A 57671-nucleotide genomic window follows, 5' to 3' on the forward strand; every position below is an offset into this window, starting at 1 on the left:
CGAGTTCGCCGGTGCGGCAGCGGAGTTGAAGGGCGCGGTCCTGACCAACCCGCACGACCCGGCCGATCTGACGGCCGGGCTGCTGCAGGCGTTGTCGATGCCGGAGGAAGAAGCCACCGGGCGCATGCGGCAGCTGTTCGGCAGCGTGGAATATCACGACGTGGACCGCTGGGGGCGCGAGTTCCTGGAGGCGGTACGCGGCTGACGTAGAGCCGGGCTGTGCCCGGCTGCCATTGGATCGGGCATGGCTTGGAGCCGACCAACGGTCGGCTCTACCGCGGGGTGGGCGGTTACGCGGCGTGGATGTGCTGCTCGGCGATGATCGCCACTTGGCGCAGTACATCGTTGCGAGCGGCATCGTCCACGCGGGCGCCTTGCAGGTAGCTGGTGAGCACCCACGGTGCGCCGCCGGTCAGTGGCCAGAGGATGGCGATGTCGTTGGTGGTGTCTTCGCCGTTGCTGCCGGTTTTGTCACCCACCCGCCATGCCTTGGACAGGCCGGCGCGGAGGCGTGCATCGCCGGTTTCGTTGTCGATCAGCCAGTCGGCCAGTTGTTGGCGCGACGCCGGCAGCAGCACCTCGCCCAGCACCAGCCGCTGCAGGCTGGCGGCCATGGCCGCCGGGCTGGTGGTATCGCGCGGATCGCCGGGGGCGAAGCGGTTCACCTCCGGCTCGTCACGGTCGTTGCGGGTCACGTCATCACCGCTGGCGCGGAGGAACGCGGTCACGCCGGCCGGGCCACCCACGACGCGCAGGAGCAGGTTGGCGGCCGGGTTGTCGCTGGTGACCAGGGTGGCCCGGCACAGGTCACGCACGGTAAGGTCCTTGCCCACGTGGCGCGCGGTCACGGGTGCATGCGACAGCAGGTCCTGCGTGGTCATCGCAAGGCGCCGGTCCAGCGAGAGCTTTCCCTGGTCCGCCAACTGCAGCACGGTCGCGCACAACGCGAACTTGAAGGTGCTGCACATCGGGAAGCGCTCGTCCTGGCGGTGGCCGAAACGCCGGCCGCTGCCGGTGTCCAGCAACGTGACGCCCAGACGGCCGCCACTGGCCGCTTCAAGCGCGGCGAAATCGCGGGCCGTGGGCCGGGGCGTGGCCGCCACGTCGGGTTTTTTTGCAAACACGCTGGCGGCGATCGCCGAGACGGCGGCAGCGCCGCTGCATTGCAGGAAAAGACGTCGAGCGAGCATGCGGATCCTCCGTGGCGAAGGCAGAGTATCGCCAGCATCCCCGCCGGCCCACCAGCAACCATTTTCAGCGGCAGTCATAACGTGAACTAATACGTGTCGACTGCGACAACGGGCGGCGCATCTGGAAACCCCGATGGATATTCATGCAGGGCGGCGCATGCGCCGCAGGAATGCGATGATTCCATCACTCCAGCTCACGGCTCCCGCCATGCTCCGCCCCCAGTTGCCGCTCAATGCCCTGCGCGCCTTCGAGGCCGCCGCCCGCCACCAGAACTTCACCCGGGCCGCGCTGGAGCTGTGCGTCAGCCAGGCCGCGCTCAGCCACCAGATCCGGGCGCTGGAAGACCGGCTCGGGGTGTCGCTGTTCAATCGACTGCCGCGCGGGGTGGCGCTTACCGATGAAGGCGCGCGGCTGTATCCGGTACTCAACGAGGCCTTCGACCGCATCGCGGTGAGCCTGGACCGGTTCGTCGGGGGACATTTCCGCGACGTGCTCGGGGTGGGGGTGGTAGGCACGTTCGCCACGGGCTGGCTGCTGCCGCGGCTGGCCGATTTTTCCGCGCGCCATGCCGATATCGAGCTGCGCGTGCAGACCCACAACAACCGCATCGACCTGGCCGGCGAAGGGCTCGACCTGGCGATCCGGTTTGGCGATGGCGACTGGCAGGGCCAGGTGAGCACGCCGGTGCTGGACGCCCCGTTCGCCCCGCTGTGCGCGCCGGCTCTGGCGCGCAGCCTGCGCGATCCGCGCGACCTGGCCAACGTGGCATTGCTGCGTTCGTACCGCAGTGACGAATGGCCGCGCTGGCTGCAGGCGGCCGGGGTGGCGGAGCTGGAAGCGCGCGGCCCGGTGTTCGATTCGTCGCTGACGTTGGCCAGTGCAGCGGCCGCCGGTGCGGGCGTGGCGCTGCTGCCGTTGAAGATGTTCGAACAGGACCTGGCGCAGGGACGGCTGGTCCAGCCGTTCGCAAAAACGCTGGACCTCGGGCGGTACTGGTTGACGCGCCTGCGCTCGCGCGCCGAAAGCGATGCGGCGCGGCGGTTCCGGGAATGGCTGGAGGCGCAGGACGGCGCGGCGTGAATCCCGCGGCCACGTAGAGCCGGGCTCTGCCCGGCTTGCCAAGCGAAGGTGCGTTCCGATAAGCAGACGCGTAGAGCCGGGCTCTGCCCGGCTTGCCAATTGAAGGTGCGTTCCGAAAGGCAGACGCGTAGAGCCGGGCTCTGCCCGGCTTGCCCGCCACAGGCGCATTCCGGCCGGTACCGTAGTTACGTGTCCCGAGATGCAGCCGGGCAGAGCCCGGCTCTACGGGGCTTGCCCGGTAGATGCCGACCGCTGGTCGGCATGCCGTTTACGCGTCCAGCAGCTCCATCCAGGTCTGCTCGGCCTTGCTGAGCAGCGTGGCGGTAGCCTCGCGGTCGCGGCCCAGCACGGCCATGCGGGTGCTGTCGGCGTAGTTGGACGGATCGGCCAGCTGCCGGTCCAGGTCGGCCAGCAGCGCTTCCAGCTCGCCCACCTTGGCTTCGGCGGCGGCCAGCTTGTGCGGGTTGACCGGCTTCTTCGGCGGCAGCGGCGGGGTCGGCGGCACCGGTTCCGGTGCGGCCGCGGCCATCTTCTGCTTGGTGCCCTGCGCGGCGGGACGCGAGCGCAGCCACGCCGCGTACGCATCCAGGTCGCCGTCGAACGGCTCCACCACGCCATCGGCCACGCGCCAGAAGGTATCGCAGACCAGGCCGATCAGATGGCGGTCATGCGACACCATCACGATCGCGCCCTCGAAGTCGGCCAGCGCCTCGGCCAGCGCTTCGCGCATTTCCAGGTCGAGGTGGTTGGTCGGTTCGTCGAGCAGCAGCACGTTGGGCTGCTGGAAGGCGATCAGGGCCAGTGCCAGGCGCGCGCGCTCGCCACCGGAGAACCCGTCCACCGGCTCGAAGGCACGGTCGCCGGCGAAGTTCCACTTGCCGAGGAAGTCGCGGAACACTTGGTTGGGCGCATCGCGGTCCAGGTCGCGGAAGTGCTCCATCGGTGACTGCCCTTCATGCAGCGACTCCACCGTGTGCTGGGCGAAGTAGCCGATGCGCAGGTCCGGATGCGCGGCGCGCTCACCGGTCAGCGGGGCCAGCTCGCCCACCAGGGTCTTCACCAGCGTGGTCTTGCCCGCGCCGTTGGGACCCAGCAGGCCGATGCGCTGGCCGGCTTCCAGGCCGAAGCCTACGTTGTGAAGGATCACCGCATCGGCGCCGTACCCGGCATCGACATGGTTGAGCCGGATCAGCGAGAACGGCAGCTTGGCCGGCGGCGAGAACTCGATGCGGAACTCGCGCTCGGCGCGCACCGCCTCGGTGCCGGCCAGCTTGGCCAGGCGCTTCATGCGGCTCTGCGCCTGGGCGGCCTTGCTGGCCTGCGCCTTGAAGCGGTCGATGAAGCTCTGCAGGTGGGCGCGCTCGGCCTGTTCCTTCTCGTGCGCGATCTGCTGCTGGCGCAGCTGCTCGGCGCGCTGGCGCTCGAAATCGGTGTAGCCGCCCGGGTACAGCTTGGCGCCACCGCCATGCAGGTGCAGGGTGTGGGTGGCCACGTTGTCCAGGAACTCACGGTCATGCGAGATCAGCAGCAGCGTGCCCGGGTACTTCAGCAGCCACTGTTCCAGCCAGAACACCGCGTCCAGATCCAGATGGTTGGTCGGTTCGTCGAGCAGCAGCAGGTCGCTGGGCATCATCAGCGCGCGGGCCAGGTTCAGGCGCACGCGCCAGCCGCCGGAGAACGAGGACACCGCCCGCGAGTGGGTCTCGGCCGGGAAGCCCAGGCCATGCAGCAGCTTGCCGGCACGGGCCTCGGCGTCGTACGCGCCGATCTCGGCCATCTTCTGGTGCGCGGTGGCCACCGCCTCCCAGTCTTCGCGCGCGGCGGCCTCGGCCTCTTCGCGCATGACCGCGGCCACCTCGGTGTCGCCCTCCAGCACGAACTGCAGCGCCGGGTCGGGCAGCGAGGGGGTTTCCTGGGCCACGCTGGCAATGCGGACCTTGCCGGGCAGGTCGACATCGCCCTTGTCCGCCTCCAGCTCGCCCTTGACGGCGGCAAACAGGCTGGACTTGCCGGCACCATTGCGGCCGACCACGCCAACGCGGTACCCCGCGTGCAGGGTCAGGTCGACATTGGACAACAGCAGCCGCTCGCCACGGCGCAAGGCGAAGTTACGAAGGGAAATCATCTTGGGGGGTCCATATAACGGAATGGAATGTGCTGGTGAGCACCCTTCCTGCGACGTAATTCTAACGTTAACGAATACTTGACGCGCCCCGGGATGCGCAGCAGGCCTCGTTCCTCTCTCCCACGACCCTGCATGCGCTTCCCCGGGACCCTGATGTCGGGCCCGCCAGTTCACGTAAATGGTTGCTTCTGCAACGTTTTTTGTCGACCTGGCGGTTATTTGACAAGCGATGAATATCCCGTTAATTCCTTTATTGCGCACCGCAACACCCGCCTTCGCCGACCCGCTTCACGCCGTCGAGATGTCGTTCCGGTGCCGCATCGTCCCTACCGGAGCCACGCCCAGATGAACCGCAAGACCAGTACGCTCGCCGCCGCCGTAGCTGTCGTGCTCGGTGCCTCCAGCTTCGCCGCCAGCGCCCAGGACGCCCCTGCGCGCACCGCCGCCAACACGCTGGACACCATCATCGTCACCGGCACCCGGGTCGCCGACCGCACCGTGGCCGAATCGCAGTCGCCGATCGACATCATCACCCCCGAAGCGCTGCAATCCACCGGCACCACCGAGCTGGCCACCGCGCTGTCGCGGGCCCTGCCCTCGCTGAACTTCCCGCGCCCGGCCCTCACCGACGGCACCAGCGGCATCCGCCCGGCGCAGCTGCGCGGGCTGTCGCCGGACCAGGTGCTGGTGCTGGTGAACGGCAAGCGCCGGCATACCTCGGCGCAGATCAACGTCAACGGCAGCATCGGCCGCGGCTCGTCGGCGGTGGACATCAACGCGATCCCGATCTCGGCGATCGAGCGGGTGGAAGTGCTGCGTGATGGCGCGTCGGCCCAGTACGGCTCGGACGCGATTGCCGGCGTGGTCAACATCGTGCTGAAGGGCGCGTCCTCCGGCGGCAGCCTGGCCGTGGACGCGGGCCAGTACTCGGCCGGCGACGGCAACAAGTACCAGCTCTCCGGCGATGCCGGTATCGGCTTCGCCGATGGCCGCGGCAGCGTGCACGTGGCCGGGCAGATCCTGCAGCAGGACGAGAGCAACCGTGCCGGCCCCTACCAGGGCACCGCGCCGAACACCGGCAATTTCCCCAACATCGGCCAGACCACCTTCGTGGTCGGCGACCCGCGGGTGGACGCCACCGCCGCCTCGGTCAACGCCAGCTTCCAGTTCAGCGACCACGTGTCGGCCTACGCCACGGCGATGGCCAGCAACCGCGACATCACCTCGTTCGCGTTTTATCGCTCGCGCACCAACAGCGGCCAGGGCCCGTTGCTGGCCCAGACCTACCCCGACGGTTTCGTGCCGCAGATCAACCAGTACTCCAAGGACCGCTCGCTGGTGGCCGGGGTCAAGGGCAACACCGACAGCGGCTGGACCTGGGATGTGAGCGCCAACCACGGCGAAAACACCATCGATTTCCACACCCGCAACAGCATCAACTACAGCCTCGGCCTGACCAGCCCGCGTTCGTTCTACGACGGTACGCTGAAGTACACCCAGGACATTTTCAACGCCGACCTGACCAAGTCGCTGGACTGGGGCCTGGCCTACCCGGTCACGCTGTCCTTCGGCGGTGAGTACCGCCGCGAGAACTGGGAGCAGTCGGCCGGTGAAGCCAATTCCTATTTCGGCAGCGGCGCGCAGGGCTTTGGCGGCTTCACCCCGCTCAACGCGGTGGACGCCGACCGCCACAACTACGCGGTGTATGCCGGGCTGGAAGCCGACCTCACCGACAAGTTCTCGGCGGGCGTGACCGGGCGCTACGAGGATTACTCGGACTTCGGCGACAAGTTCTCCGGCAAGCTGTCGGCACGCTATGCGTTCACCGACAAGGTCGCGCTGCGCGCCACCGCCTCGTCCGGTTTCCGCGCCCCGTCCCTGGCCCAGCAGAGCTACCAGGCGGTCACCAGCACGATCATCAACGGTGCCTTCGTCGAGCGCGGCACCTTCCCCACCACCAGTGCCGCGGCACAGGCGCTGGGCGCCAGCCCGCTGAAGGCCGAAAGCTCCACCTCCTACAGCCTGGGCCTGGTGCTGCAGCCGATCGATCGCCTGTACCTGACGGTGGATGCGTACCAGATCGACATCGACGACCGCATCGTGTTGTCCACCAACATCACCACCAATGCCGCCGCCAATTCGCTGCTGGCCGGGCTGGGGCTGCCCGGGGTCACCGCGTTCTCCTACTTCACCAACGGCGTGGATACGCGTACCCGCGGCATCGATGCGGTGTCCAGCTACTCCATCCCGTTCAGCGCCAGCACGCTGGAACTGACCGCGGCCTACAGCTACAACGACACCGAGGTGAAGAAGTTCATCGCCTCGCCGCCGGTGTTCGGCACGCTGGGCATCACCCAGTCGCTGATCGGCCGCGACGAAATCGGCCGCATCGAAGACAGCTACCCGCGCAACAAGACCATCCTCAGCGGCACCTGGCGCAGCGACCATTGGGACCTGAACCTGGCCGCCACGCGCTACGGCAGCTTCACCGTGCGCAACTCGGCCACCGCGCTGCGCGACCAGACCTACGACGGCTCGTGGGTGCTGGATGCGTCGGTAAGCTACAAGCCCAGCGAGAACTGGGCCCTCACCCTGGGCGCGGACAACCTGCTGGACGAATACCCCGACCGTACCGTGGACCTGCAGAACTCCACCTGGGGCATGCTGCCGTACAGCAACTACTCGCCTTACGGCTTCAACGGCGCCTACGTATACGGTCGCATCAGCTACAAGTGGTAATAAAGTAGTGCCGGCCGCTGGCCGTGGACGCGACAACGCATTCGCGCTGTCGCCCCACGGTTTGCTGCGCAAACCGCGGGCCCCGCTCACCTGCCCCCATACCCCCGCCGCTTCGCGGCCGCCCCCTGACTCAGGGGGCACTGTCAAACGCCTTTCCACATACCCCATGCCCCGGTCTTCCGGGGCATGTGCGTTTTCGGCCCGCAACCGGGCGATTCCGCGCATTCATGCCTGTCATGCGCGCCTGTCCCGGACAGCACATCACCTGACCACGGGGACATACCAGCACTGTGGCACGCGATGTTTGCCCGGATCGGCCGCATCGGTGAAAATCGGGACATCCCCTATTTTTGCGAGCCCCGATGCACCATGACACCGACCTGATCAACATCGTTGCCGTTGGCCTTGGGCTCGCCTTCATTCTCGGCGCGCTGGCCAACAAGCTGCGTTTGTCTCCCCTGGTCGGTTATCTGGTTGCGGGCATCTGCGTAGGACCGTTCACCCCCGGCTTCGTCGCCGACCAGGCCCTGGCCAACCAGCTGGCCGAAATCGGCGTGATGCTGCTGATGTTCGGGGTGGGCCTGCATTTCTCGCTGAAAGACCTGATGGCGGTGAAGGCGATCGCCATTCCCGGCGCGATCGGACAGATCCTGGTGGCCACCCTGCTCGGCTGGGGCCTGGCGGCGCTGATGGGCTGGCCGGTCATCCACGGCGTGGTATTCGGCTTCGCGCTGGCCACCGCCAGTACCGTGGTGCTGCTGCGCGCGATGGAAGAGCGCCGCCTGCTGGAAACCCAGCGCGGCAAGATCGCGGTGGGCTGGCTGATCGTCGAGGACCTGGCCTGCGTCCTGGCGCTGGTGATGATGCCGGTCCTGGCCGGTGTATTCGGGCCGGACTCGGCCAATGAAACCCACACCCTTGGCAGCGTGCTGGCCAGCATCGGCTGGACGTTCGTGCAGCTGGGGCTGTTCGTGGCAGTGATGCTGGTGGTGGGCCGCCGGGTCATTCCGTGGATCCTGGAGCGCATCGCCAGCACCGGCTCGCGCGAGCTATTCACCCTGGCGGTGCTGGCCATCGCGCTGGGCGTGGCGTTCGGCTCGGCGATGCTGTTCGGCGTGTCCTTCGCACTGGGTGCGTTCTTCGCCGGCATGCTGCTCAACGAATCGGAGTTGAGCCACAAGGCCGCCAATGATTCGCTGCCGCTGCGCGATGCGTTCGCGGTGCTGTTCTTCGTCTCGGTGGGCATGCTGTTCAACCCGGCCATCCTGATCGAGCATCCCTGGCAGGTGCTGGCCACCGCGGCGATCATCATGTTCGGCAAGTCCGCTGCCGCGTTCGTGATCGTGCGCGCCTTCGGCCACCCCACAGGCACGGCGCTGACCATCTCGGCCAGCCTGGCGCAGATCGGTGAGTTCGCCTTCATCATCGCCGGCCTCGGCGTGACGTTGAAGATTCTGCCGCCCACCGGGCAAGCGCTGGTGCTGGCCGGCGCGCTGATCTCGATCATGCTCAACCCGGTGGTGTTCGGTCTGCTTGATCGCTGGCTGCTCAAGCATCAGGAAACCACCCCGACGGCGGTGGAAACGGATCTGCCGCCAGGCCCGTCGCTGGACCTGCACGACCATGCCATCGTGATCGGCTACGGCCGCGTCGGCAGCGCGCTGGCGCAGGTGCTGCGCGACCGCGGCGTGCCAGTGCTGGTGATCGACGACAACAAGGAACACGTGGCCGAAGCGCACGCGGCCGGCCTGCCCGGCATCCGCGGCAGTGCCGCCTCGGACAAGGTACTGGCCGAGGCCCACCCCGAGCGCGCGAAGATCGCGGTGCTGGCGATCCCGCAGCCGCTGGAGGCCGGCGAAACCCTGGCCAAGCTGCGCGCGCTCAACCCGGGCCTGACCCTGCTGGCGCGCGCGCACAGCGATGCGGAAGTGAAGCACCTGCTGGAGCACGGTGCCGACGGCACGGTGATGGCCGAGCGCGAGCTGGCCTATTCGCTGGCCGAGATGGTCATGGCCACCCCGCCGTACCGCACCATGGGCAAGCACAGCATCCCGGTGGTGTAACGCGCCGCCATGCGGGGCTGGCTGCCGGTTTCGGGATTCCGTGCAGCCACCCATGGGGTGGCTCTACCCCCGGTGCGCGGATGCAGCACGCACCGTCATGTCGGTACGCCGGATACCACCGCGTCGATGCACCACACACCGCCGCATTGATGTATCCCCGGTAGAGCCACCCCACGGGTGGCTGCGTTTCATCCCGGTCCCGCGTACCGGCCTTGTGCCCGGTCAACGCAGCGGCACGCAGATGTCGGCGCGCAGGATGGCCTCGGGCACGTTTTCAGGATCGTCCAGGTAGTGGTAGTACAGCGGCGCGTCGCGCAGTGCGCGGCCGCTGTCGGGCAGCCACTGGCGCAGCAGTGCGTCGGTGGCCGCTTCCAACCCGGCATAGCTGCCCACATGGCGCAGCACGGCATACGCACCACCGCCCAAGGTCAGCGCGCGCAACGGCACGGGGATGTCGGCCACGGCGCGGCCAAAGCCCATGCCGCACTCGAACTCGCACGCATCGGCCGGCACATCGCGATGGTCGTTCAACGCAATGCCCACCAGGGCCTGCAGGTGGTCGGCCAGGCCCTGTTCCGCGGCCCAGGCATACACCTGGCCGAAGGCCTGGTCGAGGTCGTCGAAGGCACCCCGCGTGCGCAATACCACCACGTCGAACGGCTCCAGCGCGGTCACCTGCACCTGCAGCGGCGTACTGTCGTCGGCACCGTCACCGGCCGGCAACGACAACCGGTGCTGCCAGTGCGTGCGCAGCGCCGCATCGTCGCGCAGCGCGCTCGGCGTGGCATCGAGCGCCTGCCGACACGCGCGCGCCAACGCCTGCGGGCTTTCAAAGCCCACTTCCAGCGCAACCCCGGTTATCCGGCTGTCGGCGTGGGCCAGCAGCTGCAGCGCGCGCAGCAGGCGCAGGCGGGCCACGGTGCGCCCCGGGGTTTCGCCGGTCAGCGCGCGGTACAGGCGATGGAAGTGGAAGGGCGACTGGTGCGCGATGGCGGCCAACGCATCCAGGTCGGGCAAGGGCTCGCCGCTACGCAGACACTGCTGCAGGTGGGCAATCACGCGGTCGATGCCGTGGCGTTGGCGTAGCTGGGCGATGCGGCTCATGACGTGCTCCGTGTCGGGGTGACGTCCAGCATGCGTCGGTGCCCGCCACGGCGCGTGGCCGATCTTGCGCAGTTGGAGGGCCGCACCCGGATGGTAGCGCCCCTCCAGGCAGAACGTGGTTCTGCCGGAAAAACCCCACGACGGCCGGCCCGCACCGGCCGCCGTGGGCCCCACCTCTACGCCTTCGCCAACGCCTGCTGCAGGTCGGCAAGCAGGTCGTCGATATGTTCGATGCCGATCGACAGCCGCACGGTGTCCTCGCTGACCCCGGCCCTCGCCAGCTCGGCCGCATCCAGCTGCCGATGGGTGGTCGAGGCCGGATGGGTGGCCAGTGACTTCGCATCGCCCAGGTTCACCAGCCGGGTGAACAGCTGCAACGCGTCCAGGAAGCGCGCACCTGCCGCACGACCGCCGGGCAGGCCGAAGGTGAGCACGCCCGAGCCGTGGCCACGCAGGTACTTCTGCACCAGCGCATGCTCGGGATGGTCCGGCAGCGCGGCATAGTTCACCCAGTCGACCTTGGCGTGGTCGCGCAGGAACGTAGCCACCGCCAGTGCGTTGGCGTTGATCCGGTCCAGGCGCAGCGCCAGGGTCTCGATGCCCTGCAGGATCAGGAACGAATTGAACGGCGAGATCGCCGCGCCGGTGTTGCGCAGTGGCACCACGCGCGCGCGGCCGATGTAGGCCGCAGGCCCCAGGGCTTCGGTATAGACCACCCCGTGGTAGCTCACGTCAGGCTCGTTCAAGCGCCGGAAGCGCTGCTTGTGCTCGGCCCACGGGAAGCGGCCCGAATCGACGATGGCGCCACCCAGGCTGGTCCCGTGGCCACCGAGGTACTTGGTCAACGAGTGCACCACGATGTCCGCGCCGAAATCGAACGAGCGCTGCAGGTACGGTGTGGCCACGGTGTTGTCCACGATCACCGGCACGCCGTGCGCGTGGGCGATCTTTGCCACCGCTTCGATATCGGTGATGTTGCCGCGCGGGTTGCCGATCGATTCGACGAAGACCGCCTTGGTACGGTCGTCGATCAGCGCCGCGAACGCCTCGGGGTCGTTGTAATCGGCAAACCGGGTCTGGATGCCGAACTGGGGCAGCGTGTGCGCGAACAGATTGTAAGTACCGCCATACAGCGCACTGGAGGAGACGATGTTGTCGCCGGCTTCGGCGATGGTCTGGATGGCGTAGGTAATGGCCGCCTGCCCGGAGGCCAGCGCCAGCGCGCCGATCCCGCCTTCGAGCGCGGCGATGCGCTGCTCCAGCACGTCGGTGGTGGGGTTCATGATGCGGGTGTAGATGTTGCCCGGCACCTTCAGGTCGAACAGGTCCGCGCCGTGCTGGGTGTCGTCGAAGGCGTAGGCCACGGTCTGGTAGATCGGCACCGCCACCGCGCGTGTCGTCGGGTCGGGTTTGTAGCCGCCGTGCACGGCGATGGTTTCCGCTTTCCATTCGGGACTTCCGTGCTCAGACATCGCGCCTCCTCCGGTTGAATGCCGACGATACCGAACAAAAAACCCCCGCCGGAGCGGGGGTTGATGGTCATGCAGCATGGTCTGAGCACGAACGGTTATCAGCAGACCACGGACGGGGCTCAGCCCTTGTTGAAGACGAGCTTGCCCTCGGCCGCATCGACCTGGATCACCTCGCCACTGACGAACGCGCCGGACAGGATCTTCTGCGCCAGCGGATTTTCCAGCTGCGACTGGATCGCACGCTTGAGCGGTCGCGCCCCATAGACCGGATCGAAGCCGACGTTGCCCAGCAGCTGGAAGGCCGCGTCGCTGACCTCGATGCGCAGCCCGCGTTCGGCCAGGCGCTTCTCCAGGCCCTGCATCTGGATGCGGGCGATCTGCTTGATCTGCACCTTGTCCAGCGGATGGAACACCACGATGTCGTCCAGACGGTTGATGAACTCCGGGCGGAAATGCGCCTGCACCACGCCCATCACCGCGGCCTTCATCTGCGTGTAGGCCTCCGGCGTGTCGTCGCCACTCATGTCCTGGATCTGGTGCGAGCCCAGGTTGGAGGTCATCACGATGACCGTGTTGCGGAAGTCCACCGTACGGCCCTGGCCATCGGTAAGGCGGCCGTCGTCGAGCACCTGCAGCAGGATGTTGAACACATCCGGGTGCGCCTTCTCCACCTCATCCAGCAGGATCAGCGAATACGGACGGCGACGCACGGCCTCGGTGAGGTAGCCGCCTTCTTCGTAGCCCACATACCCTGGCGGTGCACCGATCAGGCGCGCAACGCTGTGCTTTTCCATGAACTCGCTCATGTCGATGCGGATCATCGCGTCGGTGCTGTCGAACAGGAACTCGGCCAGCGCCTTGCACAGCTCGGTCTTGCCCACGCCGGTGGGGCCGAGGAACAGGAACGAACCACTGGGGCGGTCCGGATCGGACAGCCCGGCACGCGAACGCCGCACCGCGTCGGACACGACCTTGATCGCCTCTTCCTGGCCCACCACCCGCTCATGCAGCATCTGCTCCATGCGCAGCAGCTTGTCGCGCTCGCCTTCCAGCATGCGGTTGACCGGAATGCCGGTCCAGCGCGACACCACCTCGGCGATTTCCTCGGCCGTGACCCGGTCCTGCACCAGCTTGAATTCGGTGGTCTCCACTTCCTGCGCCGCGGCCAGCTGCTTTTCCAGCTGCGGCAACTGGCCGTACTGGATTTCGCTCATACGGCCGAAATCCTGGCGGCGCTGGGCAGATTCCAGCTCCAGCTTGGCGTGCTCGATCTGCTCCTTGATCTTGGTGGCGCCCTGCAGCGTGGCCTTCTCCGACTTCCAGATTTCATTGAGGTCGGAGAACTCGCGCTCCAGCGCATCGATGTCGCTTTCCAGGTCGGCCAGGCGCTGGCGCGAGGCCTCGTCCTTTTCCTTCTTGAGCATTTCGCGCTGGATCTTCAGCTGGATCAGGCGCCGCTCCAGGCGGTCCAGCTCTTCGGGCTTGGAGTCGATCTCCATGCGGATGCGCGAGGCGGCCTCGTCCATCAGATCGATGGCCTTGTCCGGCAGCTGCCGGTCGGCGATGTAGCGGTGAGACAGCGTGGCGGCCGCCACAATCGCCGGGTCGGTGATTTCCACGCCATGGTGCACGGCGTACTTTTCCTTCAGCCCGCGCAGGATGGCGATGGTGTCTTCCACGCTGGGCTCACCCACCAGCACCTTCTGGAAGCGGCGCTCCAGCGCGGCATCCTTCTCGATGTACTTGCGGTACTCGTCCAGCGTGGTGGCACCCACGCAATGCAGCTCACCGCGCGCGAGCGCCGGCTTGAGCATGTTGCCGGCATCCATCGCGCCATCGGCCTTGCCCGCGCCCACCATGGTGTGCAGTTCGTCGATGAACAGGATCACCTGCCCTTCGCTCTTGGCCAGGTCGTTGAGCACGCCCTTGAGGCGCTCTTCGAATTCACCGCGGAACTTGGCACCGGCAATCAGCGCACCCATGTCCAGCGACAGCACGCGCTTGCCGCGCAGGCCTTCGGGCACTTCGTCGTTGATGATGCGCTGGGCCAGGCCTTCCACGATCGCGGTCTTGCCCACGCCGGGTTCGCCGATCAGCACCGGGTTGTTCTTGGTCCGGCGCTGCAGCACCTGGATGGTGCGGCGGATTTCCTCGTCGCGCCCGATCACCGGGTCCAGCTTGCCGCTCTCGGCACGCGCGGTCAGGTCGATGGTGTACTTTTCCAGCGCCTGGCGCTGGTCTTCGGCATTTTCCGACTGCACGCTTTCGCCGCCGCGGATCTTGTCGATCGCCGCGTCGATGCGGGTCTTGTCGGCACCGGCAGCGCGCAGCGCCATGCCCAGCGTGCCGCTGTCGTCCAGCGCCGCCAGCACGAACCACTCGCTGGCGATGAAGGCATCGCCGTGCTGCTGGGCCAGCTTGTCGGTGGTATTGAGCAAGCGGTTGAGGTCATTGCCGATCGACAGGTTGCCTTCCTGCCCGGATACCTTGGGCAGCGCTTCCAGGGCCTCGTTGAGACGCTCGCGCAGCACCGGCACGTTGACCCCGGCCTGGGACAGCAGCGGGCGCGTGCTGCCGCCCTGCTGGTCCAGCAGCGCGGTGAAGACGTGTACCGGTTCGATGATGTTGTGGTCGCGGCCCACGGCCAGCGACTGGGCGTCTGCCAGCGCCTGCTGGAAACGCGAGGTGAGCTTGTCCATCCGCATGGGGAATTCCTCTTTCATGTCATGGCCAGCGTGGCTGGCAGATGTAACTGATATGCGGTTGTCGCGCAGTGATTCAAGACAAACCGGCACTGGCAATACAGCCTCCGTATTGCCATACTTGCGAATCATTCTCATTAGCATCGACTCGGACGCGGCGTGGCGTTCGCATTCCCAAGGCATCCCATGCAGGCACAACGCGAGCACCTGGGCGCCCTTTACCGGGACCACCGCAGTTGGCTGCACGGCTGGCTGAGCGGGCGCGTGGGCTGCCGGGAAGCCGCTGCCGATCTCACCCAGGACACCTTCGCGCGCCTGCTGCAGGACCGTGACCTGGCGGCCCTGCGCGAGCCGCGCGCGTTCCTGACCACGGTGGCGCGCGGGCTGGCGGCCAACTGGTTCCGGCGCCAGGCGCTGGAGCGGGCGTACCTGGAGTATCTGGCCCAGTTTCCCGAGGCCGTCCTGCCCTCCCTGGAAGAACAGGCGCTGGTGCGCGAAGCGCTTCAGCAGATCGACGCCATGCTGGACGGCCTGCCGGCGATGGCGCGCCGTGTGTTCGTGCTGGCCCAGTTCGACGGCCTGCGCTACGACGCCATCAGCGACCGGTTGGGCCTGTCCTTGTCCACCGTCAAGCGACACATGAAACGCGCCCTGCTGGGCTGCCTGCTGCATGCACCCTGAGCCGGTCCAGCCTGCTGCGCTGTCGCCTGCGGTGCTGGAGCAGGCGGCCGAGTGGATGATGCGCCTGCACGAAGACGCCAGCGTCGCCGCCCATCAGCAGTGGCGGCACTGGCACGACGCCCACCCCGACCACACCCGTGCCTGGCAGCGCGCCGAACAGCTGATGACGCTGACCGCGCAGGTGCCTGCCCCGCTTGCCCAGCGTGCGTTACAGGTACCGGCCTCCCGCGGCCGCCGCGCAGTGCTGCGCAGCGTGGCCGGGGTGCTGCTGGGGGTACCGCTGGGCGGTCTGCTGGCGTGGCGGCTGTGGGACCAGGCCGCATGGGACGCCAGCGTGCGCACCGCCGTCGGCGAGCGGCGGCGCGTGGTACTGGACGATGGCAGCGTACTGCACCTGGCCACCGCCAGCGCGGTGGACGTGGCCTTCGATGGGCAACAACGCCTGGTGCGCCTGCGCCGGGGCGAGATCCACATCGAGACCGCCGTCGATCCGCAGCGGCCGGCGCGACCCTTCCGGGTGGCCACGTCGCAGGGAATGCTGCGGGCGCTGGGCACCCGCTTCAGCGTGCGGCTGTTCGACCGGGATGCCCTTCTGATCGTGCAGGAGGGGGCCGTGCAGCTCACGGCCGACACCGCCAGTCGACGTGTAGAAGCGGGGCAGCAGGTGCGCTGGCACGCCACGGGGTTGCCGGAGCCGTTGCCTGCTCCCGCCGGCAGCGACGCCTGGACGCAGGGCATGCTGGTGGCCGACGGCCTGCCCCTGCAGGCACTGCTGGCCGAGCTGGGGCGCTACCACCACCGCTGGCTGCGGGTGGATCCGGCGATTGCCGCGCTGCCCGTTTCCGGTGCCTTCCCGCTGGATGACCTGGACCGCAGCCTGTCGATGCTGGCGGACACCTGTCCGGTGCAGGTGGAACACGGCCTGCTGGCCATCCGCCTGCGCGCCGCGGAAAAGCCCGAATGACACTTTTTTCGATGTCGGGTGGCAGAGGAGATGAATCCCTTTTCCGTCGGCCTCTCCCATGCCTGTGATCCGAACCCGTTTCCGCCTCCGCCTGCTGGCGGTGGCGCTGGTGGCCAGCCCGGCCTTCGCCCAGACCGCCCCCGTGACCGAAACCACGGTGCTGCGCGATAGCACGCCGCTGGGCGGCGCGCTGGGCACCTTCGCCGCGCGTCACGGCGTGGCCTTGTCCTTCGACCCTGCCCTGACCCAAGGGCGCCTGGCGCCGCTCATCGCCGACGGCCTTGGCGTGGAGGCCGGCTTTGCCGCCCTGCTGCAGGGGACCGGACTGCGCGCCGAGCGTCGGGAAGACGGCAGCTACACCGTGCACCAAGCGGCCGGACCGCGCGTAATCGCGCCGCTGCGCGTGGGCACCTCCGCCCCGGGCACCTATCTGCCGCAGCCCCTGCCCTACGGGCAGGGCATGACATTGGATGCCGACGCGCTGCAGGCCCAGGTGAAAGGCAACGGCGACATCGCCACCGCATTGCGCAGCAACCCGGCCGTGCAGTTCAACGATACCGGCCGCAGCAGCCGCAACATGGGCGAGATCCGCCCGGACGATTTCTCCATCAACGGCGCGCCCTACTACCAGAACCTGTTCCTGCTCGATGGCGCGACGATCAACAATGACATTGATCCGGCGGTCAACGCAGACAGCCCCGGCAACGTCAACAACGCCGTGGACGTGCCCAGCGCAAGCCAGGGCATTGCCGTCGACGTGGACCTGCTGGAATCGCTGACGGTGTATGACGCCAACGTCCCGGCCAGCTACGGTGGTTTCACCGGCGGCGTGGTCGATGCACGCAGCCGCAAGGCCCGCGATGCCCTGCATGGCAAGGTGTGGATGCGCATGGCGCGCTCGGCGTGGGACCAGATCATCGCCAACGATGCACAGCAGGACAGCTACGAAGAATCGGCCACGTTCGCCTACCAGCCGCAGTACGACAAATACCGCGTGGGCGCGCGCCTGGAAGGCCGCACGTCGTTCGGGCTGGGCATCATCGGCACGGTCACCCGCAGCCACTCGGACATTCCGCTGCGCGCCTATTCCGGCGGCCGCGATTCCACGGGCGAGGACGTCAACCAGAAGACCCAGACCCGGCAGAACACCAGCGCCAGCATTGCCCTGGACTGGAAGAACGATGACGGCCTGGAGCTGGCTGCCAACGTGTCCTACGCGCCCACCGATGACCGCTACTACATCATGAACGGGCGTGATTCGTGGTTTGACATCCGGTCCGGCGGCCCTACGGCCAGCCTGCGCGCCAGCTGGTCCCACGGCCCGTGGACGTTGCGCTCGACATTGAACTACAGCGACGTGGAAAGCTCGCGGCGCAGCGACCTGGACTACATGCGCAACTGGGCCAGCTCGGACGCATTCAACTGGAGTCCCACCGGCATCAGTTCCGAAGGCAGCTACGGCAACATCGACCAGCGGGACCGCCGCATCGGCTACCGCATGGTGGTGGATCGTGAGATCTTCTCGATCGGCACCACCGAGCACCGCGTGCAGCTGGGCCTGGGCGTGCAGCGCCGGGACGGCAGCTACGAACGTCTGAACGATCATTCGGTGTATCTGTCCACCGGCGTGACCAGCAGCTGCACCCTGGCCGATGGCACCGTGGATACCTTCAGCTGCTCACTGTCGCCGCTGCGCAGCGGTGCGGCCGGGCAATACTTCACCCAACAGCAGCGCTACCACGCCGGTCGCTTCGAGGTCAGCGGAAAAGAGTACGAAGCCTGGCTGCAGGACGACATCCGGGTGGGGAACTGGAGCCTCCGTCCCGGTCTGCGCCTGGACCGCAACACCATTTGGAGCCAGACCACACTGTCGCCGCGTCTGGCGGCGGCCTGGGACGTACAGGGTGACCAGCGCACGGTGCTCAATGCCGGCATCAACCGGTATTACGGCCGCAGCTTCTACAGCTACCTGCTGCGCGACGGCCGCGACCGCCTGCGTGAGACCCTGGTTCGCCGCAGCGCGCGCACGTCGTGGGACGATGCCACCGGCACCTGGAATGTGGCCACCAACCGCCTGCGTGATATCGACTCACCGTACACCGACGAGTGGACGCTCGGCATCGACCAGCGGGCTGCCGGCCTGGTGTTCAACCTGAAGTACGTCAATCGTGCGACCCGCAAGGACATCCTGCGGCGCAAGGTCGACGACCCCGACCGCGCCCTCTACAACCTCAACACCTACGAGTTCACCAATGGCGGCCGCAGCGACGCTGACATCTGGACTGCTTCCATCGCGTCTCAGCAGCCCTGGGAGGTGATGGGCACGCGCAACAGCGTCCAGCTCTCGGCCGACCGCACCGACGTCAAGCGCAACTACAACAGCTACGAAGATGTCCTGGACATGTTCGAGCTGGTGCGCCTGGACGGCACGCTCATGTATCGGCATGAACTGCCTGCCTCGCAGTTCCTGCGGCCATGGAGCGCGCGCCTGAGCACGCGCACCGAGATCCCCGCGCTGGGCCTGAGCTGGACCAACTTCTTCCGCTACCGCGCGGGGTTCGAGGGCTTCACCACCGGTCCGGCACAGACCATCGACGGCGTTACAGCGCCCACCCTGACCAGTCGTACGTTCTCCGGCACCTGGAGCTGGGATGCCACCTTCGAATACCGCCTGGCGCTGCCGCAGCAGCAGGAAGCGTATGCGCGGGTGGAGGTCCAGAACGTGCTCAATCGCGCCAACGTGGGCACGGCCGCGACCGCCGCGGCGGGCAGCATCTTCTATGAACCCGGTCGCAGCTTCTGGCTGGAGCTGGGCTATTCATTCTGAGGGCATGGCCGTCGCAGCCTGCGGCGGTCCATCCAGCTGATGCGACGTCACCGCTCTGCACGCCTGATCCTGCTTGCCGCTGCGCTGCTCCTGGGCGGCGCGGGCATGCCGTTGCCCGCGCGCGACACCCCCTGCCCGACCGTGCTGCCGGCGCGCCCCGACCCGGCGTGCCTGCGTGCGCTCTACAGCGGTCCCCGTGCAGGCTGGCCGGCACCCCAGGTGGCACCGGGCGTGGCGTGGCAGGAACTGGCCCCATTGGGGCCACCCCCCGAACCGCGCGACAACCCGACCACCCCGGCCAAGGTCGCCCTGGGCCAGCGCCTGTTCAACGACCCACGCCTGTCGCGCTCGGGGCAGATCGCCTGCGCCACCTGCCACGAACGCGACCTCGGCTTCGCCGATGGCCGGCGCGTGTCGTTCGGCCACGACCGACAACCCGGTCGCCGCAATGCCCCCAGCGTGGCGATGGCCGGTTACGCACACACGCTGTTCTGGGACGGTCGCGCGGCCACGCTGGAAGACCAGGCGCTGGCGCCGATCGCCGACCCGAAGGAGATGGCCTTCCGTGCCGAGGACGCGGCAACCCGCGTGCGCGCCGATGCCGACTACCGCACCGCCTTTGCCACCGTATTCGGCGACGACCGCGTGGATACCCGCCAACTGGCCCAGGCCATCGCAGCGTTCGAGCGCAGCCTGGCCCCCACCCGCAACCGTTTCGACCGTTTCCTCGGCGGCCAGCCCAGCGCGCTGGACGACGCGCAGCTGCGCGGCCTGCACCTGTTCCGCACGCGCGCGGGGTGCATGAACTGCCACAGCGGACCGGCGCTGACCGACAACGGCTTCCACAACCTGGGCCTGCATTTCCACGGGCGCGCGCGCCAGGACCTGGGCCGCTACGAGGTGACCGGCGATCCCGCCGACAGCGGTCGCTTCCGCACACCCTCGCTGCGCGGGGTGGCCAACACTGCGCCCTACATGCACAACGGCCTGTTGCCGCGGCTGGACGGCGTGCTGGCGTTCTACAACGTGGGCGGCGGCAAACCCCGCGCGCCGGCAGTACCGGCTGCCGACGCACCACCGTTCCCGCAACCGGATCCGCTGCTGCACCCGCGCGGACTCAGCCGCCAGGAACTGCAGGATCTGGAAGCGTTCCTGCGCGCCCTGTAGCGCCGGCCATCAACCGCGGCTGAGCACCGCGCGCAGTGCCCGAAACTGTTGCTTCACCGCGTGCGCCTGCCCGGCATCCATGCGCAGCAGCAGCTTCTGCCCCACCGAGCATGACTGCAGCGCGGGATCGACAAAGCGATAGCGGCCGCGCTCGTCGCGTGTCACCGCCAACGGGCGGGGCGGCTCCGGTGTCTGCAGCAGGTGGTCGATCACCCCCACCAGCCGATCATTGAAGTACGCGTCGGGCTGTCCCAGTTCCGCATACGCCTGCTGGAGCAACGGGTAGACGCGCACATAGGCCTTGCCTGCGGCAGTCGCGTCCAGCGCGAATGCCGTCACGTAGGGCGCATAGCGCGCGGCGTTGGCCGCGGCGATGTGCGTGGTGCCCTCCACGGTGTCGACCTGCAGGCTACCCGGCAGCGCACGCACCGCCATCGCCGGCGTCGGCACGCTGGGCTTGTCGAGATTGTCGATATGGGTCACCACGCGCTGGACCAGGTGGTCGCGCAGCAGCAGTGCCAGTGCGCCGTCGCCGTTGAACAGCGCCGTCAGTGCGTCGAACACCGGCCCATCGCTGTCGGCCAGCGCGGGCAGTGCCGGATCGGCCGCATCGCGGGGATCGACCGGGTGCTGGATGGAAGGTGGCGCAGCGGATGCAGTGGATGCAGGCACGGGCGGTATCTTCGTGCCCGCACCCTGCGCCGCGGGCGCCTGCACCGGCACCTGCACGTCATCGACAAGAGCGCGCAGGGTATCGCTGAACAACCACGTGCCCGCGCCGCCAATCACCACCACACCCAACACCCACGGCCAGATCGCCTTTCCGCTCTTCTGCATGTTGCCGTACCTCGCATTTCACCTGCCTGGACACCGTATGACCTACGCCATCGGACGGGGTTCCCCGCGCACCTGCAGCGCCGCAGAGCGCGTTGACACCGCATCATCCCGCAGCCGCGATGAACCCCTGCCACGCCAGCGGCCGCACGCTCACGCCCGCTTTGCATGCGCACGCCGATGCTGTGCACTGTTCTTGTGGAGCACCGTGATGCATTACGAGCTGTACTACTGGACCGGTATCCAGGGCCGTGGCGAGTTCATCCGGCTGGCGCTGGAAGACGCCGGTGCGGCCTACACCGACATGGCGCGCGTGCATGGCGATGCGATGATGGAGCCGTTCCTGCAGGGCAAGGAAGAGGGTCTGCGCCCGTTCGCACCGCCGTTCCTGAAAAGTGGCCGGCAGGTGATCGCCCAGGTGGGCGCGATCCTCGATCACATCGCACCGGAACTGGGCCTGGTGCCCGAAGCGGCGTCTCGCCGACAGCAGGCACTGCAGCTGCAGTTGACCATCGCCGACCTGGTCGCCGAAGTGCACGACACCCACCACCCGATTGCCGCAGCGAAGTACTACGAAGACCAGAAACACGAAGCGAAGGCGCGCGCCGAGGCGACGCGTGCCGAGCGGCTACCGAAATTCCTGGCGTACTTCGAGGCTGTGCTGAAGGACAACGGCGAGCGTCATCCGCTGCGCGAGCATTCGTACGTGGACCTGTCGTTGTTCCAGCTGCTGAGCGGGCTGGACTACATGTTCCCGCGGCGCATGCAGGCACTGTGGCCCACCCTGCCGTTGCTGCGCGCGCTCAAGGACCGGGTGGAGCGGCGACCGAACATCGCCGCCTACCTGGCCTCCGACCGCCGTTTGGCGTTCAACACCAACGGCATCTTCCGCCATTACCCGGAACTGGACGGCGACCGATAGATCACGACCGTGAGTCGTGATCCACGCGCGGCTGCTTCTGCAGCGACAGCAGTGCCAGCAGCCCGGCCAGCGCCACGTAGGCCCCGGCGAACTGCCACATGATGAGCTTCGGCAACCCGACCAGCTGCCACGGCAGGTAAATGCCGCCGCGCGGGTCCACCGAGTGGATCAGGCCGAACAGGGTCAGCACCGCCGCCACCAGGAGGAAACCGGAGGAGCGCAGCAGCCTGCCGTCGATCATCGCTACCACCGCTGCAATCCACAGCATCGAGGTGATGATGAAGCCGTTGCCCAGGGTGAAGATCACCGCCAGTTCCGGTAGACCGTGCCCGTCCAGCGTGGCGGTCATCGCGGCCAGCTGCTCCGGTGCGATCCAGCCCGGAGCCTTGATCGCCAGCAGATAGGCCACCGAGGGCAGGAAGCCCAGCACCATCGCCCCGGCATGTTCGCGCGGGGCGGCCTGGAAGGCCTGCGTGGTGATGTCGATGGCCACGTACACGATGATCGGTGCCAGCACCGCCAGCGGCAGCCACTGCACCAACCCGGAGATCACCCCGAGCATGCCGCCGATGCCCACGAACAGGCCGGTCAGCAGCGTGTAGCCGCTACGTGCGCCCATGTGCTTGTAGGCCGGCTGGCCGATGTACGGGGTGGTCTGCGCCACGCCGCCGCAGAGGCCAGCCACCAGCGTGGCGACAGCTTCCACCAGCAGGATGTCGCGGGTGCGGTAATCGTCGCCGGCCGCGCGGGCGCTCTCGGACACGTTGATGCCGCCCACCACCATCAGCAGGCCGAACGGCAGCAGCAGCGGCAGGTAGGTCATCGCCGTGGGCAGTCCGTCGATGAAGCCCAGCGTGGGCCACGGCAGCACCACCTGCGGCGGCGTCCAGTCGGGCACGTGGAAGCCGGGCGCACCCAGCCCGGCCAGCCCCAGTCCGTAGTACAGCGCGGTGCCGAACACGAAGGCGACCAGCACGCCCGGCGCGCGGATTGGCAGCTTGCGCTTGGCGATCAGCACGTACAGCAACAGGCCCAGGGTGACGAAGCCGACGACCGGGGAGCGCAGCGTTTCCAGCAGCGGCAGGAAACCCATCAGCGCGATGGCGATGCCGGCGATGGAGCCCAGCAGCGAAGCCCGGGGCAGCGCGCGGGTGACCGCTTCGCCGAAGAACGACAGGATCACCTTGAGCACGCCCATGATCACGAGCGAGGCCATGCCCAGCTGCCAGGTGGCAACCGCCGCGTCGTGCGGCGCCAGGCCCTGCACCTTGAAGGCGATGAAGGCCGGGCCGAGCACCAGCAGCGCCATGCCGATGCTGGTGGGCGCGTCCAGGCCCAGCGGCATCGCGGTGACATCGTCACGGCCGGTGCGCGTGGCCAGCCGCCGCGCCATCCACGTATAGAGCACGTTGCCGACCAGCACGCCGAAGGCGGTGCCGGGGAACATGCGGCCGAACACCACGTCGGCCGGGAACTGGAAGATGCCGACCAGCGCCATCGCGATGAAGCCCAGGATCGACAGGTTGTCGACCACCAGGCCAAAGAAACCATTGAAATCGCCGGCAACGAACCAGCGGGGGGGTCCGGAGCGGACGGGAGCGGGGGCGGACATGCGCGGCACTGCCGTGGGGAGGGGGTAGCCGATGGTAGGGCCTCGCCGCCGCCAGTAACAGGCACATGGGTGGAACGCCGGGGTGTGCGCGTCAGCGCCTACGCGTTGCCGCCCCGTGATCCAGGCGGCAGTTGCATCCGGTAGTGCCGGCCGCTGGACGGCTCCTCAGAATGCGTCCGACGGTATCGGGAGCCGGCCAGCGGCCGGCACTACCTGGGTGCGTCCGACGGTATCGGGAGCCGGCCAGCGGCCGGCACTACCTCGGTGCGTCCGACGGTGTCGGCAGCCGACCAGCACGGTCCCAACCGACGGTCGGGACCTACCCGGTAGGCCACCACCGTTGGTGGCGACGCCGCCCCACGCCCTCAGGGCTTGTTGAGGAAATTGTTGGCCAGCAGATCACGCACGTCGCCCACCCGCCCGCTCAGCAAGGCCTTGGCCGCATACAGCGCGGTGCCGGCCACCTGCTTAGCTTCCACCTGCGGCGGCATCACCAGCTCGGTCGGGCTGGTGTGCACGTCCAGCAGCGCCGGGCCCGGATGGGCCAGGAAGTCCTGCACCGCCTGCTCCAGGTCCTCCGAGCGGGTCACGGTGCGCCCGTAGAAGCCGATCACCTCGGCCAGGCGGCCGAAATCGGGGTTCTTCAGGTCGGTGTAGTTGTCCAGCAGGCCTTCCACCTTCTGCTCCAGCTCCACGAAGTTCAGCGAGCTGTTGTTGTAGACCACCACCTTGATCGGCAGGTTTTCCTGCACCGCAGTGAGCAGGTCGCCCAGCAACATCGCAATGCCGCCATCGCCCGACAGCGAGATTACCTGCCGGCCCGGATAGGCTTTCTGCAGGCCCAGCGCCTGCGGCATGGCGTTGGCCATCGTGCCGTGCAGCAGGCTGGTCAGGGTGCGGCGGCGACCGTTGGTGCGGATGTGGCGCAGAATCCACACCATCGGCGAGCCACCGTCGGCGGTGAACAACGCATCGTCGGTGGCGTAGCGGTTGATCAACGCGGTGAGGTGCTGCGGATGGATCAGCTCGCCCTCGCCTGGTTGCTCTTCCTTTTCGCGCGTGGCCAGCGCCTTGTCGCGGTGTTCGATGCACTCGTCCAGGAAGCTGCGGTCCTGCCGCGGCGGCAGCATCGGCAGCAGGGCCTCCAGCGTCGGGCCGATGTCGCCCACCACGCCCAGCGTCACCGGATGGCGCCGGCCGAGGTGGCTGCCATCGCGATCCACCTGGATCAGCGTGGCCTTGTCCGGGTAGTACTGGCCCCATGCGAAATCGGCGCCGAGCAGCAGCAGCGTGTCGCAGGCCATCAGCGTGTGGTAGCCCGATTCGATCCCGAAGATGCCGGTCATGCCCATGTTGTACGGGTTGTCATGCTCGACGAAATCCTTGGCCCGCGAGGTGTGCGCGATCGGCGCCTGCAGCCGCTCACCCAGTGCCACCAGCGCGTCGTGCGCATGCTCGCAGCCGGCCCCGGCGTATATGCCCACGCGCTTGCCGTCGCCGATCAGCGCCGCAATGCGCTGCAGTTCCTCATCGCTGGGACGCAGCACCGGCTGGGTGTAGTGCACCGAGAACGGCACATCGTGCTTGACCACCGCTTCGCTGATGTCGGCCGGCAGGATCACCACCGCCACGCCGCGGCGGCTGATGGCGGCCTGGCAGGCCAGCGCCACCACGCGGCGCGCCTGTTCGGGGCTGTGCACCTGCTCGCAGAACACGCTGCAGCTGGCATACACCGCCTTGAAATCGACCTCCTGCGGAAACTCCATGCCCAGCTCGGCGGTCACCACCTGGCTGGCGATCAGCACCATCGGCGCGCGGTTGCGGTTGGTTTCGAACACGCCGTTGATGAAATGCAGACCACCCGGCCCGCACGAACCGGCACAGGCAGTGAGCTGCCCGCTGATCAGCGATTCGGCGCCGGCGGCGAACGCGGCCACTTCCTCATGCCGCATGTGCACCCACTCGATATCGCTGTGGTGGATGGCATCGGTGACGTAGTTGAGGGTATCGCCGACGATGCCGTAACAATGGCGGACACCGGCAGCCTGGAGAGTTTCAACTACGATCTCGGCAACGCGCTTGCTCATGGGGGAACAGCCTTGGACGGGGGACTCCCAGCCTAGCCAGCCGCAGGTGATCTCCCTGTAGGCAGGTGGCGTGAAATGCCTATACATTGGCGGCCCCGTTCACTGGCCTTCAGGCTCATGCAGATCGTTCTGCGCTGTGCCACCACGCAGCAGTTCCTGTCCTTCCATGAGCAGCAGTGGCTGCACGGCATCGACCCGGTGGCACACCCGTGGCTGGCGCAGATGCTGCGTGCACCCCGCGGCGGTGTTGCGCCCGATGACCTGCCGGCCGCGATGGACGCGCTGCTGGCCTGCCTGGCCGATCAGGATCCCGCCGATACGGTGGTCCGCCGCAGCGGACTGCGTCTGTTGTTGTGGCTGGCCACCGGCCAGCGCCAAGGCCAGCCGGTGAGCTGGCAGCACCGTTGAGTCCGGGAGGCGCGCATGGCATTTGACCTGTACCTGGACGACGCCGGGCCGCGCATGCGGCATGCGTGGATCGACGCCCACGAAGAGGCCATTCTCAGCCCCGATGGCAGCCGCTACCCGCAGCTGAGCCGGCTACGGCAGGAGTTCTACGGCGCGCCGCGTGTTTCGCCCGGGCAGGCCGCCGCGCTGGTGCAGGAAGTGATCGGCCGGCTGCTGGAAGAGCCCATTGGCGCGGAAGGGCCGCTGGCCGAGGTCGGCCTGCGCCTGATCCTGCTGTTCGACCAGGCGCAGCGCCACGGCCTGCACATCCAGTGCGAGGGCGACTGAACCCCGTTCAGGGGTTGGCGTTGACCCAGCCGAGAATGTCGCCCCGAGTCGGGTTGGCGTAGCGCACCTTCACCCAGCCGTCCTTTTCATCCAGCAGCTCCACCCGGTCATCGCGCACCAGATAGCGGCGGGTGGCGGTGTCGCCGGGCCGGGCATACAACGGCAGCCGTGCCGGCACTACCTGGCCGCTGAAGGCCAGCAGCCGCCGGTCACTGCGCGGGGCCACCAGCCCGTCGGAGATGGCCGTTTCCAGCACGTTGCCGGCAGGGTCAAACGTGCTCCAGACCGCCATCGGGCCACTCTCGGCGGTCTGCTTGACGAAGATCGTCGCCTCCAGCGCGTCGCCCAGCATCAGGGTGCGCTCGGCGCGGTACAGATACAGCCGCCCATCGTGGTAGCGGTACAGATCGACGTACCACATCGGGCCACTGCGGCAGCTGCTGCTCAGGGTGCGGTTGGCGGCGTCCACGTCCAGGCCCATCAGCCCGCCGCATTGCTCGTGCGAACTGGCAGGGAGTTCCAGTGGGACGAACCGCGCCTGCCGGGTGTCGAACCGGTAAACCGCCACCGCTTCGTTGACCTGCCCGACCGAGGCGCGCGCCACCAGCTCGGGACGGCCATCGAAATCGACGTCCAGTTGGCTCAGCCGCGCACCGCCATCGGCATCGGCCACGCCGTCCAGGCGCTGCTGGCGGCCCGACGGCAGCAGCAGCGCCAGGGTGCCCTGCGCTTCTACCCGCGCGGTCGCCACCTGGCCTGGCCCCACCTCCATGCGCAGCGCCGGGCCATCGGCGGCCGCCGCGGCCGCGTTCACGCCCATCCACAGCAGCGCGGCGCCCAGCACCGCATGTCGCCCGCCCTTGATCGTGTTCATTGCTGCATCCTGCCGCGCCACGGTGGCGCCCGGGATCAGAACGATACTTCAACCGCCTGCTGCGCCCACAGCACCGACTGGTGGCCGGTGGCCTGCTTCCACGCCAGGCGGATCGCCTCGATGTCGGCACGGCGCTGCGGGGTGTTCTCGTGCAGCACCACCAGCACCTTGGTGCGCAGGCGGTTGGGCTCGGCCGCGCCGCGGAACAGCCACTGGCCATAGGCATCGAACACGGTCAGGCCGTCCGGGAAGCGCGGGGTGACCTGCTTGTCCAGGAAGGCGCGCCACTGTGCCTCGGTGATGGCATCGGTCTGCTTGCGCTCGGAAGCACCGCTCTCCTCGCCCACGCCGAAGTACAACTCGCTGCGCACCCAGCCGGCGGCGGCATCGGGGCGGGCGGCATCGCCCTGCAGGGTCGCGGTGGCCGTGGCGGGGGCCGGCGGCACCGGCTTGGCGGCAGGCGCGGCGGTGGCGCAGCCGCTGGCGGCCAGCACCAGGGCAAACAGAAGGGCATGGGACTTCATCGACATCACTCCAGGAAAGCAGACGTGCAGAGGGGGACAAGCGTGCGGGACATCCGATTCCCTGGCCGATCACCAGCGGTTATCAGCTGATGCCGGCTCGCGATGGGACTTGCATCACATGAGCCATCACGCCAAGATAATATATCGCTTCATCCGGATGGATTGGTAGTGCCGGTCATTTTTCGGCACCGCCAGCACCTTCCCCTCCCCCTCCCCCTCGTCGCCCTGCTGGAGTCCGCATGTCCCGTCCGTCTGCGTCGCGCCTTGGCCTTGCCATTGCGCTCGTCCTCTCTTCCCCCCTGCTCGCCCAGGACGCAACTGCGCAGGACGCGCCCGGCTCGGCCACCACCCTGGACACCGTGATCGTCACCGGCACCCGTGCAGTGGACCGCACCGTGCTCGAATCCACCTCGCCGGTGGACGTGCTGACCGCCGAAGACATCCGCAAGGCCGGCGTGGTCAACGGCGAGCTGGGCAGCGCGCTGCAGGCGCTGCTGCCGTCGTTCAACTTCCCGCGCCAGTCCAACTCCGGCGGCGCCGACCACATCCGCGCCGCGCAGCTGCGTGGCCTGTCCCCGGACCAGGTACTGGTGCTGGTGAACGGCAAGCGCCGCCACAGCAGCGCGCTGGTCAACACCGACAGCAAGATCGGCAAGGGCACCACGCCGGTGGACTTCAACGCCATTCCGATCAGCGCGATCAAGCGCATCGAAGTGCTGCGCGACGGCGCCGGCGCGCTGTACGGCTCCGACGCGGTGGCCGGGGTCATCAACGTGATCCTCGACGACGCGCCGGAAGGCGGCGCATTCGAGGCCAGCTTCGGTGCCAACCACACCGACCTCAAGCCGATCGACCGCACCATCACCGACGGCCAGACCAGCTACGCCAGTGCCAAGGTCGGTATCCGGCTGGGCGATGAGGGCGGCTTCCTGCGCGTTGGCCTGGAGCTGAAGAACCACGAAGGCACCAATCGCGCCGGCTTCGACCAGATCCCGCCGTGGGACCAGAGCGACACCAACCTGGCCCTGCAGGGCAAGCGCAACTACGTGCTGGGCGACGGCAAGACCAAGGATCTGAACGCCTGGATCAACAGCGAACTGCCGTTCGGTGAGACCTCCAAGTTCTACTTCTTCAGCACCTTCAACCAGCGCGACAGCGAAGGCGCCAACTACTTCCGCTACCCCGACAGCGACGCCAACTGGGCGCAGGTGTACCCGAACGGCTACCGGCCGATTTCCGAAGGTGAAAACCGCGACGTGCAGGCCGTGGCCGGTGCGAAGGGTCAATGGGGCGAATGGAACTACGACGCCAGCCTGGACTATGGCACCAACAGTTTCACCTACCGCCTGCGCAACTCGCTCAATGCCTCGCTGGGCCCGACCAGCCCGACCCGCTTCAAGACCGGCGACTACCGCAACGAACTGACCGTGGCCAACCTCGACCTCGGCCGGGTGTTCAGCCAGGGCGAGAACATCACCCACAGCCTTGGCCTGGGTGTGGAAGCACGGCGCGACCACTACCAGACCCGCCCGGGCGACCCGAGCAGCTATGCCGCCGGCCCGTTCACCGACCGCCCGACCGGCTCGCAGGCCGGCGGCGGCCTGACCCCGCAGGACGCCACCACGCTGTCGCGCGACGTGGCCAGCGCCTACGTCAGCCTGTCCAGCCAGTTCGGCGAGCACTTCTCCAGCGACCTGGCCGCGCGTTATGAGCACAGCGACGACTTCGGTGGCGAGCTCACCGGCAAGCTCGGCCTGCGTTACGAGTTCGCCCCGGCGTTCGCACTGCGCGGTGCGATCTCCAACAATTTCCGCGCCCCGTCGCTGGCACAGATCGGCTACGAGTCCACCTCCACCGGCTACAACGCGGCCGGGCAGCTGGTGCAGGGCCGGGTGCTGTCGGTGAACAACCCGATCGCGCGTGGCCTGGGCGCCACCGACCTGAAGCCGGAGAAGTCGGTCAACACCAGCCTGGGCTTCACCAGCCGCATCGGTGACCACTTCGATGTCTCGCTGGACTTCTTCCAGATCGACATCGACGACCGCATCGCGTTGTCGGAGAGCATCACCGGCGATGCGCTCACCGACTACGTGCAGCAGCAGTTCGGCGTGGCCGGCCTGCAGAGCGCCAGCTTCTTCGTCAACGCCGCCGACACCCGTACCCGCGGCGCCGAGCTGGTGAGCAACTGGCGCCAGTCGCTGGGCAGCGGTGAGCTGGTGCTGACCGGCACCTATGCGTACACCAAGACCACGCTGAAGAACGTGCTGGCCACGCCGGCCAGCCTGCTCGCGCTGGACCCGGATTACGTGCTGTTCGGCGTGGAGGAAACCAATACCCTCACCGACGCCACCCCGCGCACCCGCGGCTCGGTGGCGGCCAGCTGGAGCAACGACCGCTGGTCGCTGAGCAGCCGGGTGAACCGCTACGGCAGCGTCACCCGCGTGTTCAACTTCGGCGACGGCTTCGTCCCGCGCCAGACCTACGGCGCCGAGTGGCAGCTGGATGCCGAAGTGGAGTTCAAGATCACCCCGCAGTGGAGCGTGGCGGTGGGCGGGCAGAACCTCACCGACAACTACTCGGACCTGTCCAACGACGACATCTACTATTACGGCAACCTGCCGTATGACGTGTTGTCGCCGGTGGGCAGCAATGGGGCGTATTACTACGGGCGTGTGCGGTATACGTTCTGACCGGGGGTGCAGCCGACCAACGGTCGGCTCTACCGGACGGTGAACGCGCGGAACAGGTAGAGCCGACCGTTGGTCGGCTGCTCTGCTCCCGGCCGCCGTACATGCGCCGCGGCGGAGTGCATCGCCGCACCGCGCGTGAAAACAACGCGCGGCACCCTGCCATGACCTGGCAATCACACCCACGCTGGCATGTTGTCCCGCATGGCCAACGACCTCCCCCCACGTCCGCCGCCGCCGTTGCTGGACGATGCCTGCGCGTTGTTCCTCGACGTGGATGGCACCCTGATTGAATTCGAACGCGACCCCGAAGCGGTCACGCTGCTGCCGGAAGTGCGCAATGCCATCGGGCGCATCAGCGACCGCCTGGAAGGCGCCGTGGCGTTGATCAGCGGGCGCCCGCTCAACCAGCTCGACGAGCTGTTCGCCCCACTTCACCTGCCCGCCGCCGGCCTGCATGGCCACGAGCTGCGCATCGCCGACGGCCGCCTCGACAGTCCCGCCGGCACCACCGACACCAGTGAATGGCTGCACGCCGTGCACCAGCAGGCCATGCGTTTCGCGCACGGCCATCCCGGCGTGCTGGTCGAAGACAAGGGCCGCAGCCTGGCCCTGCACTGGCGCGGTGCGCCGCACGCCGCCAGCGACGTGCGCGCGTTCGCCGAGCGGCATATCCGCGGCAATGCCGCGTACCGCCTGCAGCCGGGCGACCACGTCGTGGAGTTTGTGCCGGAAGGCAGTGACAAGGGCCGCGCCCTGCAGCAACTGATGCAGCACCCCCCGTTCCGTGGCCGCCTGCCGGTATTCCTCGGCGACGACCTCACTGACGAATTCGGCTTCGATGCGGCCAACGCGCAGCATGGCTGGAGCGTCCTGGTGGGCGCGCGCAGTCCCAGCGCCGCAGTGTTCGCGCTGCCGCACATCCGCAGCGTGCACGCCTGGCTGCAGGAAAACGCCTACTGACTCCTTCCCGCCCGCGCCAGATCGCGCGTGGGCGCCCCACCCAACGTGCCGCTGGCCTTGCGTGCAGCGGCCTGTCCTGAGCGAGATTGCAGTGCCCATGAAACAACCTGATCTGAATCTTGGCGTGGTCGGCAATGGCAGCTTCGGCGCCCTGATCGACCAGCAGGCGCGCGTGGTCTGGAGTTGCCTGCCCACGTTCGATGGCGACCCCACCTTCTGCGCCCTGCTCAGCCCCAACCAGAACGAGGGCGGCGATTTCGCGATCGAGCTCGAAGACCTGGTCAGCACCGAGCAGAGCTACCTCACCAACACCGCGATCCTGCGCACCGTGCTGCACGACAAGCACGGCGGCGCGCTGGAGATCATCGATTTCGCGCCGCGCTGGCGCCAGAACGACCGCTTCTACCGCCCGGTCAGCCTGATCCGCCAGGTGCGCCCCCTGGCCGGCAACCCGCGCATCATCGTGCGTGCCCGCCCGCTGGCCGACTGGGGCGCGCGCGTGCCGGCCTCCACGTGGGGCAGTAACCACATCCGCTGGGAGCTGCCCGACCACGTGCTGCGGCTGACCACCGACGTGCCGCTGCGCCTCGTGCGCGACGGCCTGCCGTTCGTGCTCAGCCACCCGGTCAACCTGGTGCTGGGCGTGGACGAGTCGTTGAACCGCTCGCTCAGCGGCTATGTGCAGGAGTCCTTCCAGCGCACCCGCGACTACTGGCGCGAATGGGTACGCTATCTGTCCATTCCGCTGGAATGGCAGGACGCGGTGATCCGCAGCGCGATCACCCTGAAGCTGTGCCAGTACGAAGACAGCGGCGCGATCATCGCCGCGATGACCACCTCCATTCCCGAAGCGCCGGGCAGCATCCGCAACTGGGACTACCGCTACTGCTGGCTGCGCGATGCCGCCTTCGTGGTGCGCACGCTCAACCGCCTGGGCGCCACCCGCACCATGGAACAGTTCCTGGGCTACATCTTCAACCTGGCCACCACCGATGGCAGCCTGCAGCCGCTGTACGGCATCGGTTTCGAGGCCAAGCTGGAGGAAACCGAAGTGGCCTCGCTGGACGGCTACCGCGGCATGGGTCCGGTGCGGCGTGGCAACCTGGCCTGGGTACAGCGCCAGCACGACGTGTACGGCAGCGTGGTACTGGCCTCCACCCAGCTGTTCTTCGACCAGCGCCTGCAGGACCCGGGCGACGCGCACACCTTCGCGCGGCTGGAACCGCTGGGCGAGCAGGCCTTCGCTCTGCACGACGTGCCCGATGCCGGCCTGTGGGAATTCCGCGGCCGCACCGAAGTGCACACCTACACCAGCGCCATGTGCTGGGCCGCGTGCGACCGCCTGTGCAAGATCGCCATCCGGCTCAAGCTGGATGACCGCGCCGACTACTGGCGCGACCGTGCCAACACCATCCATGCGCGCATCCTGCGTGAGGCCTGGAGCGAGGACCTGGGTCATTTCACCGACACCTTCGGTGGCCACCGTCTGGATGCCTCCCTGCTGTTGCTGGCCGACATCGGCTTCATCGAAGCGCACGATGCGCGCTTCATCGCCACCGTCGAGGCGATCGGTCGCGACCTCAAGCACGGCAATGCGCTGTACCGCTACGTTGCACCGGACGACTTCGGCGAGCCGGAAACCAGCTTCACCATCTGCACCTTCTGGTACATCGACGCGCTCGCCGCGATCGGCCGCATGGACGAAGCGCGCGACATGTTCGAGACGCTGCTGGAACGCCGCAACCATCTGGGCCTGCTGTCCGAAGATCTTGCCTTCGACAACGGGGAGGCCTGGGGCAACTTCCCGCAGACCTATTCGCACGTGGGCCTGATCACCGCGGCGATGCGGCTGTCGCGCAGCTGGCAGGAAGCATCATGAGTCGGCTGGTTGTTGTCTCCAACCGCGTCGCGGCACCCGGCGTGGCCGCGCCCGGCGGGCTTGCAGTAGGGCTGCTGGCCGCGCTGAAGGAACGCGGCGGCATGTGGTTCGGCTGGAGTGGCAAGTCGGTGCGCGACCCCAGCGGTGCGCTGCATGAGCAGACCGAGGGGGACATCCGCTACGTCACCATGGACCTCAACAAGCCCGACGTGGACGGCTACTACAACGGCTTTGCCAACCGCACGCTGTGGCCGCTGCTGCACTTCCGCCTGGACCTGGTGGACTACGACCGCGCCACCCGCGAAACGTACCGCCGGGTCAATGCACTGTTCGCCGAAAAGCTGGCGCCGCTGCTGCGCGAAGACGACATCGTGTGGATCCACGACTACCACCTGATTCCGCTGGCCTCGCTGCTGCGCGAGCGTGGCATTGGCTGCCGCATCGGGTTCTTCCTGCACGTGCCGATGCCCTCGGCCGACCTGCTGCAGGCCATGCCCGACCATCTGCGGCTTTTTTCCAGCCTGTACGCCTACGACCTGGTGGGCTTCCAGACCCAGCGCGACACCGACCGTTTCCAGTCCTACGTGCGCCTGTTCGGTGGCGGCCGGGTGGTGGCCGATGGCGAACTGGAAGCCCCCGGTGGCCGCCGCTTCCGTGCCGCCGCCTTCCCGATCGGCATCGATACCGCGCACATCGAGCGCCAGGCCAAGGCTGGTGCCAACAAGCCCGCCGTGCGCGACCTGCGCAATAGCCTGCGCGACCGCCAACTGGCCATCGGCGTGGACCGGCTGGACTATTCCAAGGGCCTGCCGGAACGCTTCCAGGGCTTCGAGCGCTACCTGGAACGCCACCCCGACCAGCGCGGCAGCCTCACCTACCTGCAGATCGCGCCGGTGTCGCGCGGCGATGTCACCGAGTACCGCCAGCTGCGCGGCCAGCTGGAACAGATCGCCGGGCACATCAACGGTGGCCATGCCGCGCCGGACTGGACCCCGCTGCGCTACGTCAACCAGAACTTCACCCACGCCACCCTGACCGGTTTCTACCGGGCAGCGTCCGTGGGCCTTGTCACCCCGCTGCGCGACGGCATGAACCTGGTCGCCAAGGAATACGTGGCCTCGCAGGACCCGGAGAACCCCGGCGTGCTGGTGCTGTCACTGCTGGCCGGTGCGGCCGATGAACTCAAGCAGGCGCTGCTGGTGAACCCGCATGACCTGGACGGCGTGGCCGATGCGATCGCCACCGCCGCCACCATGCCCCTGCGCAAACGCACCGAGCGTTGGCAGGCCATGATGGAGCACCTGCGCACCTACGACATCAACCACTGGCGGCAGACCTATCTGCAGGCGCTGGAGGGCTGATCGCGGACCCAGTGCAATGCGGGCCCCTCAGCGTAGAGCCGACCGTTGGTCGGCTGCCCTTCCTCCCAGCGCCGCGATACCTGATGCACGCACCGCGCCTTGCGCGGTGCAGCCGACCAACGGTCGGCTCTACCGGCCTGTTTGTATCGGCCGACGATCAACACCCGCCGATTTGTCCGTGTCGGCCGGTGGTCGGCGCCCACCGGGTTGTTCGTGTCGGCTCCCGGCGAAATGCGGATCCCCCCCGGCGTAGAGCCGACCGTTGGTCGGCTGCCCTTCCTCCCGACACCGCAATACCTGATGGACGCACCGCGCCTTGCGCGGTGCAGCCGACCAACGGTCGGCTCTACCGGCCTGTTTGTATCGGCCGACGATCAACACCCGCCGATTTGTCCGTGTCGGCCGGTGGTCGGCGCCCACCGGGTTGTTCGTGTCGGCTCCCGGCGAAATGCGGATCCCCCCGGGCGTAGAGCCGACCGTTGGTCGGCTGCTCTTCCTCCCGACACCGCAATACCTGATGGACGCACCGCGCCTTGCGCGGCGCAGCCGACCAACGGTCGGCTCTACCGGCTTGTTTGTACCGGCCGACGATCAACACCCGCCGGTTTGTACGCGTCGGCCGGTGGTCGGCGCCCACCGGGTTGTTCGTGTCGGCTCCCGGCGAAATGCGGGTCCCCCGGCGTAGAGCCGACCGTTGGTCGGCTGCCCTTTCTCCCGACACCGCAATACCTGATGGACGCACCGCGCCTTGCGCGGCGCAGCCGACCGTTGGTCGGCTGCACTTCCTCCCGACACCGCAATACCTGATAGACGCACCGCGCCTTGCGCGGCGCAGCCGACCAACGGTCGGATCTACCCGCTTGTTGGTGTCGGCTGACGAGCGCCACCCACGGCTTGTTCGGGTCCACCTACGAACGTCGCGCAACCGGTGACGCTTTCCGCACGACTTGATTGCAGATGAAACACGTCGCTTTACGCGCAGCTTTCGCCCCGCCGGATGTCGCAATCGCCGCGCCTCACGCGGTAATCGTCGGCGGCACAATGCCTTGCGGCAATAGACCTCGATTATCGCGGTCCTGCTACGCCCCACAGAGACGAAAGCACACGCGAAATTTCATTCCGCATTGACGGTCCCTGACCAAAGTGACGCCCCCAAGAGCCCATCCATATCGCTTGGGCCGGTTCGTGCACCGTCGCGTGCGCGGTCATTCAAGGGGATGGAGTGCATGTCAGCGTTCGAACGATTCATCGATGATGCCGCCGTACGACTGGAACTCGGCTACCGCGCCCGCAGCGTGGTGAATGTGCTGTCCCGCTGGATCGCGTCGCACCCGCTGGGCCTGGACGGCCTGGCGCAACAGTTCGAGCAGGCCGGGCTGGGTGCCCAGTTCCGTAGCTGGCAGCGACCGGGCGAACCCTCCCGCCCGCTGCTGGCGAGCGAACTCGAACACGCCATCGGCACCCATGCACTGGTCACGATGGCGCGTCGTGCCGGCTTTCCGCCCGGCACGTTCCGGGTGATCGCCTGCGAACTGCTGCCCGGCCTGGTCACGTTGGCCAGCGCGGCCAGACCTGTGCGCGCTGCTGCATTCCGCCCCGCGCGCCTGCCTCGCCTGCGGGGATCCACGCCCGCGCCGGCGCGAACGGTCCAGGGCCTGGCCCTGCGCGGCATGCTGTGGCCGCTGGCGGGCGTCGCGCTGATCGCATTCAGCACCTGGCTGCTGCTGAAGATCCGCGCGCCGCACTGGGCGCCGCCGGTCATCACCGAACAACGCGATGCCCGGTTGTCGCTGCACCAGTACGGCAACCGCGTCCTGGTGCAGGGCCGCCTGCCCAGCGAAGCGGCCCGGCGCCAGGCCTGGAATGCGCTCACCGCCCTGCATGGCCGCGATGCCGTGCGCGGCGGAATCGCGCTGGATCCGGCGACCCGGCACCCACGCTGGCTGGACCGGCTGACCGCCCGCATTCAACAGCTGGAAGGCGACGGGCTGCTGCTGGACTTCAACGGCGATACGTTGCGGGTGGATACCTCGGCGATGGTCGCCGCGCGGCGCCTGGAGGTGTCACGGCTGCTCCGCCGCCACTTCGCCGATCTGCAGACCACCGGGCTGTGGGGCCCGGGGCTGGCGGCGCTGGCCGCCCTGCCTGCGCAGGCCGACGCCACCACGGTGGTGGATGCGTTGAACCAGACCACATTGAAATTCCGTGCCGGATCGGCCGTGCTGACCGGCGACAGCACCGACACCGTGGACGCCGTGGCGGCCGCACTGACGCTGCTGCCGGCAGGCACGCGCATCGATGTGGCCGCGCACACCGACAGCAACGGCCGCGCCGACGCCAACCTGCTGTTGAGCCAGCAGCGCGCCGCGACGGTGGCGCAGGCACTCCAGGAACGCGGCGTACCGGCCGCGATGCTGGTCGCCACCGGCCACGGGCATCAGCACCCCATCGCCGACAACCGCGACGATGCGGGGCGCGCACGCAATCGACGGATCACCTATGCAGTGGTTGCTCCAGACAGCGATACGACGGCCGCAGACTCCCTGGCCTGGCTGGAGCGGTGAAACCGGCTCAGTCGAGAAATCGCCCGGCCTGTCCGGGCGCCGGCAGGTAACAGCTGTCATGCCGCCCGAACCAGCGGTAGCGGTTGCGCGCCAGCGCGCGGTAGGCGCGATCGCGCCAGGCTGACGGCAGCAGCCGCAGCACGGCTGTCAGCCGCCAGGCGCCGCCAAGCCCGGCCAGCACCCGCAGGATCGCATCGGTATCGGTCCAGGCCTGGCCGTTCTCCAGCAACAGGAACGACAGCGGATCGTCCGGGTCCAGTCCGTGCTGCTGCAGCAGTGAACGGCCGTGGCTGCCCTGCATCGCCGCGAACCGATAGCGCCCCTGCCGGTCGAAGCGCAGCAGGAACCGTACCCAGCGGCTGCACAGCGCGCAGATCCCGTCGAACACGATCACCGCGTGGCCAGCGCTGCGGTCGACGTCGGCCGGGGTGCGGTCCATCGGCTCAGCGCGCCATCCAGGCCAGGGTTGCCATGCGCCCGGTACGGCGGTCGCGGCGGTGCGAATAGAACCGTTGCGGGTCGTCGATGCTGCACAGCTGGCCGCCGCTGATCTGCGCCGGGTCGACCCCCACGCTGTGCAGGCGGCGCCGGGCCAGCGCGTACAGGTCCACCTTCCAGTGCCCCGGGCGGGTGGCCGCGAACGCCGCTTCGGCGCCTGCATCGCGTTCGACGAAGGCCGCGAACACGTCTTCGCCCACTTCGTAATGGGTCGGGCCGGCCGCCGGTCCCAGCCACGCCTGCAGCTGCGCCGCCGGAGTGCGCATGGCAGCCACCGTGGCTTCCAGCATGCCGTCGGCCAGGCCGCGCCATCCGGCATGGGCCGCGCCGATCTCGCTGCCATCGCGGGCAGCCAGCACCACCGGCAGGCAGTCTGCGGTGAGGATGGCCAGCACCACGCCCGGCACCGAGGTCACCGCCGCATCGGCGGTCGGCTCGGTTTCCACGCCCTGCGCGGTGGGCGCAGCGTCGAACCGAAGCACCGTGGTGCCATGCACCTGGCGCAGCCAGTGCGGCGCCGAGGGCAGCGCCAGCCCGGCCTGCAGCAGGTCACGGTTGCGCTGCACCTGGGCCGGGTCGTCGCCGTCGGCGGCGTAGCGGTTGCCCATGTTGAACTGGTCGAACGGCGGCACCGACCCACCCGCGCCGTAGCGCAGGGTGGTGCCCGCCTGCACCCCGGGGGGCGCAGGCCAGTCGGCCGCCAGCAACGGAACCGGTGCGGGCATCAGCGGCGCCCGCGTTCCAGCTCGGCGAAGCGCTTGCTGTCTTCGCGCAGCGCCTGCATCAGCGCCTGCATGTCCGCCGGCGGCGGCGCGCTGTTGGTGATGGTCTCACCGGTGATGGGGTGCACGAACTCCAGCGTTTCGGCGTGCAGCGCCTGGCGCTTGAAGCCGCGCAGCTGCGCAACCAGTTCATCGCTGGCACCCTTGGGCAGCTTCAGCGCGCCACCGTACAGCTGGTCGCCGATGATCGGGTGGCGCAGGTGCGCCATGTGCACGCGGATCTGGTGGGTACGGCCGGTTTCCAGGCGGCATTCCAGCGCGGTGTGCGCACGGAAGCGCTCGCGCAGGCGGTAATGGGTGATCGCGTCCTTGCCGTCTTCACGCACGGCCATGCGCACGCGGTCGCGCGGATGGCGGTCGATGGCCGCATCGGCGGTGCCACCGGACACCAGCGCGCCCACCACGATGGCCAGGTACTGGCGGTGCACTTCGCGCGCCGACAGCTGCTCGACCAGCGCGGTCTGCGCCTGGATCGTGCGGGCGATCACCATCACCCCGCTGGTGTCCTTGTCCAGGCGGTGCACGATGCCTGCGCGCGGCAGCACCGACAGCGACGGGTCGCGGAACAGCAGGGCGTTGACCAGCGTACCGGTGGGGTTGCCCGCGCCGGGGTGGACCACCAGCCCGACCGGCTTGTTGATGACGAACACGTGCTCGTCCTCGTACAGCACCTCCAGCGGGATGTCCTCCGGCTCGGCATGGGTCTGGGTGTCAAGCACGACATGCAGGCTGGCCACCTCGCCGCCCCGCACCGGGTCTCGCCCGCGCACGGCCTGGCCGTCCAGCAGGACGTCGCCGGACTTGATCCACTCGGTCAGCTTGGACCGGGAGAATTCGGGGAACAGCTCGGCCAGGACGGCGTCAAAACGCCGTCCTGCGGCGGTATCGGGCACCACGGCCTGGCGGGGGGATTCGGATTCGGAAGCGTTATCGGACATGGGGAAAGCACCGCTGGGAGACAAATTTGGGGTCCGGGCGACCACTTTCAGTCGCAGGACAGGCCACTAGGCTATCATCGACCCTTCGTATTCCAGCCGCGTCCCGCCCTGACCCCATGATCCGACGCTCTTCTTTGCTGTCCGCGCCCGTCCGCACCGCCGCCCTGCTGCTGGTCCTGGCCCTCGTCGCCACTGGCTGCCACCGCGGCACCAAGGGGGACAATCCGGACGAAGGCCTGCCGGTCGAACAGATCTACGAGAAGAGCCACCGCCTGATGGAAGGCGGCAACTGGAGCGGGGCCGAAGCCAACTTCCGCCGCCTGATCGCCCAGTACCCGTATGGCCCGTACACCGAACAGGCGATGATCGAAACCGCCTACGCGCAGTACAAGGCCGGCAAGCACGATGACGCGGTGTCCAGCATCGACCGCTTCATCCGGACCTATCCGACCCACCGCAACATCGCCTACATGTACTACCTGCGCGGCCTGTCCAACGGCAACCGCAATACGGTGTTCCTGCGTCGCGTGTGGTCGCTGGACCCGAGCCGCCGCGACCTGTCCACCCCGCACCAGGCCTACGCCGACTTCAACATCGTCGTCGACCGCTACCCGAACAGCCGTTACGCGGCCGATGCGCGCCAGCGCATGATCGAGCTGCGCGACGTGTTCGCCCAGCACGAGCTGGACAACGCCCTGTACTATCTGCGCCGCCAGGCCTGGGTGTCGGCCGCAGGCCGCGCCAACTACCTGCTGGAAACCTACCCGCAGAGCGCCTTCCAGTACGACGCCGTGGCCACCCTGGGCGAGGCCTATACCCGCCTGGGCAACAAGACCCTGGCCGACGATGCCCGCCGCGTGCTGGAGATGAACCAGCCCGAGCACCCCTGGCTGCAGGGCAACTGGCCGAAGTATCCGTGGATGGTGCGTAAGCTGAACCCGTTTGCCGGCGAGAAGTCCGCCAGTACCGGCCAGCGCAATGCGACGATGAACCGCAAGTAGGCGCGCCGTCGTAATCCCCAAAGGGCCCCGCAAGGGGCCCTTTTGCGTTGTGGGTCGAGCGGTCGCGCCCTGCCTAGGAATCGGCTGATACAGGGTGAGTTGCGACCGCCATCCCAGCGTCGAGGCGGGCTCCCCACGCAGACTGCCGCGCTCGAAGCAGGCCATCCCGGCCCGCAGGGAGCTCCCATGACCCAGCTTCACCGTCACCGACGCCGCGCCACCACCCTGCTTTGCGCCGTGCTGGCGCTGTCCCCGCTTGCCTCCCTGGCCCAGGACGCCGGCCAGCTGATCTCCAGCGACCGCTTCCAGGCCGACTGGCTGCCCGGGCATGCCGACCAGACCTACAAGCTCACCTACGCAACCACCGACCTGCACCAGCGTCCTGCGCTGGCGACCGGGCTGGTGATGCTCCCGTCGGGCCCGGCCCCGGCTGGCGGCTGGCCGGTGGTGTCCTGGGCGCACGGCACCCAGGGCACGGCCGACCGATGCGCGCCCTCGGCAGGCGGTCCGACCCGACCGGCGCGCGACGCCGCTTACCTGGACCTGTTTCTCCAGCGGGGCTATGCGATCGTCGCCTCGGATTTCCAGGGGCTGGGCTCGCCAGGCGAACATGCCTACCTGCACGGCCCCAGCGTGGCCCACAACATCGTGGATATGGTCAAGGCGAGCCAGCAGCTCAATGCCGCGTTGCCGGTGACCCGCCACCTGGCGCCACGCTGGGTCTCGGTGGGGTATTCGCAGGGCGCGGGCGCGGCGGTATATGCGGCCAGCGTGGCCACCGAGCTCGGCGGGCCGGCGCTGGACTTCCGCGGCGCGGTGGGCACCGGCACCCCGGCCTGGGTCAACCTGACCACCCGCGGCCTGGGACCGGGCTCGACCCAGCAACTCGGCGCCGGGGGTACCGCCTACCTGACCTATCTGATCAACGGGCTGATCCAGGCCGACCCCCGTATCGCCGACCTGCTCACCGACGTGGGCCGCGCACGGTTGGCGCAGGCCCGGCAGCTGTGCCTGGCCGAGCTGACCCTTGAACTGGAAGGGGTCACGCTGTCCGATTACTTCCATACGCCGTTGAGTGCGCTCCCGGGCATCACCACGACCCTGGACAGCTACCTGGCCATGCCGCTGCGCGGCTTCGACCAGCCCTTGCTGCTCGCCCATGGCAGCGCAGACACGGATGTGGCCTATCTGGGCGCGCTGCTGTACGGGCTGGTGCTGGCCATTAACCAGCAGCCGCTACGCTTCCGCAGCTACCCGGCCACCCATTCCGAAAGCCTGCATGCGGCCAGCGCGGACGTGCTGGCCTTCGTCGACGCGCGCCTGGGCACCATGCCCGGGGCGGCTCTGCCGGGTTGGAACGTCAGCGCGGCCGACATCGCCCGCGCCTCCGACGGCATCGACACGCTACCGCAGGACGCGCTGCGCTGACCGGATCGGGGCGGCGTACGGTCGGCGCCGCCCCGGCTCAGCCCTTGTAGCCGTTACTGATCGGGTACCGCCGCTCCCGCCCGAACGCGCGCCGCGACACCTTAGGGCCGGGCGCTGCCTGGTGGCGCTTCCATTCGCTGGTGCGCACCAGGCGCAGCACGCGGTCCACCACCTCGGCGGCATACCCGGCGGCCACGATCTCCTCGCGCGACTGCTCCTGGTCCACGTAACGGTACAGGATGCCGTCCAGCACGTCGTAGGCCGGCAGCGAATCCTGGTCGGTCTGGTTGGCACGCAGCTCGGCCGAGGGCGGGCGGCTGATCACCGCCGGCGGGATCACCGGCGCACCGCCCACCGTGTTGCGCCACTTGGACAGGCCGAACACCTCGGTCTTGTACAGGTCCTTCAGCGGGGCATAGCCACCGCACATGTCGCCGTAGATGGTGGCGTAGCCGACCGCATACTCGCTCTTGTTGCCGGTGGTCAGCAGCAGCCCGCCGAACTTGTTCGACAACGCCATCAGGATCACGCCGCGGGCGCGCGACTGCAGATTCTCTTCGGTCACATCGGCGGCCTGGCCTTCGAACATCGGGCCCAGCGCGGCCATCAGGCCTTCAAACACCGGCTCGATCGAGACGGCGTCCAGCTTCACGCCCAGCGCGCGGCACTGCTCGGCCGCCAGGTCGTTGGACATGTCAGCGGTGTAGCGCGACGGCAGCCGCACGGCGGTGACGTTGTCCGCGCCCAGCGCATCCACCGCCATGGCCAGCACCAGCGCCGAATCGATGCCGCCGGACAGGCCCAGCCACACCTTCTTGAAGCCGTTCTTGCGGCAGTAGTCCTGGATCCCGCGGGTGACCGCGCGCCAGGCCAGCGCGTCCATGCTTTCATCGCCGTCGTCGATCCACTCGCGCGGCAGGAAGCGGCGCGTGTCGGCGTCGTAGTCGACCACCAGCCACTGGTCGGTGAACGCGGCGGCAGCCGGGTGCACGGTGCCGTCGCCATCGGCCACCACCGAGGCGCCGTCGAACACCAGCGCGTCCTGGCCGCCGACCACGTTGAGGTAGACGATCGCCGCCCCGCTCTCGCGGGTGCGCTCGGCCAGCAGCGCATCGCGCTGGGCGTGCTTGCCACGTTCGTACGGCGAGGCGTTGGGCACCACCACCAGCTGCGCGCCTTCGCGCACGGTGTCGGCCAGCGGCTCGGCGAACCACAGGTCCTCGCAGACCAGCACGCCCACCGGCACGCCCTTCAGCTCGAACACGCAGCTGCCGCCGTCCGGGTCCACGTCGAAGTAGCGGCGTTCATCGAACACCGCGTAGTTGGGCAGCTCGCGCTTGCGGTAGGTGTGCTCCACCTTGCCATCGCGCAGCACGCTGGCCGCGTTATACACCACCGAACCGGTGGCCTGCGGCCAGCCCACCACGGCGGCGATGCCGGTCGTGGCCGCGGCAATGCGCTTGAGCGCCTGTTCGCAGTCGTACAGGAAGCCCGGGCGCAGCAGCAGGTCTTCCGGCGGATAGCCGCTGATGGCCAGCTCCGGAAACACCACCAGCTCGGCACCGTACTCATCGCGCGCCTCGGCGATCATCGCGATGATGTTGTCGGTGTTCTGCGCCACGGCGCCCACCGGGAAATCAAACTGCGCCATCGCGATGCGGATCGAAGCCATGAAGGTCCAGCCTGTAGTTGCAATGCGCCCATTGTAGTGCCGGGCTCTGCCCGGCAACCATGCACGCGTTGATCGCAGGATCGGGCGACCGCCAGAACGCAGAAAGGCCGCCCGGAGGCGGCCTTTCTGGTAGCTGACCAATGGTCGGTTTTTACGAGCAGCTGACCAACGGTCAGCTCTACCGGCGGTCAGCTCGACCACGTCGGCCGCGGGGCGGCCGGCGTTTTACTTCACCAGCTTGGCGATGGCAGCGCCCAGGTCGCCCGGCGAACGGACGGTGACAACACCGGCCGCTTCCATGGCGGCGAACTTGCCTTCCGCGGTGCCCTTGCCGCCCGAGGCGATCGCACCGGCGTGGCCCATGCGCTTGCCGGCCGGAGCCGACGCACCGGCGATGAAACCGACGACCGGCTTCTTCACGTGGTTCTTGATGTACTCGGCACCGGCTTCTTCAGCGTCGCCGCCGATTTCGCCGACCATGATGATGCCCAGGGTCTGCGGATCTTCGTTGAACAGCTTCAGGCAGTCGACGAAGTTCAGGCCGTTGATCGGGTCACCACCGATGCCGATGCAGGTGGACTGGCCCAGGCCGACTTCGGTGGTCTGCTTGACCGCTTCATAGGTCAGGGTGCCCGAGCGCGACACGATGCCGATCTTGCCCGGCATGTGGATGTGGCCCGGCATGATGCCGATCTTGCACTCGCCCGGGGTGATGACGCCGGGGCAGTTCGGACCGACCAGCACGGTGTCCGGATGGGCACGGGTCAGCACGTTCTTGACGCGCAGCATGTCCAGCACCGGAATGCCTTCGGTGATGCACACGATGACCTTGATACCGGCAGCTGCGGCTTCCAGGATCGCATCGGCCGCGTACGGCGGCGGCACGTAGATGACCGACGCGTCAGCGCCGGTGGCCGACACGGCGTCGGCAACGGTGTTGAAGACCGGCAGGTCGATATGGGTGGTGCCACCCTTGCCCGGGGTCACGCCGCCGACGACCTGGGTGCCGTACTCGATCATCTGAGTGGCGTGGAAGGTGCCCTGCTGGCCGGTGAAGCCCTGGACGATCACCTTGGTGTTCTTGTTGATCAAAACAGACATTGGAATTCCTTGGTGTCGGTATCAGGCAGCGTTCTTGACAGCTTCAACGATCTTCTTGGCGCCATCGTTGATGTTGTCAGCCGGGATGATGGCCATGCCGCTGTCACGCAGCAGCTGCTTGCCTTCTTCCACGTTGGTGCCTTCCAGGCGGACCACGACCGGAACCTTGACGCCCACTTCCTTCACGGCGGCGATGATGCCTTCGGCAATCATGTCGCAGCGGACGATGCCGCCGAAAATGTTGACGAAGATGCCTTCGACCTTGTCCGAGGACAGGATCAGCTTGAACGCTTCGATGACGCGCTGCTTGTTGGCACCGCCGCCCACGTCCAGGAAGTTCGCCGGCTCGCCGCCGTTGAGCTTGATGACGTCCATGGTGGCCATGGCCAGGCCGGCGCCGTTCACCATGCAGCCGATGTTGCCGTCCATGGTGACGTAGTTGATGTCCAGTTCCGAAGCGATCACTTCGGTCGGATCTTCCTGGGTCTTGTCGCGCATGGCGACCAGGGCCTTCTGGCGGAAGGCGGCGTTGTCGTCGCTGTCGAACTTGCCGTCCAGCGCGTACAGGTTGCCGTCGTCCAGGATGGCCAGCGGGTTGATTTCAACCAGGGCCAGGTCCTTTTCGTTGAACAGGCGGTACAGGTTCACCATGATGCTGGCGAACTGGCCGGCCTGCTTGGCGGTCAGGCCCAGCTTGAAGCCGAAATCACGGCCGTGGTAACCCTGCACGCCTTCAACGAAGTCGACGTTGAGCGAGTGGATCAGCTCGGGGGTTTCAGCGGCAACCTGCTCGATCTCCACGCCGCCTTCCGAAGAGGCGATGTAGGTGATGGTCTTGGTGCCACGGTCAACCAGCACCGACAGGTACAGTTCCTTGACGATCTCGCCGGCGGTGGTCACCAGCACCAGGTTGACCGGCAGCTCGACGCCGGCGGTCTGGTAGGTGGCCATCTTGGTGCCGAGCATCTTGGCCGCAGCGGCCTTCACATCGTCGGTGGTCTTGCAGAACTTGACGCCGCCTGCCTTGCCGCGACCGCCAGCATGGATCTGCGCCTTGACCATCCAGGGGCCCTGGCCCAGCGACTGGGCAGCTTCGACTGCTTCGTCCGGGGTAGCGGCGACCTTGCCGGCCGGGACCGGGATGCCGTACTCGGCAAGCAGTTGTTTTGACTGGTATTCGTGGAAATTCATGCGTCACCGTGGGAATAGGAACGACCGCACGCATCTCCAAGGCTCCCTCACGGGGCACCGGCACGGACCGCGGCGGGCCCACTATTGTGGACGAGCCGGCGCGCAGGCGCAAAGACACGCGAGCCGGCGGCCCGGGCCGGACAGATTTCCACCTTCATTCAGGCAGTTGCGGCCGGCCTGCCCGACCGCGGGCGGGTCGGATGCGGCCCGATTGCGCGGCATCGGGCGATTGGCAGGCCCCTTCAGGGGATGGCGTGCCTATACTGATCTCTCTACGGGCCGGCCCAGGCCGTTGAAACGCCGTCGAGCCTGGCTCGGCGTTACCAGGGCAGCCAGAAGGGGAGTTCCGGCGTGTCACCCAGTGCTTCATTGATCGACCGCATCGAATCGATACCGAAGCGGGAGCTGTACTTTTTCGCGCTGTATCGCCTGCTGATCACCACCGTGATCGCCGCGCTGCTGTTCAGCCCGCTGAGCAACCTGGTCGGTGCCGCCGACCATCCGCAGCTGGCCTTCTGGGTGAGCGGCATCTACCTGCTGCTGGCGCTGGTGATTCTGCTGGTAGGCCGCAGCGAGCGCTGGTTGCGCCGCATCGTCGTGAGCGGCGTGGCGGTGGACATCGTCGCCGCCACCCTGCTGGCGCATGCCCTGCCCGGGGCCAGTGCCGGCATTTCGATGTCGCTGCTGTTCAACATCGCCGCAGCCGCTACCCTGCTCCCCCTCAGCCTGGGATTGGGGCTGGCGGTGGCCGCCAGCGCAGCCACCGCCGGTGAATACATGTGGAAGCTGCTGGAAGGCGGCGACCCCACCCGCACCCTGGCCGAGCTGGCCATGTTCATCACCAGCTATCTGGCGCTGGCCTTCGTCAGCTACCAGGTCGGCAACCGCGCGCGCCGCAACCAGCAGCTGGCCAACCAGCGCGGCGACGAAGTGGCCAACCTGTTCCAGATCAACGAGCTGATCATCCGCCGCATGCGCACCGGCGTGCTGGTGGTGGACGGCGCCAACCGCATCACTCTGGCCAACGAAGCGGCCTCCACCCTGATCGGCGACGCCGATGGCAACGGCGGCAGCGGCCGGCTCGAACTGGGCAGCGCCGCGCCGGACCTGAGCCGTCGCCTGCAGCGCTGGCGCAACGGCTGGACCAACGAAGAAACCCCGCTGCAGCTGTCCCCGGACCAGCCCGAAGTACAGCCGCGGTTTGCCCGCCTGCTGGCCGGCAGCGACCTCACCCTGGTGTTCCTGGACGACTCCACCGTGGTCTCGCGGCGCGCCGAATCGCTGACGTTGTCGGCGATGGGGCGCTTCTCGGCCAGCCTGGCGCACGAGATCCGCAACCCGCTGGCGGCGATCAACTACGCCGCCCAGCTGCTGGAAGAATCCACTGCCATCGGCGACACCGACCGCCGCCTGCTGCAGATCATCCACCAGCAGTGCCAGCGCACCAACGGCATCGTCGAAAGCGTGCTCGGCCTGGCCCGGCGCGAACGCGCCAACCCGGAAAACCTGGACCTGGCCGCGTTCGTACGCCGCTTCGTGCTGGAGTACAAACAGGGCATCACCCTGGAAACCGACAGCATCGAGCCGATCATCACCGAAACCTCGGTGCACGCCCTGGTCGACCCGCGCCACCTGCACCAGATCCTCACCGTGCTGGTGCACAACGCCCTCAAATACGGTCGCGTCGGCCAGGAACCGGCACGGGTACGGCTGCGCGTGGCGCGCCAGGAGCGCGCCGCCGTCATCGACGTGATGGACCGCGGCCCGGGCATCCCCGAATCGGTGGCCAACCAGCTGTTCCGCCCGTTCTTCACCACCTCCGAGCACGGCACCGGGCTGGGCCTGTATATCGCCCGCGAGCTATGCAAGGCCAACCAGGCCAACCTGGAATACGTGTCGGTGCCGGCCGGTGGCGCCTGCTTCCGGCTGGTCCTGGCCGGCCCGCACACGATGCTGCCGCAATGAACCGTTCACGGCAGGCACCGTCGCTGCGGGTCGCCGCATGCGTCAAACATTTGTCGGATCCAACCGCCCTCGGCTATCTTTCCCCCATATGAACGACACCCGCAGCGCCCTCGTCGTCGACGACGAACGTGACATCCGCGAACTGCTGGTACTGACCCTGGGCCGCATGGGCCTGCGCATCAGCACCGCCGCCAACCTCGCCGAAGCCCGCGAGTTGCTCGCCAGCAACCCGTACGATCTGTGCATCACCGACATGCGCCTGCCCGACGGCAACGGCATCGAGCTGGTCACCGAGATCGCCCAGCACTACCCGCGCACGCCGGTGGCGATGATCACCGCGTTCGGCAGCATGGACCTGGCCGTGGAGGCGCTGAAGGCCGGCGCCTTCGACTTCGTCAGCAAGCCGGTGGACATCTCGGTGCTGCGCGGGCTGGTCAAGCACGCGCTGGAGCTCAACAACAGCGAGCGCGCCGTACCTGCCGCGCCGCCGTCGGAACAGGCTGCCCGCCTGCTGGGGGATTCGCCGGCGATGAACGGGCTGCGCACCACCATCACCAAGGTTGCGCGCAGCCAGGCCCCGGTCTACATCCTGGGCGAATCGGGGGTGGGCAAGGAACTGGTGGCCCGCACCATCCACGCGCAGAGCGCGCGTTCGGCCGGCACCTTCGTCCCGGTCAACTGCGGCGCGATTCCGTCGGAGCTGATGGAAAGCGAGTTCTTCGGGCACAAGAAAGGCAGCTTCAGCGGTGCCCATGCCGACAAGCCCGGCCTGTTCCAGGCCGCCCATGGCGGCACCCTGTTCCTGGACGAAGTGGCCGAACTGCCGCTGCAGATGCAGGTCAAGCTGCTGCGCGCCATCCAGGAAAAGTCGATCCGCCCGGTCGGTGCCGCCACTGAAGTTCCGGTGGACGTGCGCATCCTGTCGGCCACGCACAAGGACCTGGGCGAACTGGTCGAGGACGGCCGCTTCCGCCACGACCTGTATTACCGCATCAACGTGATCGAACTGCGCGTGCCGCCGCTGCGCGAGCGTCGCAGCGACCTGCCGCAACTGGCCGCCTCGATCCTGGCGCGGCTGGCCCGCACCCACGAGCGCCCCACCCCGCTGCTGGCACCGTCGGCCATCGACGCGCTGGCGCAGTACCACTTCCCGGGCAACGTACGCGAGTTGGAGAACATCCTGGAACGCGCCCTGGCCCTGGCCGAATCGGACAGCATCGGCGCCAGTGACCTGCGCCTGCCGCAGCACGCCACGCCGCGCCATGGCGCCGGCCCGGCACCGATGCACGAAGAAGCCGTGGTCGACCTGCCCGCGGGCAATGGTGCGCTGCCCTCCTACATCGAGCAGATGGAGCGCACCGCCATCCAGAAGGCGCTGGAAGAAAACCGCTGGAACAAGACCCGCACCGCCGCGCAACTGGGCATCACCTTCCGCGCGTTGCGCTACAAGCTGAAGAAGCTGGGCATGGATTGAGGGCAGGGGCCCGGGGTTCGCACACATGAAAAGGCCCGCATCCGCGGGCCTTTTCCGTTCAATCCATCCTGCTGATCAATCCTTGGTAACGCGGTTGATCTCGGCCAGGCTGGTGGTGCCCGCCGCCGCCTTGACCAGCGCCGACTGCCGCAGGTCGTTCACCCCGGCGCGCTGCGCGGCCTCGGCGATCTGGATGGCATTGCCACCGGCCAGCACGATCACCGAGATTTCCTCACTCATCGGCATCACCTGGTAGATACCGGTACGGCCCTTGTAGCCCTCGGTGCACTCCTCGCACCCCACCGGCTCGAACAGACGGATACCCGCATCGATCTGCGCCTGGGTGAAGCCTTCGGCCAGCAACGCATGCGCCGGCAGCTCGATCGGCCGCTTGCAGTTGCTGCACAGCCGCCGCGCCAGGCGCTGGGCGATCACCAGCGTGACCGAGCTGGTGATGTTGAACGGCGCGATACCCATGTTCATCAGGCGCGCGATGGTCTGCGGCGCATCGTTGGTATGCAGCGTGGACAGCACCATGTGGCCTGTCTGCGCGGCCTTGATCGCGATCTCGGCGGTTTCCAGGTCGCGGATTTCGCCGACCATGATGATGTCCGGATCCTGGCGCAGGAACGAGCGCAGCGCCGCGGCGAAGGTCATGCCGCGCTTGTTGTTCTGCTGCACCTGGTTCACGCCGGGCAGGCGGATTTCCACCGGATCTTCGGCGGTGGAGATGTTGCGCGTTTCATCGTTGAGGATGCCCAGCGCGGTATACAGCGACACCGTCTTGCCCGAGCCGGTCGGGCCGGTCACCAGCACCATGCCGTAGGGCTTGTGGATGGCGTCCAGGAACAACTGCTGCTGGGCCGGCTCGTAGCCCAGCTTGTCGATGCCCAGCTTGGCCGCGCTGCCATCCAGGATACGCAGCACGATCTTCTCGCCGAACAGGGTGGGCAGCGTGCTCACGCGGAAGTCGATCTGGCGGGTCTTGGACAGGTTGAGCTTGATGCGCCCATCCTGCGGCACGCGCTTCTCAGCGATATCGAGCTGCGACATCACCTTCAGGCGCGCCGCGATGCGCTGGTTGAGCTTGACCGGGGCCTTGGCCACGTTCTTGAGCAGGCCATCGATGCGGAAGCGCACCCGGTAATCGTCTTCGTACGGCTCAAAATGGATATCCGAGGCGCCCTTGCGGATCGCATCGATCAGCACCTTGTTGACGAACTTCACCACCGGGGTATCGTCGCCCTTGGCGTCCACGCCGGAGTCGGTCGAACCGCCCTCCTCGTCACCGGTCGACACGTCCAGGTCGCCCATGCCGTCGTCGTCGCCGCCCAGCGTCGAACCGAGCGTGTCGTGCTTGGACTGCCACTGCTCTAGCGTCCGCTTGATCTGCTCTTCGTCGACCAGGATCGGCTCCACCACCAGGTTGGTGTGGAACTTGATCTCGTCCAGCGAGTGGGTGGGGTCACTGGTACCCACAAACAGCTTGCCCCCGCGCTTGAACAGCGGCAGGACGCGGTGCTTGCGGAGGAGTTCTTCGCTGACGAGGGCGATGGCGCTTTGGCTGCCGTCGAAAACGGAGACATCCAGAAGGGGCATGCCGAATTCAAGTGCGTTCGCGGCGGCGAGCTGGGCGGCCGTGACCAGCTTCTTCTCGGCGAACCATTGCGGCAAAGGCTGCTTGGCAGCGCCGGCCTTCGCCATGGCGTCCCGGGCAGCGGCCTCTTCCAGCACCCCGTCCTGCACGAGGCGACGGGCAATACCAGTGATTCCGACGAGGTTGGCTGTGCTGACTGCGGACATGGGTGCGCCCCTTAGAATACCGATGCAAGATACTGCAGATGCTGGGTGAAAGTCTTCGAATTACAAAGAAGTTACCGGGGGTGGTTCCACGCTCATACAGCGCCACAGGGCACCTGAAGCGGCCAAACTTGCTGCATCCACATCCCCTGGGTCGCCCTGGAAGTGGGCGACCAGAAGGGTGCTACGCCCATCACTCAGCGCAAGACTGAGGATGCCGGGAAGCCGTCCGAAGTGCGTCCAGCGGGGTCCCTCAGCCGAAACCGGCCAGCTTCGCCAGGCAAAGGCATAGTGCGAACCGTCAGGTAGTGCCGGCTCGGCTTCCAAGTCGGCAAATGGCATAGACAAGGAAAGCGCCGAATGGAGACTACGCAGGCTTCCGCGCCAACCGCCTGCCGCCCCAAGTGGTGACTTGAGGGCCATGAGCATATCTGGATCGATCCCGGAAGGCTGGGTGAGCAATATCTCGCCCAGCACGCAGTAGCCCGCGTTGCTGTACACGGTCTGCCCACCTATGGCCAGCTCAGGAGGACGCGCCAGCACATCAACCGCAGCGCCTCGACAACTGGGACGTTCCGACGCGAACAGCGGGTCGTATCCGCTTCGATCGAACCCAGCCCGATGCTGCAGCAACTGTTGCACGGTAATCGTCGCTGTCTCAGGGGTGAAGCGAAAAGCCCGGAGCAGCTTGCTGGCCGGTTTATCCAACGCCAGCATGCCGTGCTCAATCCGCCGACGGACTTCCGCTGCCACCAACGGCTTGGTGAGGCTCGCCACAGCCAGGACCGTATTGCCGTCCCTTAAATTGAGCATCCCTGTGCGCGCTTCGCCTATGCCGCCGTCTGCAGAGGTGAATACTGCAACGCCATTCTTGAGATCGGGCTGGTCCAGTGCACTGGAGATACACGCGGTACGCATATCGGCCGGGGCGGGCCCGCATCCCGTCATGGCAAGCAGGGCCAGCAGGGCAAACGACCTACGCCCCATCATGTCCCCGCCCTGCTATCGCCCGTCCAAGAAGCAGCTGTCTCGCTTTAGCTAACCAACCATTCTGGGCAATCCACTCCGCGTACGCCCGATACTCAGGATCGCTGCGAAGATGACGCTCCTCCGTCCATGCACGGATGGCATAGATGGCGTTGACCCCGAGCAATGCCAAGCAGTGCAGCACAGCGTCAAGCGTCGTTTCATTTCCAAGAAACGGCACGAAGATCAGCCACCACGACAGATTCTTGCAGAGATATGCGGGGTGCTTTCCCCAGCGGTACGGCCCGCTGGTGATGATCCCCCGGTGCGTCAGGTTGGAAAACCGGGGGCCGAAGACCACGGTCGCCCACGTGTAGATTGCCGTGAGCAAGAGGATCGCACCTCCCCACACCCAGGCCACCATGCTGCCGTCGGAGAACCAAGACTGCCAATCCAACCCGGTCTTGTACACAAGCCATGTATCGAGTACCAGCACACTCAGCGGCGGATAACAGGCAAGGGCGGACAGCCAGCCCAACCAGGTCCGGTCAACTGATCGGATCTGACCATCAATTCTTTCGCTGGTGGACATGTAGCCAACCGTCGCGAACGCGGTATCTATCGCGTAGAGAAGGCCGAGCGCAGTCGCGAAGATCGCAACCCAGTTGCGGCCATGCCAAACCTCGGACGCACCCGCCACCCATGAAAACGACCACGCGATCATCAATGGCAGGAATACCGCCTTGACGATCCAGCCCATGAAAGCTACTACCTCTTCGTTTCCAGGCCGGTTGCCCCGTAGCAGGGCCAGAACAAAACGACCGCAGGCGGGAATCGTTGAACTCAGAAAGCCAGGCGAAGCTAATGCAGTCAATGCTAGTGCCACACAAGCGAAGAGCGCTGGAAGCACCAGCGAACTTACGCCCGCTCCTTTTTCACCTCCCCACGCGAGCTGCAGCTGCATTGAGCCCATCAACAGCAGGGTAATCACAGCAACACCCATGAGGCTTTGGCGAGGAGGGGCCACAAGGCCACTGGGACGTACCGCGCGCGCGCTCCAATCACAGATCCACATTGGGGCAGCCGCAAAAACCATCAGCAATGTCCAGCTGATCCAAGCGTCCATCTGGAAAAACCAGCCCAGACCCAAACCCACCAATGCACCCAAGGCTCCCCAGCCTCCGGTTGCTGGCGCTACTGCACTCACAGGCAGTCGAGCCATCCTCTTCTCCCCCAAAGACTTCGGGGGGCTTACGCCCCCCGAAGGTCAATCACGCCATAACGCAGCGCGCGCTATTAGCCGCCAGTGGCGGGAGCAGCGGTACGGCACTCGGCCGGGTAGTACTTGGGATTGCTGCCGCTACCGGCGCAACGCCAGGTGGTGCCCACTGCCGAGGCATCGCCGCCAGCGGTCGGGGTGTAGGTCAGGGTGGTGCCCTTCACCTTGGTCGCATCACCAACCACAGTGATCACGCCAGCGCCAGTACAAGTGATGCTGGCCATGTTGACAGTGGCAGCGGTGGCACCGGTGCCGTCGCAAGCGCCGGTCGCCGGGATAGTGCCTCCATTGTTGGCGATGTTCTCAGCCACGGTAGCCTTGAAGGAGCTGGCCATCACAGCAAGTTCCGAGACGCGCGAACGGATGGTGTAGTCCTGGTAAGCCGGCAGTGCGATGGCGGCCAGGATGGCGATGATCGCGACAACGATCATCAGTTCGATAAGGGTAAAGCCCTGCTGCTTCTTCATGAGTACATCCCCAAGAGGTAGATAGTAAGTGGACACAGGGCCGAAGCCTGACCGGCTTGCCGGTTGAGCAAGGCCATCGCCCGTGCGGTTGGATCCAAGCAGGTTGCGTGCCAACTTCTCAGCAATGCTCCCCAGCATTCCCCGGCGCAATGATGGCAGCAATCTTCAGGATTGGAACCCCCCACACAGAAATCTGCGACCAATCCGTCAGTGTGACGTGTTGCGTCACCTTGTGACGGGCCAGGTCCTGGAGCGAGGTCACGATTTCGCCCGACCAGGGGATGCCACCTACCCCCGGAACCGGCTACCATGCGCCGAGATAGCCCGCCTGGGGATGGTGTGGCTGGGGAGCCCTGTATGTCCGTTAGCCGTAGTGCAATCAAGAAAGAGCCCGTGGCGCGAAGCACCATGGAGCTGCAGCCGTTTGTCTGGGAGGGGACCGACAAGCGTGGCGTGAAGATGAAGGGTGAGCAGCCCGCCAAGAATGCGAACCTGCTTCGCGCAGAGCTGCGGCGCATGGGCATCATGCCGAGCATGGTCAAGCCAAAGCCCAAGCCCCTGTTCGGCGCGGCGGGTAGTGCCGTTGGCGCAAAGGACATCGCATTCTTCAGCCGCCAGATGGCGACCATGATGAAGTCTGGCGTACCGATCGTCAGCGCCTTGGACATCATCGGGAGCGGACACAAGAACCCGCGGATGAAGAAGCTGGTCGACACCATTCGTATTGACATCGAGGGCGGCTCGTCACTGTATGAAGCCATCAGTCGGCATCCGGTTCAGTTCGATGAGCTCTATCGCAACCTGGTCCGTGCCGGTGAAGGCGCAGGTGTGCTGGAAACGGTACTGGATACGGTAGCGACCTATAAAGAGAACATCGAAGGCCTGAAGGGCAAGATCAAGAAGGCACTCTTCTATCCAGCAATGGTGGTCGTAGTAGCCCTGCTGGTGAGTTCCATCTTGCTCATGTTCGTGGTTCCTCAGTTCGAGGAAGTGTTCAAGGGCTTTGGCGCTGACCTGCCGGCTTTCACGCAGATGATCGTGGCCGCATCCAGGTTCATGCTCTCCTACTGGTGGCTGATGGTGATCATCTCCGTTGGTTCGGTAGTTGGTTTCATCTTTGCTTATAAGCGGTCACCTTCGATGCAGCACACTATGGATCGCTTGATCCTCAAGGTGCCGGTCATCGGGCAGATCATGAACAACAGCGCCATTGCCCGCTTTGCGCGGACTACCGCCGTGACGTTCAAAGCCGGCGTTCCGTTGGTTGAGGCCCTCGGCATCGTGGCTGGCGCCACCGGCAACAAGGTCTATGAGGAATCAGTGCTGCGTATGCGCGATGACGTGTCGGTCGGTTACCCGGTCAACATGGCCATGAAGCAGACCAACCGCTTCCCGCACATGGTCATCCAGATGACCGCCATCGGCGAAGAAGCCGGCGCCCTGGATACCATGCTGTTCAAGGTGGCCGAGTACTATGAGCAGGAGGTCAACAATGCCGTTGACGCACTCAGCAGCCTGCTGGAACCAATGATCATGGTGTTCATTGGTACCATCGTGGGTGGCATGGTGATCGGCATGTACCTGCCCATCTTCAAACTCGGCGCCGTCGTCGGCTAAGGTAACAATGGCATTTCTCGACCAGCATCCCGGTCTCGGCTACCCCGCCGCGGCCGGACTGGGGCTGCTGCTGGGCAGCTTCCTCAACGTAGTCATCCTGCGCCTGCCCAAGCGGCTGGATTGGCAGTGGAAGCGCGACGCCCGCGAAGTGCTGGAAGAGCCGGATATCTACGAGCCGCCGCCGCCGGGGATCGTGGTGGAGCCGTCGCACTGCCCGCACTGCAAGCACAAGCTGTCCTGGTACGAGAACATCCCGCTGTTCAGCTGGCTGGCGCTGCGTGGCAAGTGCCGCCATTGCCACGCCCCCATCTCCATCCAGTACCCGCTGGTGGAACTGGTGACCTCACTGCTGGTCCTGGCGAGTGTGTGGCAGTTCGGCTTCGGCTGGCAGGGCTTTGGCGCGATCGTGCTGAGCTGCTTCCTGGTCGCCCTGTCCGGGATCGACCTGCGCACCCAGCTGCTGCCGGACCAGCTGACCCTGCCCCTGATGTGGCTGGGCCTGATCGCGGCCAGCGACAATCTCTACATGCCGGCCAAGCCGGCCCTGCTGGGCGCGCTGGCCGGCTATTTGTCACTGTGGTCGGTGTGGTGGCTGTTCAAGCAGATCACCGGCAAGGAAGGCATGGGCCACGGCGATTTCAAGCTGCTGGCCGCGCTGGGCGCCTGGTGTGGCCTGAAGGGCATCCTGCCGATCATCATGCTGTCCTCGATCGTCGGCGCCATCATCGGCTCGATCTGGATCTACTCGCGCGGTCGCGACCGTGCCACGCCCATCCCGTTCGGGCCGTACCTGGCCATTGCCGGCTGGATCGTCTTCATGTGGGGCGAGCAGATCATCAACGCCTACATGGGCTACGCCGGCCTGCGCTGAGGGCCGGCCGATGAGCAGCTACATCATCGGCCTGACCGGCGGCATCGCCGCCGGCAAGAGCGAGCTGAGCCGCCGCTTCGAGGCCCTGGGCATCACCGTGGCCGACGCCGACCTGGCGGCCCGCGCCGTGGTCGCGCCCGGCAGTGAAGGTCTCGCCCGGATCACCGCCCACTTTGGACCGCAGATCCTGTTGGCCGATGGCCAGCTGGATCGCGCGGCGCTGCGTGAGCGCATCTTCGCCTCCGCGCAGGAACGCCAGGCCCTGGAAGCCATTACCCATCCGGCGATCCGGCAGCTGTTGCGCACCACCTGCGAGCAGGCCACCGGGCCCTATGCGATGGCCGCCATTCCGCTCCTGACCGAGGCCGGTGGTCGCCAGCAGTACCCCTGGCTGGACCGGGTGCTGGTGGTGGATGTGCCGGTGGCGGTGCAGCACGCCCGCCTGCTGCAGCGTGACGGGATCACGGCCGAACTGGCCGATCGAATGATTGCCGCCCAGGCCAGCCGCGAACAGCGCCTGGCGCTGGCCGATGACGTGGTGGTCAATGACGGCCAGCCCGAGCATCTGCAGGCGAAGGTGGAGCAGTTGGACCGCCTGTACCGCCAGCTGGCCGCCATCCCCCGGTAGAGCCACCCCCTGGGTGGCTGCGTGATGGGCCGGATTCCGGGAAGGACAGCCACCCATGGGGTGGCTCAACCAGGCGTGGGATACGCAGGTGGCGTCTTACAGCGCTGGGGCGAACGTCAGTGTGGCGATGACGCCGCGCTCGACACCCGGGCGCACACTCACCTGCCAGCCGTACAGGTCGCACAGGCGACTGACGATCGACAGGCCGATGCCGCCGCCCTGCGAATGGCCGGCATGGGTGCCGCGGTACCCGCGTTGGAACAGTTTGGCTGCGTCTTCGGCGCTGAGGCCGGGGCCGCTGTCGATGACGTCCACACGGTTGCCGCTGACCCGTACGCGCACCGCGCCTTCCTGCGAGTACTTCACCGCGTTGCCGATCAGGTTGCCCAGCGCCACCGACAACGCCGATTCGGGCGCATCGATGACCAGATCCCGGTCGCCCTCGAGCACCAGCTCCAGCGGCTTGCCGCCAAGTTGCGCGCGATGGGCGTCCAGCAGCTGCTCGGTGACGCGCGCGACATTGCTGCTGCCCTGCCCGCGCTCGTTGCGCGACAGCAGCAGCAGCGAGCCGATCAGGTCGGTGCATTGCTGTTCGGCACGCTGGATGCGCTGCAGGCGTTGCACCACCTTGTCATCCAGCCCCGGGCGCGCCAGCAGCAGTTCGGTGGCACCGCGGATCACGGCCAGCGGCGTGCGCAGCTCGTGGCTGACGTCGGCGTTGAATTCGCGGTCGCGCTGCACCACCTCGGTCAGCCGCGACGAATAGTCGTCAAGCGCCTGGGCCAACTGGCCTACTTCGTCATCGGGGAAGCGCGGCGCCAGCGGCTCCGGCTCAC

44 protein-coding genes (2 of these 44 cut by a window edge) are annotated in these 57671 nt (G+C 67.3%); 23 read left to right on the forward strand and 21 right to left on the reverse strand.

The genetic code is table 11. The features are described 5' to 3' along the window. Window positions 1-205, forward strand: partial view of a glucosylglycerol-phosphate synthase gene (gene ggpS / locus GQ674_RS14615; RefSeq protein WP_159499470.1) — the end only. Its footprint begins 2027 nt before the window's first position; the window shows 205 of its 2232 coding nt (coding positions 2028-2232); its start codon lies off the left edge, out of view; its stop codon occupies window positions 203-205. A gap of 85 nt (window positions 206-290) precedes the next feature. Here ggpS and blaL2 read toward each other — a convergent pair whose 3' ends face one another. Further along, on the reverse strand, window positions 291-1190 hold the full coding sequence (gene blaL2 / locus GQ674_RS14620) for a L2 family extended-spectrum class A beta-lactamase (RefSeq protein ID WP_159497651.1): 900 nt from the start codon (window positions 1188-1190) through the stop codon (window positions 291-293). Window positions 1191-1398: 208 nt separating this feature from the next. Here blaL2 and GQ674_RS14625 point away from each other — a divergent pair, with 208 nt between their 5' ends. Further along, the gene (locus GQ674_RS14625) at window positions 1399-2271 is read left to right on the forward strand and encodes a LysR family transcriptional regulator (protein ID WP_159497652.1); all 873 of its coding nucleotides are present in this window, start codon (window positions 1399-1401) and stop codon (window positions 2269-2271) included. A 268-nt stretch (window positions 2272-2539) separates the two neighbouring features. Here GQ674_RS14625 and GQ674_RS14630 read toward each other — a convergent pair whose 3' ends face one another. Continuing rightward, a complete protein-coding gene (locus tag GQ674_RS14630) occupies window positions 2540-4396 on the reverse strand; it encodes an ABC-F family ATP-binding cassette domain-containing protein (protein WP_159497653.1) in 1857 nt (618 codons plus the stop codon). Window positions 4397-4741: 345 nt separating this feature from the next. Here GQ674_RS14630 and GQ674_RS14635 point away from each other — a divergent pair, with 345 nt between their 5' ends. Together GQ674_RS14635 and ybaL are read left to right on the forward strand one after the other, a co-directional pair. Next, window positions 4742-7135: a TonB-dependent receptor gene (locus GQ674_RS14635; protein WP_159497654.1), complete on the forward strand. Its 2394-nt coding sequence runs from the start codon at window positions 4742-4744 to the stop codon at window positions 7133-7135. 362 nt (window positions 7136-7497) lie between these two features. Then, complete coding sequence (gene ybaL, locus GQ674_RS14640; RefSeq protein WP_159497655.1) at window positions 7498-9198, forward strand: YbaL family putative K(+) efflux transporter; 1701 nt, start codon at window positions 7498-7500, stop codon at window positions 9196-9198. A 222-nt stretch (window positions 9199-9420) separates the two neighbouring features. Here the strand turns inward: ybaL and GQ674_RS14645 are convergent, their stop codons facing one another. The 3 genes from GQ674_RS14645 to clpB all read right to left on the reverse strand — a co-directional run bounded on the left by GQ674_RS14645 (window position 9421) and on the right by clpB (window position 14479). Further along, window positions 9421-10302, reverse strand: coding sequence for an AraC family transcriptional regulator (locus GQ674_RS14645; RefSeq protein WP_159497656.1), 882 nt, complete (start codon window positions 10300-10302; stop codon window positions 9421-9423). Window positions 10303-10478: 176 nt separating this feature from the next. Beyond that, entirely contained in the window at window positions 10479-11774 is a 1296-nt protein-coding gene (locus tag GQ674_RS14650) for an aminotransferase class I/II-fold pyridoxal phosphate-dependent enzyme (RefSeq protein ID WP_159497657.1), read from the reverse strand. A 119-nt stretch (window positions 11775-11893) separates the two neighbouring features. Then, window positions 11894-14479, reverse strand: coding sequence for an ATP-dependent chaperone ClpB (clpB, locus tag GQ674_RS14655; RefSeq protein WP_159499472.1), 2586 nt, complete (start codon window positions 14477-14479; stop codon window positions 11894-11896). Window positions 14480-14662: 183 nt separating this feature from the next. Between clpB and GQ674_RS14660 the strand changes: the two genes are divergently transcribed. The 4 genes from GQ674_RS14660 to GQ674_RS14675 are packed head-to-tail and all read left to right on the forward strand — an operon-like array spanning window position 14663 to window position 20115. Continuing rightward, on the forward strand, window positions 14663-15157 hold the full coding sequence (locus GQ674_RS14660; RefSeq protein WP_159497658.1) for a sigma-70 family RNA polymerase sigma factor: 495 nt from the start codon (window positions 14663-14665) through the stop codon (window positions 15155-15157). After that, the gene (locus tag GQ674_RS14665; RefSeq protein WP_159497659.1) at window positions 15147-16121 is read left to right on the forward strand and encodes a FecR domain-containing protein; all 975 of its coding nucleotides are present in this window, start codon (window positions 15147-15149) and stop codon (window positions 16119-16121) included. The genes GQ674_RS14660 and GQ674_RS14665 overlap by 11 nt, the downstream gene beginning before the upstream one ends. A gap of 58 nt (window positions 16122-16179) precedes the next feature. Next, window positions 16180-18948 carry a TonB-dependent receptor gene (locus GQ674_RS14670; protein ID WP_159497660.1) on the forward strand — a complete coding sequence of 923 codons (2769 nt, stop codon included), beginning with the start codon at window positions 16180-16182 and terminating at the stop codon, window positions 18946-18948. Between the two features lie 39 nt (window positions 18949-18987). Continuing rightward, the gene (locus GQ674_RS14675) at window positions 18988-20115 is read left to right on the forward strand and encodes a cytochrome c peroxidase (RefSeq protein ID WP_159497661.1); all 1128 of its coding nucleotides are present in this window, start codon (window positions 18988-18990) and stop codon (window positions 20113-20115) included. 9 nt (window positions 20116-20124) lie between these two features. Here GQ674_RS14675 and GQ674_RS14680 read toward each other — a convergent pair whose 3' ends face one another. Then, complete coding sequence (locus tag GQ674_RS14680) at window positions 20125-20952, reverse strand: DUF3014 domain-containing protein (RefSeq protein ID WP_159497662.1); 828 nt, start codon at window positions 20950-20952, stop codon at window positions 20125-20127. 208 nt (window positions 20953-21160) lie between these two features. Between GQ674_RS14680 and GQ674_RS14685 the strand changes: the two genes are divergently transcribed. Beyond that, the gene (locus tag GQ674_RS14685; protein WP_159497663.1) at window positions 21161-21871 is read left to right on the forward strand and encodes a glutathione S-transferase; all 711 of its coding nucleotides are present in this window, start codon (window positions 21161-21163) and stop codon (window positions 21869-21871) included. A gap of 1 nt (window position 21872) precedes the next feature. Here GQ674_RS14685 and GQ674_RS14690 read toward each other — a convergent pair whose 3' ends face one another. Together GQ674_RS14690 and GQ674_RS14695 are read right to left on the reverse strand one after the other, a co-directional pair. Continuing rightward, window positions 21873-23483 carry a hypothetical protein gene (locus tag GQ674_RS14690; protein WP_159497664.1) on the reverse strand — a complete coding sequence of 537 codons (1611 nt, stop codon included), beginning with the start codon at window positions 23481-23483 and terminating at the stop codon, window positions 21873-21875. Window positions 23484-23848: 365 nt separating this feature from the next. Continuing rightward, window positions 23849-25570, reverse strand: coding sequence for a thiamine pyrophosphate-dependent enzyme (locus tag GQ674_RS14695; protein WP_159497665.1), 1722 nt, complete (start codon window positions 25568-25570; stop codon window positions 23849-23851). 117 nt (window positions 25571-25687) lie between these two features. Between GQ674_RS14695 and GQ674_RS14700 the strand changes: the two genes are divergently transcribed. Together GQ674_RS14700 and GQ674_RS14705 are read left to right on the forward strand one after the other, a co-directional pair. Continuing rightward, window positions 25688-25978: a hypothetical protein gene (locus tag GQ674_RS14700; RefSeq protein ID WP_159497666.1), complete on the forward strand. Its 291-nt coding sequence runs from the start codon at window positions 25688-25690 to the stop codon at window positions 25976-25978. Window positions 25979-25993: 15 nt separating this feature from the next. Beyond that, entirely contained in the window at window positions 25994-26305 is a 312-nt protein-coding gene (locus GQ674_RS14705) for a hypothetical protein (protein ID WP_159497667.1), read from the forward strand. A gap of 7 nt (window positions 26306-26312) precedes the next feature. On the opposite strand, the gene GQ674_RS14710 is transcribed toward GQ674_RS14705, so the two are convergent. Together GQ674_RS14710 and GQ674_RS14715 are read right to left on the reverse strand one after the other, a co-directional pair. Next, the gene (locus GQ674_RS14710) at window positions 26313-27179 is read right to left on the reverse strand and encodes an SH3 domain-containing protein (RefSeq protein WP_236546092.1); all 867 of its coding nucleotides are present in this window, start codon (window positions 27177-27179) and stop codon (window positions 26313-26315) included. A 35-nt stretch (window positions 27180-27214) separates the two neighbouring features. Further along, the gene (locus GQ674_RS14715) at window positions 27215-27703 is read right to left on the reverse strand and encodes a DUF3574 domain-containing protein (protein WP_159497668.1); all 489 of its coding nucleotides are present in this window, start codon (window positions 27701-27703) and stop codon (window positions 27215-27217) included. Window positions 27704-27942: 239 nt separating this feature from the next. Here GQ674_RS14715 and GQ674_RS14720 point away from each other — a divergent pair, with 239 nt between their 5' ends. The 5 genes from GQ674_RS14720 (at window position 27943) to GQ674_RS14740 (ending at window position 37157) form a co-directional block, all read left to right on the forward strand. Then, window positions 27943-30393, forward strand: coding sequence for a TonB-dependent receptor (locus tag GQ674_RS14720; RefSeq protein WP_159497669.1), 2451 nt, complete (start codon window positions 27943-27945; stop codon window positions 30391-30393). 201 nt (window positions 30394-30594) lie between these two features. Beyond that, a complete protein-coding gene (otsB, locus tag GQ674_RS14725) occupies window positions 30595-31353 on the forward strand; it encodes a trehalose-phosphatase (protein ID WP_159497670.1) in 759 nt (252 codons plus the stop codon). Window positions 31354-31450: 97 nt separating this feature from the next. Next, a complete protein-coding gene (locus GQ674_RS14730; protein WP_159497671.1) occupies window positions 31451-33232 on the forward strand; it encodes a glycoside hydrolase family 15 protein in 1782 nt (593 codons plus the stop codon). Beyond that, window positions 33229-34593 carry an alpha,alpha-trehalose-phosphate synthase (UDP-forming) gene (gene otsA / locus GQ674_RS14735; RefSeq protein WP_159497672.1) on the forward strand — a complete coding sequence of 455 codons (1365 nt, stop codon included), beginning with the start codon at window positions 33229-33231 and terminating at the stop codon, window positions 34591-34593. The genes GQ674_RS14730 and otsA overlap by 4 nt, the downstream gene beginning before the upstream one ends. Before the next feature lie 1226 nt (window positions 34594-35819). Further along, window positions 35820-37157 (forward strand): OmpA family protein, encoded by a 1338-nt coding sequence (locus GQ674_RS14740; RefSeq protein ID WP_159497673.1) that lies wholly within the window; start codon window positions 35820-35822, stop codon window positions 37155-37157. A gap of 7 nt (window positions 37158-37164) precedes the next feature. On the opposite strand, the gene GQ674_RS14745 is transcribed toward GQ674_RS14740, so the two are convergent. From GQ674_RS14745 to rluD, 3 genes are read right to left on the reverse strand one after another with little or no spacing between them, the layout of a single operon-like run. Continuing rightward, on the reverse strand, window positions 37165-37596 hold the full coding sequence (locus GQ674_RS14745; protein WP_159497674.1) for a thiol-disulfide oxidoreductase DCC family protein: 432 nt from the start codon (window positions 37594-37596) through the stop codon (window positions 37165-37167). Window positions 37597-37600: 4 nt separating this feature from the next. Further along, window positions 37601-38380 carry a peptidoglycan editing factor PgeF gene (pgeF, locus tag GQ674_RS14750; protein WP_159497675.1) on the reverse strand — a complete coding sequence of 260 codons (780 nt, stop codon included), beginning with the start codon at window positions 38378-38380 and terminating at the stop codon, window positions 37601-37603. Beyond that, window positions 38380-39375, reverse strand: coding sequence for a 23S rRNA pseudouridine(1911/1915/1917) synthase RluD (rluD, locus tag GQ674_RS14755; RefSeq protein WP_128097083.1), 996 nt, complete (start codon window positions 39373-39375; stop codon window positions 38380-38382). The genes pgeF and rluD overlap by 1 nt, the downstream gene beginning before the upstream one ends. A gap of 116 nt (window positions 39376-39491) precedes the next feature. Here rluD and GQ674_RS14760 point away from each other — a divergent pair, with 116 nt between their 5' ends. Together GQ674_RS14760 and GQ674_RS14765 are read left to right on the forward strand one after the other, a co-directional pair. Further along, window positions 39492-40376: an outer membrane protein assembly factor BamD gene (locus GQ674_RS14760; RefSeq protein ID WP_128097082.1), complete on the forward strand. Its 885-nt coding sequence runs from the start codon at window positions 39492-39494 to the stop codon at window positions 40374-40376. A gap of 186 nt (window positions 40377-40562) precedes the next feature. Further along, complete coding sequence (locus GQ674_RS14765) at window positions 40563-41804, forward strand: lipase family protein (RefSeq protein ID WP_236546093.1); 1242 nt, start codon at window positions 40563-40565, stop codon at window positions 41802-41804. Window positions 41805-41841: 37 nt separating this feature from the next. Here GQ674_RS14765 and GQ674_RS14770 read toward each other — a convergent pair whose 3' ends face one another. The 3 genes from GQ674_RS14770 to sucC all read right to left on the reverse strand — a co-directional run bounded on the left by GQ674_RS14770 (window position 41842) and on the right by sucC (window position 45768). Further along, a complete protein-coding gene (locus GQ674_RS14770; protein WP_159497676.1) occupies window positions 41842-43476 on the reverse strand; it encodes an NAD+ synthase in 1635 nt (544 codons plus the stop codon). Between the two features lie 225 nt (window positions 43477-43701). Further along, window positions 43702-44577: a succinate--CoA ligase subunit alpha gene (gene sucD, locus GQ674_RS14775; protein ID WP_128097080.1), complete on the reverse strand. Its 876-nt coding sequence runs from the start codon at window positions 44575-44577 to the stop codon at window positions 43702-43704. 21 nt (window positions 44578-44598) lie between these two features. Further along, a complete protein-coding gene (gene sucC / locus GQ674_RS14780) occupies window positions 44599-45768 on the reverse strand; it encodes an ADP-forming succinate--CoA ligase subunit beta (RefSeq protein WP_159497677.1) in 1170 nt (389 codons plus the stop codon). A gap of 351 nt (window positions 45769-46119) precedes the next feature. Between sucC and GQ674_RS14785 the strand changes: the two genes are divergently transcribed. Both GQ674_RS14785 and GQ674_RS14790 read left to right on the forward strand, forming a co-directional pair. Continuing rightward, on the forward strand, window positions 46120-47733 hold the full coding sequence (locus GQ674_RS14785; protein ID WP_159497678.1) for an ATP-binding protein: 1614 nt from the start codon (window positions 46120-46122) through the stop codon (window positions 47731-47733). Between the two features lie 88 nt (window positions 47734-47821). Continuing rightward, window positions 47822-49207, forward strand: a complete 1386-nt coding sequence (locus GQ674_RS14790; RefSeq protein ID WP_159497679.1) for a sigma-54 dependent transcriptional regulator — start codon at window positions 47822-47824, stop codon at window positions 49205-49207. A 75-nt stretch (window positions 49208-49282) separates the two neighbouring features. On the opposite strand, the gene pilB is transcribed toward GQ674_RS14790, so the two are convergent. From pilB to GQ674_RS14810, 4 genes are all read right to left on the reverse strand, one after another. After that, a complete protein-coding gene (gene pilB / locus GQ674_RS14795; RefSeq protein ID WP_159497680.1) occupies window positions 49283-51010 on the reverse strand; it encodes a type IV-A pilus assembly ATPase PilB in 1728 nt (575 codons plus the stop codon). 60 nt (window positions 51011-51070) lie between these two features. After that, the gene (locus GQ674_RS14800; protein WP_159497681.1) at window positions 51071-51997 is read right to left on the reverse strand and encodes a serine hydrolase domain-containing protein; all 927 of its coding nucleotides are present in this window, start codon (window positions 51995-51997) and stop codon (window positions 51071-51073) included. After that, window positions 51984-53195, reverse strand: coding sequence for an isoprenylcysteine carboxylmethyltransferase family protein (locus tag GQ674_RS14805; protein ID WP_159497682.1), 1212 nt, complete (start codon window positions 53193-53195; stop codon window positions 51984-51986). Before GQ674_RS14805 ends, GQ674_RS14800 begins: the two co-directional genes overlap by 14 nt. A 74-nt stretch (window positions 53196-53269) precedes the next feature. After that, window positions 53270-53719, reverse strand: coding sequence for a pilin (locus GQ674_RS14810; protein WP_159497683.1), 450 nt, complete (start codon window positions 53717-53719; stop codon window positions 53270-53272). 357 nt (window positions 53720-54076) lie between these two features. Here GQ674_RS14810 and GQ674_RS14815 point away from each other — a divergent pair, with 357 nt between their 5' ends. The 3 genes from GQ674_RS14815 to coaE are packed head-to-tail and all read left to right on the forward strand — an operon-like array spanning window position 54077 to window position 56835. Further along, a complete protein-coding gene (locus tag GQ674_RS14815) occupies window positions 54077-55336 on the forward strand; it encodes a type II secretion system F family protein (protein ID WP_159497684.1) in 1260 nt (419 codons plus the stop codon). Window positions 55337-55343: 7 nt separating this feature from the next. Next, window positions 55344-56207: an A24 family peptidase gene (locus GQ674_RS14820; RefSeq protein WP_159497685.1), complete on the forward strand. Its 864-nt coding sequence runs from the start codon at window positions 55344-55346 to the stop codon at window positions 56205-56207. A 10-nt stretch (window positions 56208-56217) separates the two neighbouring features. Next, complete coding sequence (coaE, locus tag GQ674_RS14825) at window positions 56218-56835, forward strand: dephospho-CoA kinase (RefSeq protein ID WP_159497686.1); 618 nt, start codon at window positions 56218-56220, stop codon at window positions 56833-56835. Between the two features lie 96 nt (window positions 56836-56931). Here the strand turns inward: coaE and GQ674_RS14830 are convergent, their stop codons facing one another. Then, window positions 56932-57671, reverse strand: partial view of a HAMP domain-containing sensor histidine kinase gene (locus GQ674_RS14830; RefSeq protein WP_159497687.1) — the 3' portion only. The gene runs 628 nt beyond the window's last position; the window shows 740 of its 1368 coding nt (coding positions 629-1368); its start codon lies off the right edge, out of view; the stop codon is at window positions 56932-56934.

It is taken from the genome of Stenotrophomonas sp. 364 (genome assembly GCF_009832905.1).
GTDB classification, from domain to species: Bacteria; Pseudomonadota; Gammaproteobacteria; order Xanthomonadales; family Xanthomonadaceae; genus Stenotrophomonas; species Stenotrophomonas maltophilia_AP.

Bases quoted from the DNA above. Each gene is read 5' to 3' on its own strand.
- GQ674_RS14660 (WP_159497658.1), top strand. From the start codon at position 14,663: ATGCAGGCACAACGCGAGCACCTGGGCGCCCTTTACCGGGACCACCGC.
- GQ674_RS14810 (WP_159497683.1), bottom strand. From the start codon at position 53,719: ATGAAGAAGCAGCAGGGCTTTACCCTTATCGAACTGATGATCGTTGTC.
- GQ674_RS14770 (WP_159497676.1), bottom strand. From the start codon at position 43,476: ATGGCTTCGATCCGCATCGCGATGGCGCAGTTTGATTTCCCGGTGGGC.
- GQ674_RS14690 (WP_159497664.1), bottom strand. From the start codon at position 23,483: ATGTCCGCCCCCGCTCCCGTCCGCTCCGGACCCCCCCGCTGGTTCGTT.
- coaE (WP_159497686.1), top strand. From the start codon at position 56,218: ATGAGCAGCTACATCATCGGCCTGACCGGCGGCATCGCCGCCGGCAAG.
- pilB (WP_159497680.1), bottom strand. From the start codon at position 51,010: ATGTCCGCAGTCAGCACAGCCAACCTCGTCGGAATCACTGGTATTGCC.
- GQ674_RS14650 (WP_159497657.1), bottom strand. From the start codon at position 11,774: ATGTCTGAGCACGGAAGTCCCGAATGGAAAGCGGAAACCATCGCCGTG.
- GQ674_RS14720 (WP_159497669.1), top strand. From the start codon at position 27,943: ATGTCCCGTCCGTCTGCGTCGCGCCTTGGCCTTGCCATTGCGCTCGTC.
- GQ674_RS14670 (WP_159497660.1), top strand. From the start codon at position 16,180: ATGCCTGTGATCCGAACCCGTTTCCGCCTCCGCCTGCTGGCGGTGGCG.
- GQ674_RS14805 (WP_159497682.1), bottom strand. From the start codon at position 53,195: ATGGCTCGACTGCCTGTGAGTGCAGTAGCGCCAGCAACCGGAGGCTGG.
- GQ674_RS14820 (WP_159497685.1), top strand. From the start codon at position 55,344: ATGGCATTTCTCGACCAGCATCCCGGTCTCGGCTACCCCGCCGCGGCC.
- GQ674_RS14685 (WP_159497663.1), top strand. From the start codon at position 21,161: ATGCATTACGAGCTGTACTACTGGACCGGTATCCAGGGCCGTGGCGAG.
- ybaL (WP_159497655.1), top strand. From the start codon at position 7,498: ATGCACCATGACACCGACCTGATCAACATCGTTGCCGTTGGCCTTGGG.
- GQ674_RS14800 (WP_159497681.1), bottom strand. From the start codon at position 51,997: ATGATGGGGCGTAGGTCGTTTGCCCTGCTGGCCCTGCTTGCCATGACG.
- GQ674_RS14665 (WP_159497659.1), top strand. From the start codon at position 15,147: ATGCACCCTGAGCCGGTCCAGCCTGCTGCGCTGTCGCCTGCGGTGCTG.
- GQ674_RS14730 (WP_159497671.1), top strand. From the start codon at position 31,451: ATGAAACAACCTGATCTGAATCTTGGCGTGGTCGGCAATGGCAGCTTC.
- clpB (WP_159499472.1), bottom strand. From the start codon at position 14,479: ATGCGGATGGACAAGCTCACCTCGCGTTTCCAGCAGGCGCTGGCAGAC.
- pgeF (WP_159497675.1), bottom strand. From the start codon at position 38,380: ATGCCCGCACCGGTTCCGTTGCTGGCGGCCGACTGGCCTGCGCCCCCC.
- GQ674_RS14710 (WP_236546092.1), bottom strand. From the start codon at position 27,179: ATGAACACGATCAAGGGCGGGCGACATGCGGTGCTGGGCGCCGCGCTG.
- GQ674_RS14630 (WP_159497653.1), bottom strand. From the start codon at position 4,396: ATGATTTCCCTTCGTAACTTCGCCTTGCGCCGTGGCGAGCGGCTGCTG.
- GQ674_RS14625 (WP_159497652.1), top strand. From the start codon at position 1,399: ATGCTCCGCCCCCAGTTGCCGCTCAATGCCCTGCGCGCCTTCGAGGCC.
- GQ674_RS14675 (WP_159497661.1), top strand. From the start codon at position 18,988: ATGCGACGTCACCGCTCTGCACGCCTGATCCTGCTTGCCGCTGCGCTG.
- GQ674_RS14635 (WP_159497654.1), top strand. From the start codon at position 4,742: ATGAACCGCAAGACCAGTACGCTCGCCGCCGCCGTAGCTGTCGTGCTC.
- rluD (WP_128097083.1), bottom strand. From the start codon at position 39,375: ATGTCCGATAACGCTTCCGAATCCGAATCCCCCCGCCAGGCCGTGGTG.
- GQ674_RS14745 (WP_159497674.1), bottom strand. From the start codon at position 37,596: ATGGACCGCACCCCGGCCGACGTCGACCGCAGCGCTGGCCACGCGGTG.
- GQ674_RS14700 (WP_159497666.1), top strand. From the start codon at position 25,688: ATGCAGATCGTTCTGCGCTGTGCCACCACGCAGCAGTTCCTGTCCTTC.
- GQ674_RS14680 (WP_159497662.1), bottom strand. From the start codon at position 20,952: ATGCAGAAGAGCGGAAAGGCGATCTGGCCGTGGGTGTTGGGTGTGGTG.
- GQ674_RS14695 (WP_159497665.1), bottom strand. From the start codon at position 25,570: ATGAGCAAGCGCGTTGCCGAGATCGTAGTTGAAACTCTCCAGGCTGCC.
- GQ674_RS14790 (WP_159497679.1), top strand. From the start codon at position 47,822: ATGAACGACACCCGCAGCGCCCTCGTCGTCGACGACGAACGTGACATC.
- GQ674_RS14815 (WP_159497684.1), top strand. From the start codon at position 54,077: ATGTCCGTTAGCCGTAGTGCAATCAAGAAAGAGCCCGTGGCGCGAAGC.
- GQ674_RS14760 (WP_128097082.1), top strand. From the start codon at position 39,492: ATGATCCGACGCTCTTCTTTGCTGTCCGCGCCCGTCCGCACCGCCGCC.
- sucC (WP_159497677.1), bottom strand. From the start codon at position 45,768: ATGAATTTCCACGAATACCAGTCAAAACAACTGCTTGCCGAGTACGGC.
- GQ674_RS14645 (WP_159497656.1), bottom strand. From the start codon at position 10,302: ATGAGCCGCATCGCCCAGCTACGCCAACGCCACGGCATCGACCGCGTG.
- GQ674_RS14705 (WP_159497667.1), top strand. From the start codon at position 25,994: ATGGCATTTGACCTGTACCTGGACGACGCCGGGCCGCGCATGCGGCAT.
- otsB (WP_159497670.1), top strand. From the start codon at position 30,595: ATGGCCAACGACCTCCCCCCACGTCCGCCGCCGCCGTTGCTGGACGAT.
- blaL2 (WP_159497651.1), bottom strand. From the start codon at position 1,190: ATGCTCGCTCGACGTCTTTTCCTGCAATGCAGCGGCGCTGCCGCCGTC.
- GQ674_RS14715 (WP_159497668.1), bottom strand. From the start codon at position 27,703: ATGAAGTCCCATGCCCTTCTGTTTGCCCTGGTGCTGGCCGCCAGCGGC.
- GQ674_RS14765 (WP_236546093.1), top strand. From the start codon at position 40,563: ATGACCCAGCTTCACCGTCACCGACGCCGCGCCACCACCCTGCTTTGC.
- otsA (WP_159497672.1), top strand. From the start codon at position 33,229: ATGAGTCGGCTGGTTGTTGTCTCCAACCGCGTCGCGGCACCCGGCGTG.
- sucD (WP_128097080.1), bottom strand. From the start codon at position 44,577: ATGTCTGTTTTGATCAACAAGAACACCAAGGTGATCGTCCAGGGCTTC.
- GQ674_RS14740 (WP_159497673.1), top strand. From the start codon at position 35,820: ATGTCAGCGTTCGAACGATTCATCGATGATGCCGCCGTACGACTGGAA.